Origin of the sequence: Amycolatopsis australiensis, from assembly GCF_900119165.1 — a bacterium.
In the GTDB taxonomy this organism is placed as follows: Bacteria; Actinomycetota; Actinomycetes; order Mycobacteriales; family Pseudonocardiaceae; genus Amycolatopsis; species Amycolatopsis australiensis.
In genome coordinates, this window is record NZ_FPJG01000006.1 from 8,858,014 (window position 1) to 8,914,202 (window position 56,189).

Consider the following 56,189-nt stretch of genomic DNA (forward strand, 5'->3'; position numbering starts at 1 on the left):
GGCTTGTGCACCGCACCGCCACCACCGCCGCCTCCCCCACCGCCGGAGTCGCCGCCGCCGGTGTAGCCGCTGTTGCTGTTGAACGACGAACCGACCTTCGTCGACGCCGAGGAAGCGGACGTCGCCTGCTCGCCGCCGCCCAGCCGGGTGCCGATGTCGGTGAGCTGGTTGATGGTCTGCTCACTGAAGGTCGCGGCCTGCCCGGTGAGCTGGCTGATCTTCGTCTGCAGCTTCATCAGGATGTCGCGCGACGCGGCGGCGCGGCTTTCCGGCGGCTGGATGGTCTTGACCGCTTCCAGTGCCTTCATCGACGCGGCGATCTCTTTGATGATCCGGTCGCGGACCTGGTCGTTCTTGATCTCGCCGACGTGCAGTGTCTCGGCCGCCTCGGCGACGGCCGATTCGATCTCGGCGCTTTCGTCGAGAAGGTCCTGGACCTCCTTCTCGAGGCTCTGCGACGTCGCGGTGGCGCGGTCGGTCGTCGCTCCGGAGCTGGCCGAGGTGAGGTTCACGCGCTGCGCGGAGGCGTGGTCGCGGGTGCGGCCGACCGACGTCTGCAGCGCGACGTGCGCGTCGCGCGCGCCGCTGATCGCGACGGGGTCGTGGCGCAGCTTCTGCGCGAACTGGTTGGTGGTGTCCAGGCCGTGCCGGACCAGCAGCTCGGCGTGTTCGGTCACGCGAGGTCCTGCCCGAGCCGCCGGACGACGTCGCCGTGCTCGGCCTCGACCGCCGCGTAGTTGCGGTCGGTCTGCCGGGCGGCGTCGCCGACCTGCCGCCAGCTGCCGCCGACGCGGTGCATCTTCTCCTGCAACGCGCGCATCCGGCCGCTGTAGGCGCCGGAGAAGCCGGATTCGCCGCCCATCTCCGAGAAGCCGTGGCCGCCGAGGGTCACGTGCGGGCCGACGTGCCGGTCGGCGGCACTTTTGACGTCTTCACCGAGCGGGTCGACTTCGCGCGCGTATCGCGCGTACGCGCCGTCATCGACGTGAAACCCCGAATGCGAACCGTCCACTGGCCCTCCCTGTCACCGGGGATGCGACGTGCGCGCGCCACCCCCGGTTCCCCTGTGCGGGATTCAGCCTAGACCACGATCCGTACCCCGGTGGGCGAATTGCCGGACTCAGCCGGTGATCTTCGTGAGCCAGCCGCGGTCCTGCCAGGACACGATCGCGCCGTTCGCGGTCACCGTCGGCGTGCCGAAGCCGCTCTGCCCGTTGCCGAAGTCCTGCGCCAGCTTCGGATCGTTCTCGATCTGCTGGAACGCGGCGTTCAGCTGCTGGTCGTACGTCCCGGCGTCGACCGTCCGGGCGAACGCCGGATCGGTGATGCCGACGTCCTGGCCGAGCTTGATCAGCTGCGCCTTGTCGTAGCCCCGCTTGCCCTCCTCGGGCTGGTTCGCGAACAGCGCGTCGTGGAACTGGAGGAACTTGCCGGCGTCGGCCGCGGCGAGCGCCGCGTTCGCCGAGTCGAGCGAGTAGCCGGGCGGGTCGGAGCGGTCGTTGAGCAGCGGCACCATGTGGTAGCGCACCTGCAGCTTGCCGTCGTTGATGGCCTGCTCGATCTGGCTCTTGTAGGTCTTCTCGAACTGGCCGCAGATCGGGCAGAGGAAGTCGGCGTAGACGTCGATCGAGGCCTTCGCGCCCGGCTTGCCGACGGTGACGACGACACCGTCACGCTTCTGCGTGACGTCCCCGGCCAGCGAGCTGGTGGTCCGGCCCGGGTCGATGATCTGGCCCTCGGTCTTGTTCCGGTCCGCGATCGTCCAGATCACGCCGCCGATCACGAGCGCGGCCACGACGACCACGGCGGCGATCCCGATGATCCACTTCCGCCGGTCGGACGACGCGCCCCTGGCCTGGGCCACCGCCCTCGCTCCCCCGGCCGGCGTGGCCTGACGACGCTTCCGAGCGGTCCGCTCAGCTCCACCCACTGTGTATCAGTTCCCTTCCGCGATACCCGAGTAGTCGTGCCCGGGCTCGGCAGAGTTCCCGCGACCCCGCGCGAGCCAGCCGTCGAGCGACAGCCACGTGCGCGGGCGCGCCAGCAGCCAGACCGCGAGCAGCGCGAACCCGGTGTCGCGGAGGATCTCCTGCGGGTACTCGGTCTGTCCCGCCGCCACCTGGCCGCCGCCGCCGAAGCACCCGCAGTCGATGCTCAGCCCGCGCGCCCACGACTGGGCGATCCCGGCGACGAGCAGCACGAGCAGCACCAGCGCGGCGCCGGCGGCCCAGCGGGTCGCCAGGCCGGCGAGCAGGAACAGCCCCAGCACGAGTTCGACGAGGGGCAACGCGATGGCCACCACGTTGGCGAGTGCGTCCGGCAGCACGTCGTAGGCCTTCACGGCGATCAGCGTCTGCCCGGGATCCGCCAGCTTCAGCGCACCGGAAACCAGCCAGACGGCCGCCAGCCCGAGCCGGGCGAGCGTGCCGACGGCGTCCAGCACGGGTTGGGACGGTCGCACCACGCGCTTAGGCTAACGGGAGGACCTGAGAACTTCGTGAGGGCAGGGCAGCGGCGGAGGGAGCGGCTGGATGCGGTGGCGCACGCTCCTCGGCTCGGCGTTGCTGCTGGTCACGGCGTCGGGGTGCGGTCCGAGCCACGTCTCGCCGACCGACTCGCTGGTGACCCGAGCCAGTGCCACGGATCACCTGACGATCGGCATCCGGTTCGACGCGCCGGGGCTGTCCGAGCACACCGTCGACGGCCGGTTCGTCGGGTTCGACGTCGACGTCGCGACTTTCGTCGCATCGGAGCTGGGCGTCGCCGCGAAGGACATCACCTGGCGCGAGACGACGTCGGCGACCCGCGAGACCGACCTCACTTCCGGCGCGGTCGACCTGGTCGTCGCGACCTATTCGATCACCGACAAGCGCAAGCAGGTCGTGTCGTTCGCCGGGCCGTACTTCACCACCGGGCAGGACCTGCTGGTGCGGCGCACGTCCCCGGACATCACCGGCCCCGAGGCGCTCAACGGGCGGCGGCTGTGCTCGGTCGCCGGGTCGACGCCCGCGCAGCAGGTGAAGGACAAGTTCGCCCAGGCCGTCCAGCTGGTCGAGTACCCGCGGTACCCGGACTGCGTGACCGCGCTGCTCGCCGGCCAGATCGACGCGGTGACGACCGACGGGGTGATCCTCGCCGGCTACGTGGCGCGCGACCCGGAGCTGCTGCAGGTCGTCGGGAAGCCGTTTTCGAAGGAGAATTACGGTGTGGGGCTGCGCAAAGGTGACACGCAGGGCGTGCACGCGGTCGACGACGCCATCCGCAAGATGATCTCCTCCGGGGAATGGCTGCGCTCGCTCAACGCGAACATCGGGCCGTCCGGATACCAGCTGCCGCCGCCGCCCGAGGTCACCGAGAAGTGAAGCTACCCGACCTGCCCGTCCGCGCTGTCTTGCCGGACGTCCTCACCGCGCTGGACACGCACGGCACCGCGGTGCTCGTCGCGCCGCCGGGGACCGGGAAGACGACGCTGGTTCCGCTCGCACTGGCTGATTCCGGCGGCCGGGTCGTCGTCGCCGAGCCCCGGCGGCTGGCAGCGCGGGCCGCGGCGGCGCGGATGGCCGCGTTGCTGGGTGAGCCGGTCGGCGAGACGGTCGGGTACGCCGTGCGCGGCGACCGGAAGGTGTCGGCGCGGACCCGGATCGAGGTCGTGACGTCCGGGCTGCTGGTGCGGCGCGTGCAGGGCGACCCCGAGCTGCCCGGGGTGTCGACCGTGCTGCTCGACGAGTGCCACGAGCGGCACCTGGACGCGGACCTGCTGCTGGCGCTGCTGCTGGACGTCCGGGCGGGGCTGCGCGAGGACCTCCGGCTGCTGGCGACGTCGGCGACGGTGGCCGCGGGCCGTCTTTCCACACTTCTGGGTGATGCTCCGGTGATCACGGCGACGGCGCCGAGCTATCCGGTGACGTTCTCGTACGTGCCGCCTGCGCGCGGCGAGCGGATCGAGGCGTGCGTGGCCAGGGCGGTGCGCACCGCCCTGGCGTCCGGGGAGGGCGACGTCCTGGCGTTCCTGCCGGGCGCGGGCGAGATCGCGCGGACGGCGAAGCTGCTGCCGTCGTCCGATGTGGACGTCCTGCCGCTGCACGGGCGGCTTTCGGCGGCGCACCAGGACGAGGCGCTGCGGCCGCGTGCGCGCCGGCGGGTCGTGCTGGCGACGGCGGTGGCGGAATCGAGCCTGACCGTCCCGGGCGTGCGGGCGGTGGTGGACTCCGGGCTGGCGCGCGTGCCGCGGGTCGACCACCGGCGCGGCCTGCCGGGCCTGGCGACGGTCCGTGTGTCGGCGGCGGTGGCGACGCAGCGGGCGGGCCGCGCGGGCCGCGAGGCGCCGGGCCGGGCGTACCGCTGCTGGGCGGAGAACGAGCAGGCGCTGCTCCCGGCGTACCCGGAGCCGGAGATCCGCACGGCCGAGCTGGCGCGGCTGGCGCTGGAACTGGCGTGCTGGTCGACCCCGGACGGCAGCGGGCTGGCGTGGTGGGACCCGCCGGGCGAGGGAGCGCTGGCGGCGGGCCGGGCACTGCTGGCGACACTGGGCGCAACGGATGCCGCGGGAACGGTGACGCCGCGCGGCCGGAAGATGGCGGAGCTGGGACTGCACCCGAGGCTGGCCCGGGCACTACTGGACGGCGCGGCGGAGGTGGGCGCGAGGAACGCGGCGGAGGTGGTGGCCCTGCTGGACGCGGGGGCAACGCTGACGGACGTGGAAGCCGAGCTGAGACGCCTCCGCACAGCGGCCGACGAGGGTTCGCGACGCTGGAAACGCGAGGCGCGGCGGCTGGAGGGCCTGGTGCCGGACCGCGAAAGCGACCGAGCGACGGAGAGCTGGGCGCCGGACCGCGGAACCTCCCGCCGGCTTGAAGGCTCCACGCCAGGCCGCGAGACCATCCGGCCGACGGAGCACGCGGCGCCGAGCCGCCGCGGCGGCGACCGGCCGCCCGCCGACCGCGCCGGCGCCGAACCCGGCCGTAGTGGGCGGACCGGCTCCGGAAAGCCGGATCCCGCGCTGGTCGTCGCCCTCGCGCATCCCGAGCGGCTTGCCCGGCGGCGGCCCGGGACCGCTGCCGTCTACCTCATGGCCGGCGGGACCGCCGCCGAACTCCCGCCCGGCAGTGGTCTCGACTCCGAATGGCTGGCCGTCGCCGAGGCCACGCGGGATCCCGGGCGCGTCCACGGCACCATCCGGCTCGCCGCGGCCGCCGACGAAGCACTCGCCCGCCGCGTCACTCCGGTGTCCGAAGTGGACGAAGTCACCTGGGACGGGGACGTTGTCGCCCGGCGCGTGCGGAAGCTCGGCGCCATCGTCCTGTCCGAGAAGCCCCTCCAGGACGCGGACGTCCGCGACGCCCTCGTCACCGGCCTGCGCGAGAACGGCCTCGGCCTCCTGAAGTGGTCCGCCGACGCCACCCGGCTCCGCGAACGGATGGCCTTCCTCCACCGCGTTCTCGGCGCGCCGTGGCCGGCCGTCGACGACGCCACCTTGCTGTCCGATGTGGACAGCTGGCTGGATCTGTCCCGCGCCCGGCGGAAAGCCGACCTCGGCACCATCGACGCCGGCGCCGCGCTGAAGGCCCTGCTCCCGTGGCCGGAAGCCGCGAAACTCGACGAACTGGCCCCGGACCGGCTCGAAGTCCCCTCCGGGTCGCACATCCGCGTCGACTACCGCGGCGACCAGCCCGTCCTCGCCGTCAAGCTGCAGGAAACCTTCGGCTGGACCGAAACGCCCAAGCTCGCCGGCGGGCGCGTCCCGGTCCTGCTGCACCTGCTCTCCCCCGCCGGCCGCCCGGCGGCGATCACCGCGGACCTCGCGGGCTTCTGGACCACCGGCTATCCGGCCGTGCGCGCGGACCTGCGCGGCCGCTACCCGAAGCACCCGTGGCCCGAGGACCCGGCCACCGCCGTCCCGACCCGGCACACCCGCCGCCGCGGCTGACCCCCGCCGAAAGTCGGGGGCGGGCCGCGACCGTCGTCCGATGCCCGCGCACCGCCGCGGACCGCAGACTTCCGGAGAACGAACCGGGAGGCATCGTGATCACCCTCAGAGGACTGACCAAACGCTACGGGGAAAAGACCGTCGTCGACGCGCTCACCTGCGACGTCGCCCCGGGCCAGGTGACCGGCTTCCTCGGCCCGAACGGCGCCGGGAAGTCGACGACCATGCGGATGACCGTCGGGCTCGACCACCCGCAGGCCGGCGAAGCGCTGGTCGGCGGGAAGCGCTACGCCGGGTTGCGGCACCCGCTGCGCGAGGTCGGCGCGCTGCTCGACGCCAAGGCGCTGCACCCGGGCCGCAGCGCCGGGAAGCACCTCAGGGCGATGGCGCGCAGCAACGGGATCCCGGTGAGCCGGGTCGAAGAGGTTCTCGCGACGGTCGGGCTTTCGGACGTCGCCGGCAAACGGGCCGGGCAGTTCTCGCTCGGCATGGGCCAGCGGCTCGGCATCGCGGGCGCGCTGCTCGGCGACCCCGGCATCCTGATGTTCGACGAGCCGGTCAACGGCCTCGACCCGGACGGCGTCCGCTGGGTCCGGCAGCTGATGCGCTCGCTCGCGGCCGAGGGCCGGACGGTGTTCGTCTCCAGCCACCTGATGAGCGAGATGCAGCTGACGGCCGACCACCTCGTCGTCATCGGCAAAGGCAGGCTGCTGGCCGACGCGCCGGTCGCGGAGTTCATCGCGGGCCACTCCCGCACGACGGTCTCGGTCCGCGTCCCGGCGGACGCCGAGCGCGCCGCGCTGGATCGGCGGCTGCGCGCGGAAGGCGGCGTGACGCACGCGGGCGAGCCGGGCGAGCTGGTGGTGGAAAACCTGGCCGTCCCTCGCGTCGGCGACCTCGTGCACGAGCTCGGCATCCGGGTGCACGGGCTCACCGAGCGGACGGCGTCGCTGGAGCAGGCGTACATGGAACTGACCGCTTCTTCGGTGGAATACGGGGTGTCGGCATGACGGACGTACGCAGCGGCGGCCTGCCCGGCGCGGTGGCCGCGGAGTGGACGAAGTTCTGGTCGGTCTGGGCGACGTGGTGGTGCCTGGCGGGCGCGACGGCGCTGATGCTGGGCTACAGCACGCTGTCGGCGATCGCCCAGCGCTACGACGGCGACCAGCCGATGGCCGCGCCCACGATCGCCATCGGCGGTGGCTTCTACCTGGCGCAGTTCGCGGTGATCGCGGTGGCGACACTGTTCGTGACGAGCGAGTACACCGGCGGCGGCATCCGTTCGACGCTGCTGTGGACACCGGTGCGCCCGCACGTCGCCGTCGCGAAGGCCGTGGTGCTGCTGCCGGTGCTGTTCGCGTCGGGAGTCGTTCTGTCTTCCGCCGCAACGGTGCTGGCGGGCGCGGTGAAGGACGGCCACGGCCTGCCGTCGAGTTTTTCCGCGGCCGTCACGGCGGCGGTGGGCACGGGCGGGTATTTTGCGCTGCTGGGCGTGTTGTGCACGGGTCTGGGCTGGACGCTGCGGAGCGCGGCGGGCACGCTGGTGTCGGTGATCGTGCTGCTGGTGCCGGTGCCGCTGATCGTGGGCTCGCTGGGACTGCCGGAGCTGGTGCCGTACTTCCCGGGCATCGCGGGCGTGAACGCGATGGTGGAGTCCGGGCAGCCCAATCCGGTGACGCAGGCGGTGGCGCCGTACGCGCCGTGGGCGGCCCTGCTGATCTGCGCGGTGTGGGCGGCAGCGGCGCTGCTGGCGGGCGGAACGGTGTTGCGCCGCCGCGACGCCTGACCCGGTCCGCGGGCCGCAGCGCCTTGGGTCCGAACCGGGCCCCGTGGTCGACCACGGCTTCCAGCCGCTGCGTGCTGGGCGAAGCGCACATCGAGCAGGCCGCAGTCGCAAGCCGCCAAGCCCATCCGGCCCGCGAGCGAGCCTCGCGGCCCGGCCGCAGCCGCGATCACGGGCCACCAAGCACCCGACTCCCGCGAGCGGGCAACACCCGCGCCCACACCGAGACCCGAAGGCCACCAAGGCGCCTTTGACGCGGTCCGCCGGTTCGGGTGGCAGGGGGTTGGCGGTGGCCGGGGCGAAGCGGGAGGCCGGGTCGCCGACGGTCGGGAAAGCCGCGGTCAGCGCCCCACCCGGCCTCGCGAGCGGGCCGCTAACCCACGCCGATGCCCGCGAGGATCTCCCGTGCACTGGCCACCAGCGACTCCCGTGGAGGCATCCGGGACGCCCCGGCCAGCGCGCCGAAGATCGTGCCTTCCATCCAATCGACCAGCAGCGTCGCGTGCCGCACCGGATCCGCCGAGCCCGCCGCCGCCAGGACCTCCGCCGCGCGGCTGCGGATCGCCGCTCCGCCCTCGTCGTACGCTGGCCGCAGCTCCGGGCGGCGGGTGGCCTCCAGCGCGAACTCGTACCGTGCCAGCATCCGCGTGCGGCCCGGGCCCAGCGCCTCGGCCACGTATCCCGCGACGAACTCCGCCAAGCCGCCCGGCGGTGGCGCGATCGCCACCCCGTCCAGTGCGGTGATCCGGTTGATCGTCAGCTCCAGCAGCGCCGCCCGGGTGCGCGCGTAGTAAGACGTCGAGCCCACCGGCAGGCCCGCCGCACGGTCGACCGCCCGGTGCGTCAGCCCGCGCATGCCCTCCGCCGCGATCACCGCGATCGCCGCGTCGCCGATCCGGTCGATCCGTTCCACACGGGCACTCTACAGGTGTAGAGTCCGCTGCGGATGTAGCGGAGGAGTCATGCACGCAGTGGTGGCCGGCGGCGGCATCGGCGGCCTGAGCGCGGCCGCGGGACTGCACCGGATCGGCTGGGACGTCACCGTCCTCGAACGGGCACCCGAGTTCGGCGACGTCGGCGCCGGGATCTCCCTCTGGCCGAACGCCCTGCGCTGCCTCGACGAACTCGGCGTCGACCTCGGCGGCCACCTCGCCGCCCAGCACGACGGCGGGTTCCGGGACCGGCGCGGGCGGCGGGTCACCCGCTTCGACGCCGCCGCCTTCGAACGCCTGCACGGCCGCCCGCTCGGCACCATCCACCGGAAGGACCTCATCGCCGCGCTGATGGACGCCGTCCCGGCCGCGAGCCTCCGGACCGGCGCCGAAGTCACCGAAGTCCGCGAAGACGGCCTCGTCCGCTTCACCGGCGGAGAGCTGCACGCCGACGTCGTCGTCGCCGCCGACGGCATCCGCAGCCCGATCCGCCGCGCCCTCTTCCCGCGGCACCCGGAACCCGTCTACACCGGCAGCACGGCGTTCCGCGGCATCACGAAGTACCCCGGAACCCGGCTGAGCACGAGCTTCGACCGCGGCACGGAGGTCGGCGTCATCCCGCTCAGCGGCGACGACGTCTACTGGTTCGTCTCCTACCTCACGCCGCCCGGCATCCGCCCCGGAGACCCGAAGCGGTATCTGCGCGAGAACTTCGGCGGCTGGCACGACCCCATCCCGGCCCTGATCGACGCCACCCCGCCGGAAGCCGTGGTCCAGCACGACCTCTACTACCTGGCCACGCCGCTCGAGACGTACGTCCGCGGCCGCGTCGCGCTGCTCGGGGACGCCGCCCACGCCATGCCGCCGTTCCTCGGCCAGGGCGGCTGCCAAGCCATCGAGGACGCGGTCGTCCTGGCCCACGAACTGTCCGAAAAGGACACGCTGAGCGCGCTTCGCAGCTACGACGCGAACCGGCGTCCGCGCAGCCAGAAGGTCGTCCGCGAGTCCGTCCGGATGGGCAAGCTCGCCGCGCAGCTGGCCAACCCGGTGGCGATAGCGCTGCGCACCGCGCTGCTGAAGGCGCTCCCGGCGAAGGTGACCGTCCAGGTGGGCCGGGGCATCACGGGGTGGCGGCCGCCGCGTCTGGCCCGGCCAGCCCCGCCTCGTACGCCGTGATCGCCGCCTGCACCCGGTTCTTCGCGCCGAGCCGGGTCAGGATCGTGCTCACGTGCGCCTTCACCGTGCCCTCGACGACGAACATCTTCGCCGCGATGTCCGCATTGGACAGTCCGGCGCCCAGCAGGGACAGCACTTCCCGCTCACGCGGAGTCAGCAGCGCCACCTTCGCACGCGCGTCGGCCGCCCGCGAGAGCCGGCCGCCGGAGAGCCGCGAGATCACCCGGTGCGCCACCTTCGGCGAAAGGAACGCGGCCCCGTCGGCGACGGCGTGGACGCCGGCCAGCAGCTCCCGCGGATCGCCGGACTTCAGCAGGAACCCGCCCGCGCCGAGGCCCAGCGCACGCTCGATGTACTCGTCTTCGCCGAACGTGGTCAGCATGACGACGCCGGCCGACGGCAGCAGCCGCCGGATCTCGGCGGCCGCGCCCAGGCCGTCCAGCCCGGGCATCCGGATGTCGAGCAGCACGACGTCCGGGTGCGTGGCGAGGGCCTGCGAGACCGCCGACCGGCCGTCGGCGGCCTCGGCGACGACCTCGATCCCCGGGTCCGCGCCGAGGATCGCCGCGACCCCCGCCCGCATCATCGCCTCGTCGTCGGCGAGCACGACCCTGATCACTTTCCCCCCTCGGCGAACCAGTCCTTCGCCACCAGCTTCCCTTCGGCGAAACACAGCCGATAGGCGGCGTAGTCGTCGTTCAGCCACGATCTTCCGGCACCGTAGTACTCGCACCCGGCACCGGGCGGCGCGGGCGGCTCGCCCCGCGCCGGGCGCGCGGCGCGCTGGCGTTCCGGCAGGGCCAGCTCGGCCCGCGGCTGCCCGAGCCGCATCCGCTCGTAGTCCGCGCCGGGCAGCTCCGAGCTGTTCCACTGGTAGAGGAACGCGATGCCGCCGATCGCGAGGACCAGCCCGAACAACGCGACCGGCACGGCGACCGCGAGGATCAGGCTCCGGCGGACGTCGCGCCGCGCCAGCTCCAGCGCCCGTGCGGACGTCGACTGCCCGACGGCGTCGTCGGCGGCCTCCCGCCGCTCCGGGGTCTCCTCGACCGGCGCGGCGTCGTGCGGCAGCGTCGCGGTGACGGCGAAGCCGCCTTCGTGCGGCCCGGCCCGCAGCGTCCCGCCGACGAGCCGGACGCGTTCGCGCAGGCCGATCAGCCCGCGTCGCCCCGACGCGGCCCCGGGCAGCGGCCCGGCGGGCGGCGGCGCGTTGACCACGTTCACCACCGTCCGCGCGCCGTCGCTGGTCACGCGGACGGTCACGGCGGCACCCGGCGCGTGCTTCGCCACGTTCGTCAGCGACTCCTGCACCACGCGGTAGGCGGCGCGGGCGACCATCGGCGGCGCCGGCGAAACGTCGGCTTCCGCGTCGATGAGCAGCCCGGACGCCCGCGCCCTGGCGACCAGCTCGCCGAGGTCGCCCTGCACCGGCTCGACGGGCGCGGCGTCCTCGCGCAGCACGCCGATGATCTCGCGCAGCCGTTCGGTCGCCGCCGCGGCGCTGGTCCGCAGCTGTGCGGCCGCGTCGCGCTGGACGTCGCCGAGCCCGCCCGCGACTTCCAGCGCCGCCGCGCGGACGGCGATCAGGCTCAGCTCGTGCCCCAGCGAGTCGTGCATGTCGCTGGCGATCCGCGCGCGTTCGCGCAGCCGGGCCTGGTCGGCGACGAGCCGCTGCCTGCTCTCCATCTCCTCGGCGCGCCGCCAGCCCGTGCGGGCCAGCTCGGCGCGCAGCCGGACGTACCGGCCCAGCAGCCACGGCGAAAGCCCGGCGAACACGAGGATGGCGACCATCGCGGCCCAGTCGCCGAGGCCGTCCGGCGCGACGAACAGCGCCGGCGGCAGGCCGAGGACCACCACGACCGCGGCGATCAGCACGCCCGGGCGGGCCCGGTCCATCCGCAACGCGGCCTGGTAGCACATCGCGACCAGCACGAACACCACCCAGACGGGCACGTGGTCGCCGTACGGGAACGGCACCGCGAGCACCCCGGCCAGCGCGATGCCCAGCGAGACGACCGGGTACCGCCGCGCCGTCGCGACCGATCCGGCGACGACGGCGAGCCCGGCCGCCAGCTCCCCGTACGACCGGCTGCCCACGGTGTCCGAGGCGACGATGAACGCCAGGAACAGCCCGAGGAGCACGTCGAGCACCACGCGCCACCTGCGCTTCGCCACCTCCCGCACGAAGTCGAAGCTACAAGCCGGGCCCGGCGCCGGCCACAGCCGAAAGTCAACCTTTCAGCGTGTCCAGGAAGGCGAGGGTCTGCGGCCAGGACAGCGCGAACGCGTCGGCGTTGACGGCCGTCCCGTGCCGCGACGAGTCGCTGAAACCGTGCTCGGCACCCGGGAAGTGCTGGGTGAAGGTGGCACCGCGCGGCCGGGACTGCAACGTCGTCTGCAGGCGCGCGAACGTCTCGTGCGAGACGACGGCGTCGGCTTCCGGGTAGGCGACGAGCACCGGCGCCGTGATGCGGGCCGACAAGGCGACCGCGTCGAGCTCGTGGTTCGGCGGCGCGGGATCGCGGACCGTCGGGTGGTAGGCGACGACGCCGGAAAGCCGCTGGTCACGGGCGGCGAGCAGGAGCGCGAAGCGGCCGCCGAGGCACCAGCCCAGCACCCCCGCCGACGTGCAGCCGAGGTCGCCGAGGAGGTGGTCGAGCAACGCCGTCTGCTCGGCGAGCGCGGGTTCGTCACGCAGCTCGCCCAGCTTCGCGCCGAGGTCCTCCCGGGAGGTGTTATCGGTGCTCGCGCCGTGGAAGACGTCCCAGACCAGCGCCGTGATCCCGCGTCCGGCCAGTTCCCCGGCCCAGGCCCGGACCTGTTCGCCGATGCCGGTGATCATCGGCAGGAGCAGCACGCCGGACGCCGACCCGCCGGCCGGGCGGGCCAGGTACGCGGAGAGGTCGCCGACACCGACCGTGGACGTCTCGATGCTCATATCCGCACGGTAGCGCCCGCGGTGTTGCATGATGATCCACCATGGCCGAGCGCACACTCGCCGAACAGCTGGGCGGCACCCTCCCCGAAGGCATCGAGGCCCTCGAAGAGCACGAGCGGCAGGACCTCGCGGACGCGCTGCGCGACGCGCGCAGGCGGCAGGCGAAAGCGCTCGCCGAAGCGGGCGAGGAAGGCCTCCGGTACGTCCCCGCGCTGCTGCGGGGCGCGGTCCGCAAGGCGGTGGGACTGTGACCGGCGAGAACTACGCGGCCGAGGCGGAGATCCTGAAGCTCGCCCGCGTCCTCGGCGTCGAGCCGGCGCGGCTCGGGTACCTCGCCCGCGTCGACCCCGGTGACCTGCGGGCTTTCCGCGAGCAGGTCACCGACACGCTGTTCGACGCGAACATCGCCGTGCTGCAGCGAATGGCACTCGCCGCGCGGCTGCTGCCCGGCGGGGTGCTCGCGAAGATCGCCGAGAAGGTGTTCGGCCCGCTGTTGTGCGCCCGCATCGCCGGGGTGGTCGACGTCGCGCGCGGGGTCGACGTCGCCAAGCGGCTGTCCCCGCGGTTCCTCGCGGAGGTCGCCGCCGAGCTCGACCCGCGGCGCGCGAGCGCGATCATCTCCCGCATTCCGCTGGACACCGTGCTGGCCGTGGCGAACGAGCTGACGCGCAAGGAGGACTGGATCACGCTGGGCCGGTTCGTCGGGCACCTGCCGGACCCGACCGTCCGGCGGGCGCTGGCGGAGATCGACGACCCGGGCCTGCTGCGGATCGCGTTCGTGCTCGACGACAAGAGCCGGATCGACCACGTCGTCGGCCTGCTGCCCGCCGACCGGCTCGGCCGGGTGATCACCGCGGCCGGGTCCGCCGAAGACCTGTGGATCCCGGCGCTGGACCTGCTGAACCACCTGGGCGACGCCCGCCGCGCGACGCTGAAGCCGCTGCTCGGCTCGCTCCCGGACGGGTTCCGCGAGCGCGCTCAGGCGACGATCAGGTAGATCCCGTAACCGATGATCGCCGCGCAGAGCGTGAAGCAGAGGACCGCACCGGCCAGCTGACCACCGCCGGAGCCGCCCGCCTCGCGGGCCGCGTCGCGCTGGGAAAGCCCGACCACCCCGAAGGAGAACAGGCTCGTCAGCACGGCGACCGAAGCCAGGGCGACGACGAAGACGAGACCGAGGGAACCCCAATCGATGTGCACGGCGCTCCTCAGGCGTTGACCGGCTGCACGCCGGGTTCGGTGACGGAGTGGGCGTTGACCGGGTTCCGCTTCGACACGAGGTAGATGGCCAGCGCGACGACGACCCCGGCCAGGCCGACCAGCACCGTGCCCCAGGTGCCGAGCGTCGAGACCTCGGCGGCGACCGCGCCGACGAGCGCGGCGGCGGGCAGCGTCAGCGCCCAGGCGAGCACCATCCGGCCGGCGACACCCCAGCGGACCTCGGCGAGCTTGCGGCCGAGCCCGGACCCGATGATGCCGCCCGAGCAGACGTGCGTGGTGGACAGCGCGAACCCGAGGTGCGCCGAGGTGAGGATGACCGCCGCGGCGCTGGTCTCGGCCGCGAAGCCCTGCGGCGTCTGGATCTCCGTGAGCTTCTTGCCCATCGTCTGGATGATCCGCCAGCCGCCCAGGTAGGTGCCGAGCGCGATGGCCGTGCCCGCGGTCAGGATCACCCACAGCGGCGGGCCGGAGTTCGGCGCCAGGGAGCCGGACGCGATCAGCGTCAGCGTGATGACGCCCATGGTCTTCTGCGCGTCGTTCGTGCCGTGCGCGAGCGACACCAGCGACGCCGACGCGATCTGGCCGGCCTTGAAGGTGCGGCCCACCGTGTCCTGCTTCGCCCGTGCGGTGATCCGGTAGACGAGGAAGGTGCCCAGTGTCGCGACGATGCCGGCGACGACCGGCGAGGCGAGCGCGGGGATGAGGACCTTCTCGACGACCTTCCCGAAGTGGACGGCGTCCGCGCCCGAAGCGATCCAGGTGGCGCCGATCAAGCCGCCGAACAGCGCGTGCGACGAGCTCGACGGCAGGCCGATCAGCCAGGTCAGCAGGTTCCACACGATCGCGCCGACCAGGCCGGCGAAGATGATCACCGGGGTCACCTTCGTGTCGTCGACGATGCCGCCCGAGATCGTCTTCGCGACCTCCACCGAGAGGAACGCGCCGACGAGGTTCAGCACCGCCGAGACGGCGACCGCGACCCGCGGCTTGAGCGCCCCGGTCGCGATGGAGGTGGCCATCGCGTTGGCCGTGTCGTGGAAGCCGTTGGTGAAGTCGAAGGCCAGCGCCGCGACGATCACCACCAGCACGATGAGTGAGAAGTCCATGGGTGGCTCTCTCTTCCGTTGCTGTCCGTCGGCAACGCTACTGACCGACGGGACGGAGTCCGATCCCGCGCGCGTGACAGCTGACTGAACTCTCGATGAACCGGGGTGGGGCCGGCCCCACCGGGAACCGGGTGGTCTGGCCCAGTGCGTGCGCCGCGCGGGCCTGCGAACGTCGACGCGAACGAGAGGGGCAGCGATGAGCAAGCCGGTCCGGGCGGTCGTGGCGACGGTGACGTCGGCGGTGGTGTTCTTCTTCGGCACGGGCCTGGATCCCGTGCCCGAACTGGCGTGGGTGGCCCCGCTGCCGATCCTGCTGCTGGCGCCCAGGGTGTCCGGAGCAAGCGCTTTCGCCTGCGCGTTCGTGGCGTATCTGGCGGGCAGTTGCGGGTCCTGGAGCTACTTCTGGCATTCGCTGGCCGTCCCGCGGCCCGCCGCGATCGCGATCCTCGGCGGCAGCGCACTGCTGTTCGCGCTGTCGGCCGTGCTGTTCCGGCTGCTCGTGCGGCGTGGTCACGGCTTGCTGGCCGCCTTCGCCGCGCCCGCGTTGTGGACCTTCGTGCTCTACGTCGTTTCGCTGGTCAACTCGACCGGTCTCATGGGCACCCTGATGACCACGCAGGCCGACCGGCCGGCCGTGCTGCGGCCGGCCGCGGTCACCGGCGGCTGGGGCGTGGAGTTCCTGGTGCTGTTCGTCCCGGCCGCCGTCGCGGCGGCGCTCGCCCCGCGGGTCCACGGCGTCGCACGCGTCACCGGGCTGGCCGCCGTCGCCGGCGCGCTGGGGGCGCTGGTCTTCTGGAGCACCCCGCCGCTCACCGGCCCATCGACGCGCGTCGCGGTGGTCGCGCCGGGCGAGAGCCGCTGGGCGGCGGACGTCGCCACCCCAGGCGGCCAGGCGCTGCTCGAGTCCTATGTGGACCAGATCGGCCGCCTGCCGGACGGCGTCCGGGCCGTCGTGCTGCCGGAGGCCGCCTTCGCGGTGGACGAGAGCAGCCGTCCGCGTCTCGTCGAGGCGTTCACGCGGGTGGCTCGCGCCCGCAACCTGGACGTCGTCACGGGAGTCCTCGACACGACTCCGGCCGGCCGGTTCAACGCGGCTCTCGCCGTTCCGCCGTCGGGCGCGCCGGTCGAGTACCACAAGTGGCACGTGGGAGCGGCGAAGAACACCGCGGCCGGCACCGGCGTCGCCCACCTGGCCGGGATCGGGCTGATGGTGTGCATGGACGTCAACTTCGCCGACCCCAGCGGCGAATACGGCAAGGCGGGCACGGGCCTGGTGCTGATCCCGGCATCGGACGAGGACGCAGACGGCTGGGAGCACAGCCGCACGGCCCTGATCCACGGCGTGGAGAACGGCTTTTCGGTGGCCTGGAGCGCGGCCCGCGGCACCCCGATGCTGGCGGACGCCCACGGCCACGTCCTGGCGGAGACCCGCACGGGCGGCCACCCGTTCTCGGTCGCGGTCGCGGACGTCCCGGCCGGCACGGGCAAGACACCGTACGCCCGCTTCGGCGACTGGTTCGCGTGGCTGTGCGGGCTGATCGCCGCAGCCGGGGTCGTCGTGGGGGCCCGCACACCGTCGTTGTCACGTGTCACAACGGATGCGTCCCAAGTCTGAGTGTTGTCTCAGCTCGCCTCCGCCGTGCTGTGACCGATCATGAGCCGTGTCACGTACTGACCAGTAACGGGAGGCGACGGAATGCGGGTCACCAACGGCGGTGTCAAGCGAACCCTGGCCGTGCTCACCGCGGCGCTCAGCTTCGGCGTCGCCGCTCCGGCGGTCGCCGAAGCGGCGCCGAGCAGCGGCTGGAACGACTGGGACTGCCGCCCGGCGACGGCGCATCCGGAACCCGTCGTCCTCGTGCACGGGCTCGGCGCGAACGACACCGTGAACTGGTCCTTCCACGCGCCGAAGATCGCCGCCCGCGGCTACTGCGTGTTTTCCCTGACCTACGGCACCGGCGTCCTCGGCCCGGCGGTCGGCGGCCTGGCGTCCATGCGGGACAGCGCCGCGGAGCTGGGCCGGTTCGTCGACCGCGTGCGGTCCGTCACCGGCGCGGCGAAGGTGGACATCGTCGGCCACTCCGAGGGCAGCACGATGCCGGCGTACTACCTGAAGTACGCCGGCGGCGCGGCGAAGGTCGCGCACTTCGTCGGGTTCGGCGCGAACTACCGCGGCACCACGCTCGGCGGCCTCGACGCACTCGCCAAGGCCCTCCTGACGTCCGTGCCCGGCCTCGGCGCGATCGTGACGACGGCGTGCGGCGCGTGCACGGAATACCTGGCACCCTCGGCGTTCCTGGACGACCTCGCCCGCGGCGGCGTCCACGTTCCCGGTCCGGCGTACACCAGCATCGTGAGCAAGTACGACGAAGTCGTGACACCGTACACGAGCGGGATCCTGAACGAGCCCGGCACGACGGACACGGTACTGCAGGACTTCTGCCCGTCCGACGCTTCGGGCCACCTGAGCCAGGCGGTGGACCCGAACGTGACCGGCCTGATCCTGCACGCCCTCGACGCGAGCTACACGCCGGCCTGCACACCGTTCACACTTCCGCTGTGAGCGGGTTCTGGCCGAGGAACCGGCGTCCGTTCCCGGCGGATTCCCGCACCGCGGCGAACCCGTAGTCGGCCATCGCGGACTCGTAGGCGGCGACGGCTTCGAGCGGTGGGGCCCCGGCCAGCGCGGAGGCCAGCACCGCACCGTCGCGCAACGCGGTGTTGGCGCCCGCGCCGCCGGCTGGGCTCATCGCGTGGATCGCGTCGCCGGCCAGCGTCACCCGCGACGGTTCCCACGGGCCGATCGGCACGCTCGTGCGGATGGGCTGCGGGAACGTCACCGGGACGTCCCAGTGCCCGACCAGCGCCGTGGCCAGCGGGTGCCAGCCCGCGAGCAGGCCGAGCGCCACCTTCTGCAGTTCACCCGGGGTCATCGCGGCGAGCTCGGCTTCGGAGTGGCCGACGACTTCCCAGCGGGCGCCGACCGAACAGGTCAGGTACGGCTCGTTGTCGCGCAGCCGCAGGTCCGGCATCAGCCGGGCGCACGCGCGGGCCACCGGCTCCGGGTAGTCGACGGGCGCGAACCCGGCCATCGTGCGGTCCGGCCCGAGCATCATGTTGAACACCGCGAACATCTCCGGGGCGAGCAGCCGCCGCGTGTCCGGGGTGAGCGGGATGCGGCCGTAGAGGTGCACGAGCCCGGCGTCGACGACCCGGGCGTGCGGCAGGCGCTGCCGCCGCACCGGGGAGTTGACCCCGTCGGCGCCCACGAGCAGGCTGCCCCGGGCGGCGGTTCCGTCGGCGAAATGCGCTGTCACGCCGTCGTCGCCGGTTTCGTAGTGCGTGAATCGCTTGCCGTAGCGGACTTCCTGGCCGTGCAGCAGGATCTGGCGCAGGGTGAAGCGGTTGACGTTGAGGTGGACGCCCTCGTCTTCCAGCCGCGTGACCAGTCGCAGCTGATCGTCGTAGACGTTCGTGTGCGGCAGCGCCCGGCCCGCGGTGGCGCGGAACAGCTCGTGCAGCTCCGGGGTCAGCACCTCGCGCAGCGCCGAATCGCCGACGCCGCCGATGTGCAGGCGGTAGCCCTGCAGCCGGGCCTCCGGCGACGGGTCCCGTTCGTAGACCTGGCAAGGAATTCCGGCCCGCCGCAGCCCCTGTGCCAGGCTCAGGCCACCCAGACCGGCACCGATGATGATCACAGACACAGCTGTCCCTTCGTCACGAGTGAGGAAGGGACGCACAGGTAGGCCCGCGTGCGCTGCCCGGACTAACCCATACCGGACTGTGTCTTCGCGCGTCCTCGCTTCCGACGTCAGCGCAAGCGCTCGCCGGCGCGCCACACCGAATTCGTCAGCGGCACCCCCGGCCGGTAAGCCAGGTGCGTCACCGAAGGCGCGTCGAGCACGTGGACGTCCGCCCGCGCGCCCGGTCGCAGCACGCCCACGTCGTCGCGGCGCAACGCCTTCGCGCCGCCCGCCGTGGCCGACCAGACCGCCTCCTCGATCGTCATGCGCATCTGCAGCACTGCCGTCGCGACGCAGAACGCCATCGACGTCGTGTACGAGCTGCCCGGGTTCGCGTTGCTGGCCAACGCGACCGTCGCACCCGCGTCGAGCAGCCGCCGGGCCGGGGCCAGTGGCTGGCGGGTCGACAGATCGCACGCCGGCAGCAGGGTCGCCACCGTGTCCGACGCCGCCAGGGCCTCGACGTCGGCGTCCGACAGGTACGTGCAGTGGTCGACGCTCGCGGCGCCCAGTTCGACCGCCAGCCGCACGCCGGGCCCCTCGCCGAGCTGGTTGCCGTGCACGCGCAGGCCCAGCCCGCGCCCGGCCGCGGCCTTCAGCACCCGCGCCGACTGGGCTTCGTCGAACGCCCCGGTTTCGCAGAAGACGTCCGCCCACCGCACGCTTCCCGCGACGGCGTCGAGCATCTCGCCACACACCAGGTCCACATAGGACTCTGCGTCCGCGCCGGGCGGGACCAGGTGCGCGCCGAGGAACGTGACCTCGTCGGCGACCGCGCCGGCGATCCGCGCCGAACGTGCTTCGTCCGCCACCGTCAGCCCGTAGCCCGTCTTGGTTTCCAGGCACGTCGTGCCCTGCCGGGCCGCTTCGCCGACGTGGCGCCGCAGGTTCGCGGCCAGCTGCTCGTCGGACGCCTCGCGCGTCGCGCCGACGGTGGTCGCGATCCCGCCCGCGGTGTAGGGCTTCCCGGCCATCCGCGCCTCGAACTCCGCCGTGCGGTCGCCGGCGAAGACCAGGTGCGTGTGGCTGTCGACCCAGCCGGGCAGCACCGCGCGGCCTTCGACGTCGACGCGTTCGTCGGCGTCCGGTGCATCGGCCGCCGGGCCCACCCAGGCCACTTTCCCGCCGTCGAGGACCAGGGCCGCGCCGGTCAGCCGGCCCAGTCCGGGGTCGTTGGTCGTGAGTTCGCCGATGCCCGTGATCAGGACTGCCACAGTGCCTCGATCTCCTTCGCCAGCAGGGTTTCCGGACGTTCCACCAGCTGGTGCACGCCGTCCCGGACGACCTCGCGGCCCGCCACGACGACGTGCCGGACGTCGGCGCCGGACGCGGCGAACACCACGCCGGACGGCTCGATCCCGGCCGTGCGCACCGAGTCCAGCGCGACCGTCACGAAGTCCGCGCCCGCCCCCTCGGCGAGCACGCCGACCTCCGGCCAGCCGACGGCGGCATGGCCGGTCCCGGCGGCGAGCAGCTCCTCGGCGGTGAACCGGCCGCGTTCCTCGCTGGCCAGCCGGTCGTCCAGCTCCAGCGCCCGGGTCTCTTCGAACGCGTCGACGACGGCGTTGCTGTCACTGCCGACGCTCAGCCGGACCCCCGCGTCCAGCAGGGCGCGCGCCGGGCCGATCCCGTCGCCGAGGTCGCGTTCGGTGGTCGGGCAGAAGCACGCCCGCGCGCCGCTCAGCCGCTCGATGTCCGACGCCGTGAGGTGCGTGGCGTGCACGGCGACCAGCCGGTCGGTCAGCACCCCGCGTTCGTCCAGCAGCTCGGTCGGCGTGCGGCCGTAGGCGGCCTGGCACTGCTCGTTCTCGGCCCGCTGTTCCGAGAGGTGGACGTGCACGACGCGCGCACTGTCCACAAGAGACAGCTGGTCGGCCGGGACCGCGCGCACGGAATGGATCGCCGCGCCGACGCGGAACAGCTCGTCTTCCTTCAGGGCGGCCACCCGCGACGTCCACGCCGACGCCGAACCGTCGGAGAACCGCCGCTGCACCTCGTCCGGCTCGGCCCCGATGCCGCCCGCCAGGTAGCAGGTGTCCAGCAGGGTCAGCCGGATCCCGGCGTCCGCGGCGGCCTGCCGCAGCGCCTCACCCATCGCGTTCGGGTCCGCGTACGGCTTCCCGCCGGGCGCGTGGTGCAGGTAGTGGAACTCCCCGACGCTCGTGTACCCGCCGAGGACCATCTCGGCGTAGACCCCGCGCGCCAGCCGGTAGTACGTGCCGGGGTCGAGCCGGGACGCGAGCGCGTACATCCGCTCGCGCCACGTCCAGAACGTCCCGCGCTCGTGGTGCGTACGGCCTCGCAGCGCCCGGTGGAAGGCGTGCGAGTGCCCGTTCGCGAACCCGGGCAGCGTCAGTCCGCCGAGCACCGTGCCCGCGCGCGGCGCGTCGGCCGTCACCGAGACGATCCGGCCGCCGTCGACGTCGATCCGGACGCCGGACGCGATCCCGTCCGGTAGCCAAGCCTGTTCGCACCAGAAGATCATCGCGCCAGCCGTTCCAGCACCGTCGCCAGCGCCGCCGCACCGGCCTCGACGTCGTCGGCCTCGGCGAACTCCTCCGGCGAGTGGCTGATCCCGGTCGGGTTGCGCACGTACAGCATCCCGGCCGGGACGAACCCGGCGAGGATCGCGGCGTCGTGGCCCGCGCCGGTCGGCAGCTCCGGCGGCCCGCCGAGCCAGCCGCCCAGGTCGCGACGCAACGCGTCGTCGAACACGACGTCGTCCGAATAGGACTCCCGGGTCACCGTGACGCGGCAGCCTTCCTCCGCCGCGGCGGCTTCCGCGGCACGCGCGATCTCCTCGACCAGCTCCGGGGTCGCCGTGCCGGGCACCCGCGCGTCGAGCCACAGGTCCACAGTGGACGCGATGACGTTGGTGCCGCCCGGCGTCGGCACGAGCCGTCCGACGGTCGCGCGCGCGTCCGCCACCCGCGCGGCCAGCCGCCGGACGGCGGTGACCGTCGCGGCGGCGGGCAGCATCGGGTCGGCCCGGTCGGCCAGCAGCGTCGCCCCGGCGTGGTTTCCCTGGCCGGTGAAGGAGAACCGCCAGCGTCCGTGGGCGATCACCGTGCTGCCGACGGCGACCGGCGAGCCGAGGTCGATCAGCCCGCGCCCCTGCTCGACGTGCAGCTCCAGGAACTTCCCGATCCGCCCGAGCCGCTCGGGATCGGCACCGAGCCGCTCGGGGTCGAACCCGGACTTGGCGGCGGCCTCGGCGAACGTCACGCCGTCGGCGTCCCGCAGCCCGCGTGCCTTGCCGGCGTCGATCGTGCCGGTGAGCAGCCGCGAGCCGAGGCACGGGACGCCGAACCGGCCGCCCTCCTCCTCGGTGAACACGACGACGGCGAACGGCTTGCCCGGCCGGAATCCCCGAGCCCGCAACGCTTCCACGGCGGCGAGCGCGCTGGCCACGCCGAGCGGGCCGTCGAAGGCGCCGCCGCCGGGTACCGAGTCGAGATGGCTGCCGGTGACGACGGCGTCCGGGCCCGGCGGCCCCCACCAGGCCCAGATGTTGCCGTTGTGGTCGGTGTCGACGTCCAGCCCGAGACCCAGCGCGCGCTCGGCGAACCACGCGCGCAGGTCGTGCTCGGGCGCGTCGAACGCGTGCCGCGAGTAGCCGCCGCGTTTCGGGTCGCGCCCGACGTCGCCGATCTCGGCCAGCAGCCCGGAGGCGCTCACGCGCCCTCCCGCATCGGCACCCGCACCCCACGTTCGTCGGCTACCTCGGCCGCGCGGTCGTAGCCGGCGTCGACGTGCCGGATGACGCCCATGCCCGGGTCGTTGGTCAGCACGCGCTCCAGCTTCTGCGCGGCCAGCTCGGTTCCGTCGGCGACGCTGACCTGCCCGGCGTGGATGGACCGGCCCATGCCGACGCCGCCGCCGTGGTGGATCGACACCCAGCTGGCGCCGGACGACGTGTTGACCAGCGCGTTGAGCAGCGGCCAGTCGGCGATCGCGTCGGAGCCGTCGGCCATGCCCTCGGTCTCCCGGTACGGCGAGGCGACGCTGCCGGAGTCGAGGTGGTCGCGGCCGATGACGACCGGGGCCTTCAGCTCGCCACTGGCCACCATCTCGTTGAACCGCAGGCCCGCGAGGTGCCGCTCGCCGTAGCCGAGCCAGCAGATCCGCGCGGGCAAGCCCTGGAACGCCACGCGCTCCCCTGCCATCCGGATCCAGCGGGCCAGGGATTCGTTCTCCGGGAACAGCTCCAGCATCGCGCGGTCGGTGGCGGCGATGTCCTCGGGGTCACCGGAGAGCGCGGCCCACCGGAACGGGCCGTTGCCCTCGCAGAACAGCGGGCGGATGTAGGCGGGCACGAAACCGGGGAAGTCGAACGCGCGCTCGCAGCCGCCGAGCTTGGCCTCGCCGCGCAGGGAGTTGCCGTAGTCGAACACCTCGGCGCCCTTGTCCAGGAAGCCGAGCATGGCGTCGACGTGGTCGGCCATCGACTCGCGCGAACGGTCGGTGAACTCGTCGGGTTTCTTGGCCGCGTAGTCGTGCCAGTCGTCGACGCTGACGCCCTTGGGCAGGTACGAAAGCGGGTCGTGTGCGGACGTCTGGTCGGTGACGATGTCGACCTCGACGCCGCGGCGCAGCAGTTCCGGAAGCACCTCGGCGGCGTTGCCGACGACACCGACCGACAGCGGCCGCTTCTCCTGCTTCGCCTTGGTGACGCGGGCGATGGCATCGTCGAGATCGTCGGCCACCTCGTCGAGGTAGCGGGTCTCGACGCGGCGGTGCGCGCGCTGCGGGTCGCACTCGATCACCAGGGCGACGCCGTCGTTCATGGTCACCGCGAGAGGCTGCGCGCCCCCCATGCCGCCGAGGCCCGCGGTGACGGTGAGGGTCCCGCGCAGGGTCCCGCCGAACTTCTTCTTCGCGACCGCGGCGAACGTCTCGTACGTGCCCTGCAGGATGCCCTGGGTGCCGATGTAGATCCACGACCCGGCGGTCATCTGCCCGTACATCGTCAGGCCCTGCTGCTCGAGCCGGCGGAACTCCGGCCAGGTCGCCCAGTCGCCGACCAGGTTCGAGTTGGCGATGAGCACGCGCGGCGCCCACTCGTGCGTGCGGAACACGCCGACCGGCTTGCCGGACTGGACGAGCAGCGTCTCGTCGGTGTCCAAAGTGGTCAGTTCGCGGGTGATGGCGTCGAAGCTGGCCCAGTTGCGGGCGGCCTTGCCGGTGCCACCGTAGACGACGAGGTCCTCGGGCCGCTCGGCGACCTCGGGGTCGAGGTTGTTGTGGAACATCCGCAGCGCGGCTTCGGTCTGCCACGACTTGGCGGTGAGCTGGGTGCCACGGGCGGCACGGACGACACGGGACATGCTCAGACCTCCAGACGGGCGGCGTCGAGGACGGCGCCGGAGCGGACGAGTTCTTCGGCGGCCGCGATCTCGGGCGCCAGGTGGCGGTCGGGGCCGGGACCCGCGACCTTCGTGCGGAGCAGGTCCCGGACCCGGCCGGTGACCGGCGACGGCTCCAGCGGCGCGCGGAAGTCCAGCGCACGGGCCGCGGTCAGCAGCTCGACGGCCAGGACCGTGGTCAGGCCGTCGACGGCCTTGCGCAGCTTCCGCGCGGCCGACCAGCCCATGGAGACGTGGTCCTCCTGCATGGCGCTGCTCGGGATGGAGTCGACGGACGCGGGCACGGCGAGCCGTTTCAGCTCGCTGACCACGGCGGCCTGCGTGTACTGGGCGATCATGTGGCCGGAGTCGACACCGGGGTCGTCGGCGAGGAACGGCGGCAGGCCGTGCGAGCGCGCCTTGTCGAGCATCCGGTCGGTCCGCCGCTCGGCGATGCTGGCGACGTCGGCGATCGGGATGGCCAGGAAGTCGAGGACGTACGCGACCGGCGCGCCGTGGAAGTTGCCGTTCGACTCGACGCGGCCGTCGGCGAGGACGACCGGATTGTCCACAGCGGACATCAGCTCCCGCTCGCCGACCAGCTCCGCGTGGGTGAGGCTGTCACGTGCGGCGCCGTGCACTTGCGGGGCGCAGCGCAGCGAGTAGGCGTCCTGGACGCGGTTGCAGTCCGGGCCGCGGTGGCTCTCGACGATCTTCGAGCCCTGCAGCGCCTGCCACATCCGGGCGGCGCTCAGCGCCTGGCCGGGGTGCGGGCGCAGGGCCTGCAGGTCGGCGGCGAACGCCCGGTCGGTGCCGAGCAGCGCCTCGACGCTCATCGCGGCGGTGATGTCGGCGACGTCGAAGAGCCGGTGCAGGTCGGCGGCGGCGAGCAGGAGCATGCCGAGCATGCCGTCGGTGCCGTTGGTGAGCGCGAGGCCCTCCTTTTCGGCGAGGACGACCGGCTCGATCCCGGCGTGCTTCAGCGCTTCTTCCGCTTTCATCACATCGCCGCGGTACGTCACTTCGCCCTCGCCCATGAGCGCGAGCGCGACGGCGGCCAGGGGTGCGAGGTCGCCGGAGCAGCCGAGCGAGCCGTACTCGTGGACGATCGGCGTGATGTCGGCGTTGAGCAGGGCCGCAAGCGTTTGCGCGGTGCCCGGGCGGACGCCGGTGTAGCCGCTGGCGAGGGTCCGCAGCCGCAGCAGCATGAGCGCGCGGACGACCTCGGCCTCGACGGCGGGCCCGGCCCCGGCGGCGTGCGAGCGGATGAGGCTGCGCTGCAGCGCGGTCCGGCTCTCGACGGGGATGTGACGGGTGGCGAGCGCGCCGAAGCCGGTGGAGACACCGTAGGTGGGCGTGACGGCGTGGGCGAGGTTCTCGATGTGCTGGCGGGTGGCGGCGAGGTTCTTCTCGGCGGCATCCGTGAGCCCGACGGGCGCGTGCCCACGGACGACGTCGACGACCTGGGCGGCGGTCAGCGGTTCGGAGCCCAGGAGCACAGTTTCCGGCATGGGCCCATTGGACAACGTCCTTCCCGCTGGTGGGATGCCCCGTGGAGTGGTTCCGTCTGGCATCCCAGACACACGAGCTACCCTGACCCCAAGCGCCCCAATGTGGCCTTCGGTGCGTCAGACGCAACCAAGGCGGCCTTCGGTGCGCCAGACGCAACCAAGGCCGCCTTGGGGCGCTCGGGCCGGGAGGTGAGCCATGGGTGAGAGCAGCGAAGTTCCGGCGCTGCGGCGCGGCCTGGCCGTGCTCCGCCTGCTCGCCACTCGGCCGGGTCCGGTGACCGCCGCGGCGATCGCGCGCGAAGCCGGGCTCCCCCGCTCGACCACCTACCACCTGCTCAACGAGCTGGCCGCCGCCGGTTTCGTCGTCCACCTGCCCGCCGAACGCCGCTACGGCCTCGGCATCGCCGCCTTCGAGCTGGGCTCGGCCTACCTGCGCCACGACCCCCTCGAACGCCTCGCCGGCCCGCTGCTGCGCAAGCTCGTCGACCGCGTCGGGCACACCGCGCACCTGGGCGTCCTGCACGGCAATGAGTCGCTCTACCTCATCAAGGAACGCCCGGCCCGCCCGGAAACCCTCGTGACGGAGGTCGGCGTCCGGCTGCCCGCCCAGCTCACCGCGTCCGGCCGCGCCATCCTCCGGCACCTGCCCGCGCCGCACGTGCGGGCACTGTTCCCGTCGGCGGCCGCGTTCGTCCTCCGCACCGGACGCGGCCCGCGCACGCTCGCCGAGCTGCGCCGGACGCTCACCGCCGAGCGCCGGCTCGGCTGGTCGGTCGAGGACGGCCACGTGACGGCGGGCTTCGCGTCGGTGGCGGCCGCGGTGTTCGACCACGGCGCACGTCCGATGGCGGCGATCAGCGTGACCCTGCGCCACCACTGCGCGGCCGAGCCGTGCGAGGAGACGTGGCCGGAGCTGGCCGCCGAGGTGGCCGCGACGGCGGCCGAGCTGACCAGCCGGATCGGCGGCCACCCGGGCTGACGGACTGGTGCGATCGGGGCAACTGTCACCGAACGGCTCGATTCCGCTGCGCTGGGTTATTACCGTGACTGAACAGCGGTTCGAGGGGCACCGGCGAGTGGGGGCGCGAGGGGAAGGCGCCGGCGGATGGACGACGCACAGGTGACGAGGGTCGGTTTCGGCGCGGTCCTGGCCGTGCCCGAGTTCCGGGCGATGTGGCTGGCCGAGCTGCTGTCCATCTGCGGTGACCAGCTCGCCCGCGTGGCGCTCGCGGTCCTCGTCTACCAGCGCACTTCGTCGGCAGCCCTGACCGGCCTGACCTACGCCCTGACGTACGTGCCGTCACTGCTCGGCGGGATCCTGCTGGCCGGCGCGGGCGACCGGTGGCCGCGGCGGGACGTGATGGTCGCCGCCGACGTGGCCCGGGCGGCGCTGGTGGCCGTCATCGCGATCCCCGGCGTCCCGCTGTGGGTGCTGTGCGTGCTGGTCGCGGTGATGACGGCGCTGGGCGGGCCGTTCAAGGCGGCGCAGCAGGCGCTGCTGCCGACGGTCCTCGAAGGCGAGCAGTACCTGGTCGGGATGGCTCTGCGCAACGTGACCATCCAGGCGGCGCAGCTGGCCGGGTTCGCCGGCGGCGGCCTGCTGATCGCGGCGCTGGCACCGTCCGCGGCACTGGCGCTGGACGCGGCGACGTTCGTGCTCTCGGCGGTGCTGCTGGTCGCCGGGGTCCGGCGGCGCGCGGCGGTCGCGCAGGCGGTGCGTCCCGCCTGGCTGTCGACGACCGGCGCGGGCATCCGGTTGATCTGGCGCGATCCGGCGTTGCGGACGTTGGTGGCGCTCAACTGGCTGGCCGGCTTCTACGTCGTGCCGGAGGCGCTGGCCGCGCCGTACGCGGCGGGGATCGGCGCGGGCGCGACGCTGGTGGGATTGCTGATGGCGGCCGACCCGGCGGGCAGCGTGCTCGGCGGCGTCGTGTTCGGCAAGTGGATCCCGGAGGACGCGCAGGTGCGCGTGCTCGGGCTGCTCGGGATCGCGGCGGGGCTGCCGCTGGTGGTGTTCGTGGTCCGGCCGGGGCTGGTGCCGTCGGTGCTGCTGCTGGCGGCGTCCGGGCTGCTGGCCACGGGGTACAACATCACTGGCACGGTGTCGTTCATGCGCCGGGTGCCGGACGAGCACCGCGCGCAGTGCGCGGGCGTGAACTCGGCGGGGCTGATCACGGTGCAGGGCATCGGGGCGGCCGCGGCGGGCGCGCTGGCCGACGTGGTGAGCCCGGCGCACGCCATCGCCGTGGCCGGAGCGGCGGGTGCCGCGGTGGCCGTGCCGATCGCGAGGGCGTGGCGCCGGGTCGGTTTGGAGGAACGATGACCTCAGTTGTCGCGTCCGCACATGGCGCGCCTCCCTTCACGGCCTCGGGCCGGACCGGCTCCGTCACCGGCCGGACACCATGAGTATGCGGACCGGTGCCGCCGATCCGCGCGGTGTGCCACGCTTTCGTGACGTCCTCGTGGCTCCACGGCGCTGGGCGCTGTGGCACCAGGGTCCGCGGGTGATTGTGTACTGCCTCCTGAGCGAGGCGGCCGCGGTGGTCTTCACGCTGCGCCCGTACCCGGTCGCGGTGGACCGGCGGACGGCGGTGACCCTGGTGGTGCTGCTGGTTCTCGGCGTCGTCCAGTCGGAGACGGGCCGCCGGGTGGAGCGGATCCGCCGCCGGGTCTCGGGAACGCCGCACATCAACATGACGTCGGTCTGGACGTTCGCGGGAGTGTTGTTGCTGCCGCCGGTGCTGCTGGCGGTGCTGGTGGGCGGCCTGTACGGGCACCTGGCGGTCCGCAGCTGGTACCGCCTGCAGCGCGTGCCGGCGTCGCGGACGGTCAGCAACGCGGCGATCATCCTGCTTTCGTGTTACGCGGCCCAGGCGGTCCTGCGCGTTTCGGGCGCTGCGGACGTCCGCTCGGCACTGACCCGCGGCTGGGCCGGGACGTTCGCGATCACGGCGGCGGGAGCGACGTTCTTCGTGGTGAACGCCCTGCTCGTGTTGCCGGCCCGCCGCGAGATCGGCCGGACGGCCGAGGCGTTGTTCGGCACCTGGTCGGACAACGGCCTGGAGGTGGCGACGCTCTGCCTGGGCGCGTTCAACGCGGTGGCCATGGCGACGTTGCCGGGCCTGGTGGTGCTGGTGTTGCCGCCGTTGCTGTTGCTGCACCGGACGGTGCTGGTGAAGCAGCTGGAGGTGGCGGCGCACCGCGACGAGAAGACTGGCCTGTACAACACGAGCGGCTGGCACGCGGTGGCGGAGCGGACGCTGGCGGCCGCGGCGCGCCAGCGTTCGACGTTCGGGTTGCTGATGCTGGACCTGGACCACTTCAAGCAGGTGAACGACACGTACGGCCACCTGGCGGGTGACGCGGTGCTGCGCGCGGTGGCGGAGTCGATCATCGGAGCGGTCCGCGGCCGGGGCGACGCGGTGGGCCGGTTCGGCGGCGAGGAGTTCGTGGTGCTGCTGCCGGGCATCGCGCACCCGGACATCGGCGCGGTGGCGGAGCGCATCCGCCGGGCGATCAGCGCGTTGACGGTCCAGGCGGGGCAGTTGTCGATCACGGGCCTGTCGACGTCGATCGGCATGGCGGTGTATCCGCAGGCGGGAACGACGTTGCAGCGCTTACTGGACGCGGCGGATACGGCGCTGTATCACGCGAAGGCGACCGGCCGGAACAAGGTGGTCCACGTGGCGGACGTGGGCTGATCAGGCGGTCTTGTGCCGCCGCCCGGCATCGAGCCCGAGCATGGCCAGCAGCTCGGCGCACTCGCGCCCGTCGATGGAGTGACCGGCAACGGTGATGACGGCCCGATCGTTCTGTTCGGCGAGCCGAACGGCCTCTTCGGCCCGGATGACCCCCATCCGGCTGTCTTCGTCGTTGGCGGTGGAGCTGCCGTTGTGCCGGGCCCAGGTCATCTGGCCACCTGCTTCCGACCCCACGGGTGCGGGGCCATGGTCGGGCCTCAAGCATGACACTCACGAAAACTTCACCCACAAGTGGGGGCGTTGTGGCGCGGTCGAGATGCCGGTTTGGTGGCTTTCGGGTCCGTCGGCTCCGCTGGGACAGCGGTCACGCGAGGCCGGGAGCGGCCCCGAGGAGAGCGGCGCGATGCCGGGGGGCGGCGAAGCCCGCGAGGGTGGTCCCCGAGGCGAGGCCCGTGGGGGCAGGCCTCGGGTGCGAGCCCGCAGGGCAAGTCCCCGAGCCCCCAAAACACCCAATAACGAAGAGAAGACCCATGCCCGAAGGGGCATGGGCCTTCTCGAAGTGGAGGTGCCGGGAATTGAACCCGGGTCCTCTGGCGCCTCGACAGGGCTTCTCCGTGCGCAGTCCGCTACGTCTCTACTCGGCTCCCTCAGTCACGCGAACAAGCTGAGGTGACGAGCCCAGCCACTGTTTGCTTCACGGCTGTTCCCCGTGGCCGGGACAACCGCTGAGCCTCCTAGCTGATGCCGGTACCCGGGCCGGAGGCGAACCCGGGCCGACAGAGACGCACTCGCTCAGGCGGCGAGGGCGTACTCGCGCTGACTGGAGTCGGCGCTTATTTGGTTGCGATGACGCTTAACGGTGGTCTCTCGCCTGCACCGGCACGCTTCCCCTGACTCAACGTCCAAAGTCGAAACCGTTCACCCCCTTGGTGGGACTACAACCTGTCCATCATAACGCGCCGCGCGACTGCTTTAGTCCCCTGGTAGGGCCAGCCCTACCGCCGGGATGCCCGTGCGCACCATGTCCGGCGCGCCGCCGGGCGACGATCCTGGACTCCGGCAGAAGGGAGCCGGTCATGGTGCGCGAGAGGCGGGATCCGCCGTTCGGTGGTTCGGTGGTGTTCCTGCTGATGAACCTGCCGCTGGGGGTGGTGGCGTTCGGGTTGCTGACGGCGTTCACGGCGGCCGGGGTGGGGACCGCGGTCGTCTGGGTGGGGGTGGGCCTGCTCGCCGTCGTCGTCCTCGCGGTGCGCGGGGGCGCCCGGCTGGAGCGCGCCCGCGTCTACGCGCTGCTGGACCGGTACATCGATCTGCCGTACCTGCCGTTGCCGGCCGGGCCTCAGTCGCTCCGGTGGAAGGGACGGCTGAAGGATCCGTCGACGTGGCGGGACCTCGCCTACTTCTTCCTCCTGTTCCCGCTGGGCCTGGTGGAGTTCGTCCTGGTGACGGTGTTCTGGTCGACGAGCCTGGCGCTGGCCGGGCTGCCGATCTACTTCCGGTGGCTGCCGGACGGCGCGTACTACTTCCCGGCGGAGGACCTGCGGTGGCTGACCGTGGATTCGACGGTGGAAGCGCTACCGTGGGCAGCGCTGGGGGTGCTGTTCATCGCGTTGTCGGTGGCGTTGACGAAGGCGCTCGCGGGGATGCACGCCCGGCTGGCGAACGCGCTGCTGGGGACGACGGTGGCCCAGCGCCGTCGGATGGAGCGCTGGTGGGAAGACGCGGAAGAGAAGAACCTGGTGGCGGGATGACGGAGGCGCAGCAGCCGGAGCACCCGCGGCCGCATCCGGCTCGCACGATCGTGTACATGATCACCGGGTTCGTCTTCCGGCTCGTGCAGTTCGTGCTGATCGTGGTCGGGATCGCGGCCGGGGTCGGCACGGCGGTGGTGTGGGTCGGGTTCCCGATCCTGCTGGCGACGACGAGCTTCGTCCGCTGGTCGGGTGACCGCGAGCGGAAGTGGCTGGGGACGATGCTGCGGGTGCCGCTGCCGCCGGTGGAGCGGCGCCCGTACGACGGCGAGCCGCTGCTGCGCCGCTGGCTGGTGCGGCTGAGCGACCCGACGACGTGGCGGGACCTGGCGTACTTCATGGCGGCGTTCCCGCTGGCGTGCGCGGAGCTCGGCATCGCGATCGCGTCGATCGTGCTGCTGCCGATGGCGATCTGGGTGACGCCGTGGCTGGGCTGGCTGCACGGCGAGCTGGGCATCGCCCTGCTGGGCCCGAACCGCACGAAGCGGCTGGAGCAGAAGGCCGAGCGGCTGCAGGCTTCGCGGGCTCGCGGCGTCGACGCGGCGGAGGCGGAACGGCGCCGCATCGAGCGTGACCTGCACGACGGCGCGCAGCAGCGGCTGGTGGCCGTCGCGATGAGCCTCGGGCGGGCGAAGTCGAAGTTCGACCAGGACCCGGACATGGTGCGGGAGCTGATCGACGAGGCGCACTCGGACGCGAAGCTCGCCGTGTCGGAGCTGCGTGACCTGGCACGCGGCATCTACCCCGCGGTGCTCGGCGACCGCGGGCTGGACGCGGCGCTCTCGGCGCAGGCGGCGAAGTCGCCGATCCCGGTGGACGTGCAGGTCGACGTCGAACCGCGCCCACCGGCGGCGGTGGAGACGACGGCGTACTTCATCGTCGGCGAGACGCTGACGAACATCGCGAAGCACTCCGGAGCGACCGAAGCGGGCGTGAAGGTGTGGCGGACCGACGACCACGTCGTCGTCGAGATCACCGACAACGGCCACGGCGGCGCCGAGGTGCGCCCCGGCGGTGGGCTGGCCGGCCTGGCCGACCGCGCCGCGACGATCGACGGCGTCATCACGGTGGTCAGCCCGGTGGGCGGACCGACGGTGATCCGGGCTGACCTGCCCTGCCAGTGGTGAATAGGCTGGACCCCGTTCAGCTGAGAACCTGGGGGCCGGATGCGGGTAGTCATCGCCGAGGACGCCGTGCTGCTGCGGGCCGGGGTGACCCGCCTGCTCGCCGACGAGGGCATCGAGACGGTCGCGGCCGTCGACAACGGCGACGACCTGCTGGGCGCGGTCAAGGAACATCGCCCGGACCTGGCGATCGTCGACGTCCGGATGCCACCGACGTTCACCGACGAAGGCCTGCGCGCGGCGCTGGCGGCACGCAAGGAAGTGACGGGGCTGCCGGTGCTGGTGCTGTCGCAGTACGTCGAGGAGTCGTACGCGGTGGAGCTGCTGTCGGGCGGCGCGGGCGGGGTCGGCTACCTGCTGAAGGAGCGCGTGGCGGACGTCGACGAGTTCCTGGACGCGGTCCGCCGGGTGGCCAACGGCGGCACGGCGATCGACCCGGACGTGATCGCCCAGCTGATGGCCCGCGGCCGGCGCAACCCGCTGGACGCGCTGACCGCCCGCGAGTCGGAGGTGCTGGGGCTGATGGCCCAGGGCCTGTCGAACACGGCGATCGCGAACTCCCTGGTCGTCTCGCACGGCGCGGTGGAGAAGCACATCGGCAACATCTTCTCGAAGCTCGGGCTCGAGGCCAGCGCGGAGGAACACCGCCGGGTGCGCGCGGTGCTGACCTACCTCGGCCGTTAGCGAGAACGGACGGTCACCGGAAGTCCCGTAAGGTGGACATAGGGTCACCCGTTCCGCGGGCGGCACCCCGTGCACCGCTCACCTACCATGAGCGGACCCGTCGGAGAGGAGCGCGCAGATGACCGACGAGACCCGCTGCGTCCGCTTCTTCGGTGGCCCGCTCGACGGCCGCGTCCAGGAACTCGGGGACGCCGAGCCCGTGCCCGGCACCGTCATCCGGCACATCCACCTGCACGGCGGCCCGAAGATCGAGACCCGCTACGAGCTCGGGCTCACCGAGCACGGCTGGGAGTACCGGGTCGCCGCGGCGCAGCACGAACCCGAGCCGGACGGGCTGAGGTAGGGAGAACCCCCGCATCCGGCGGGGGTGAACAGGACCCCGAAGACGCCGGTCAGCACCGCTGTTCCGGCCGCTCGAAGCGGCCAAGCTCGACAGCATGCAAACGAGCCGGGACCGCTTCCTCGACGTCGTCCGGGCGGGGGCCATCCTCGCCGTCATCGCCCAGCACTGGGTCATGCCGGTGCTGTCCTATTCCGACGGTCACCTCGCCACCGGCAACGCCCTCGCGACCCCGGGCTGGTGGGTCGTCACCTGGCTGTCCCAGGTCATGCCGCTGGTCTTCTTCGCCGGCGGCGCCGCCAACCTGATCTCCTTCCGTCGCGCGGAATCCCCGCAGCGGTGGCTCGGCGCGCGCCTCAAGCGGCTCATGCTGCCCGTGCTGCCGCTGCTGGCCGTCTGGCTCGTCATCCCGGACTTCCTGCGCGGCCTCGGCGTGCCGCCGCAGCCGCTACAGGTCGGCAGCGCGATCGCCGCGCAGCTGCTGTGGTTCCTGGCGGTGTACGTCCTGGTCGTGCTGCTCACGCCGCTGATGGTCGCCGCGCACCGGCGCTGGGGCCTGAAGGTGCCGCTGGTCATGGCCGCGGCGGGCGTGCTCGTCGACGTCGCCCGCTTCAACGACTTCGGCTACATCGGATACGCCAACGCGATCTTCGTCTGGGTCGCCGTCCACCAGCTCGGCTTCCACTACGTCGAAGGCCGGCTCGGCGCGCTCACCCGCCGCGGCGCGCTCACGTTGTCGGCCGCCGGTTTCGGCGTAACGGCGTCGCTGGTCGCGTTCGGCCCGTACCCGGCCAGCATGATCGGCATGCCGGGTGCGCCGGTGTCGAACATGAGCCCGCCGACCGTGCTGCTGGCCTTCCTCGCCGTCGGCCAGATCGGCCTGCTGCTCGCCTTCCGCCCACAGCTGAACGCGCTCGCCGAGCGTCCCGGCGCCGGCCGCGTCCTGAGCTGGCTGGGCGCGCGGTTCATGAGCGTCTACCTGTGGCACATGCCGGCGCTGATCGTGGTCGCGGGCGTGACGGTCTACGGCCTCGGCTACGAGACGCCCGAGCCGGGCACGCTGCTCTGGCTGGTCATGGCGCCCGCGTGGTTCGCGGTGTGCGGGCTGGTGCTGCTGGGCCTGCTGCGGCTGTTCGCGCAGTTCGAGATGCAGCGGGACGCGGGTGTCGTGACGGCGAAGGTCCCGCAGCTGGTCGTGGCGGCCCTGATGATCTCGGGTGGCCTGCTCGGCCTGGCCGCGCACGGGTTCGCGCCGCTGTCGGACGGCATCGGGCACGGCCCGGTGCCGTGGATCGTCCTCGCGACGGCCGGGTTCCTGCTGGCGGGCAAGCCGGTCCCGGTGGTCGACCTGCTGGGCCGCGCGGTGGTCGTGAGCGAACGGGCCGCGCTCAAGCGCTGAGCAGCCGCAGCGGGGTGTCGTGCAGGACGGCCCGCAGGAACGGCTCCCCCAGGCGATCGTCGGCCGCCCAGCCGGCGATCGCCTGCAGCTGCGTCGCGTAGGAGTACGGGATGTTGGGGAAGTCCGTGCCCAGCACCACCCGGTCGGCGAACGCGGCCAGCCGCGCCGTCCAGTCCGGCGGCAGCGGCGACATCTTCTCCGCGAACGGGACGCCGACCATCGTCGTGTCCAGGTGCACCCGGGGGTACTTCGCCAGCAGGTCGAACGCGGCGCCGAACTCGGGCATCGCGGCGTGCGCGAGCACGGCCGTCAGGTCCGGGTATCGCGCCAGCACCTCTTCGAACACCGACAACCCGGTGAAGTCGCCCCGCAACGGACCGTGTCCACAGTGGACGACGACCGGCACGCCGGCGTCGGCCAGCGCGCCCCACACCGGCTTCAGCAGCTCGTCCCGCGGGTCGTACGCGCCGACCTGCACGTGCGCCTTGAACACCCGGGCGCCCGCCCGCAGCGCACCGTCCACAGCGGACCCGGCGCCCGGTTCGGGGTAGAACGTCCCGGTCGGGACGGCGTCCGGAACCCGCGAAGCGAACTCGAGCGCCCAGTCCGTCAGCCACTGCGCCATGCCTGGCTTGTGCGGGTAGACCAGCGGCGCGAAGCGCGTCACACCCAGCGCCCGCAGTGTCTCCAGACGCTCCTCTTCGGACGTCCGGTAGTGCACCGGCCACTCGGTGCCGTAGTGCGTCGACGCCTGGTCGAAGTACGCCCAGACCTTGTCCATCACCGGTTTCGGCAGGAAGTGGACGTGCAGGTCGACCAGGCCGGGGAGGCCGAGCGACGCGGTCCAGCGCGCGACGTCGCTGTCGGAGGCCGGACCGTGGCTCACTCCGTGAACCGGCCTTTCAGCGCCCGGCCCATCGCCTTGCTGATGTCGCGCTGCGCGTCCCGCTTGGCCAGCGCCTGCCGCTTGTCGTAGGCCTTCTTACCGCGGGCGAGCGCGATCTCGACCTTGACCTTGCCGTCCTTGAAGTACATCGACAGCGGCACCAGGGAGAGCCCGCTCTCCTTGGTCTTGCCGATGAGCTTCTCGATCTCCCGCCGGTGCAGCAGCAGCTTCCGGGTGCGCCGCGGCATGTGGTTGGTCCACGTGCCCTGCGTGTACTCCGGGATGTGCACGTTGCGCAGCCACACTTCACCGTCGTCGACCGTCGCGAACGCGTCCGCCAGGGACGCCTTGCCCTCGCGCAGGCTCTTGACCTCGGTGCCGACGAGCACGAGACCGCACTCGTAGGTGTCGAGGATGGCGTAGTCGTGCCGCGCCTTGCGGTTCGACACGATCACCTTCTGGCCACGTTCCTTGGGCATACGACCACTCTACGTGATTCTCGAAACGGCGAGCAGCTGATTAAACGCTAGTGCCGGACGTACAGGCGCAGCGTGACGTACCCGGTGATGGCGGAGATCACCACGGACACCGCCAGCAGGATCGGCGCGACCGGGAACAGCAGCTCCAGCATGGTGATCTTCGGGAACACGTCCCCGGTGAACACCGAGTCGAGGAAGCCGGCCTTCGTGACGATCAGCATGATGATCCCGAGGACCGCACCGACCACGCCGGCGACCACCGCCTCCAGGAGGAACGGCAGCTGCGTGTACCACCGCGTGGCGCCGACCAGCCGCATGATGCCGACCTCGGTGCGCCGGGTGAACGCCGACACCTGGATCGTGTTCGCGATCAGCAGCAGCGCGGCGATGGCCATGATGAGCGCGGCGCCGAAGGCCATGTTGCGGACACCGTTGAAGGCGTTGAACACGCGGTCGAGGAACTTCTTCTGGTCGTCGACCTTCCGCACGCCGGGTTTGGTCGCGTACTCCTGCACGATCGCGTCGCTGCGGTCCGGGTCCTTCAGCTTCACGTGCAGCGACGCGGGCAGCGATTCCGGCCCGGTCAGCTGGATGAGCTCCGGCTGGCTCTCGAAGATCTTCTTGAACCGCTCGAAGGCCTGGTCGCGGTTCTCGAACACGACCGACTCGACACCGTTGTTGCTCTGCAGCGAGGTCCGCAGCGACTGGCACAGCGACTGCGTGCAGTTCTTGTCGGTCGCGCTGATGTCGTCGGTGAGGTAGACCGAAACCTCGACGTCGGCGAGGAAGTTGGCCTTCATCTTGTCGATCGTCCGCACGGCGAGGAGGCCGCCGCCGAGCATGGCGAGCGACACGGCCGTGGTCAGCATCATCGCGATGGTCATCGTGACGTTCCGGCGCAGGCCGGTGACTACCTCACTGAAGACGAAACTGGCGCGCATGTCGGGGTCGAGTCCTTGGGGTCGGGGTGGTCGTGCGGGGCGGGGAGGTCAGCGACCGATGCCGTAGACGCCGCGGGCGTCGTCGCGGATCACCCGGCCGAGCTGCAGCTCGACGACTCGGCGCCGCATGGAGTCCACGATGGAGTGATCGTGGGTGGCCATCAGGACGGTCGTACCGGTGCGGTTGATCCGCTCCAGCAGCAGCATGATGTCCTGGCTCGTGTCGGGGTCCAGGTTCCCGGTCGGCTCGTCGGCCAGCAGGACCAGCGGGCGGTTCACGAACGCGCGCGCGATCGCGACGCGCTGCTGCTCACCACCGGAGAGCTCGTTGGGCAGCCGGTCGGCCTTGCCTTCGAGGCCGACGAGCTCCAGCACCTCGGGGACGACCTTCTTGATCGTCTGGCTGGGCTTGCCGATGACCTCGAGGGCGAACGCGACGTTCTCCGCGACCGTCTTGTTGGCCAGCAGCCGGAAGTCCTGGAACACGCAGCCGATGGTCTGCCGCAGGCGGGGGACCCGGCGGCGGGCCAGCTTGGCGACGTCGAAGTTGGACACCATCACGCGGCCCTTGGTCGGCGTCTCTTCGCGCAGCAGGAGCCGGAGGAAGGTCGACTTCCCCGATCCCGAGGGACCGATGAGGAAGACGAACTCACCCTTTTCGATGTCGACGGACACCCGCTCGAGCGCGGGCCGCGTCGAGGTCTTGTAGACCTTGGAAACCTCTTCGAGCCGGATCACGATTCGGCATACTACCCACCGGTCTCGTGAAGCCCCGGTTGCCCGTGCCACCCGGGTGGAGCAAGGGGCGTTTGCGCACGGTGAGCGGTCGCCCGAGCACCCCGCGCCAGCGGGCCCCCGTCCGCCCGCGCCCGGAAGCCGCCGCGAGCGGTCCCTCGACCGGCCTAAGCGGCGGTCGCCTGCTTCCGCCAGCGGATGCCGGCGTCGAGGAAGCCGTCGATCTCGCCGTCGAGCACCGCGGTCGGGTTGCCGACCTCGTACTCGGTCCGGAGGTCCTTGACCATCTGGTACGGGTGCAGCACGTAGGAGCGCATCTGGTTGCCCCAGCTGGAGCCGCCGTCCTTGAGCGCGTCCATCTCCTTGCGCTCTTCTTCCTTCTTGCGCTGCAGCAGCCGGGCCTGGAGGACCTTCATCGCGGCCGCCTTGTTCTGCAGCTGCGACTTCTCGTTCTGGCAGGAGACGACGATGCCGGTGGGCAGGTGCGTGATGCGCACCGCGGAGTCGGTCGTGTTGACGCTCTGGCCGCCGGGGCCCGACGAGCGGTAGACGTCGACCCGGATGTCCTTCTCCGGGATGTCGACGTGGTCGACCTCTTCGACCTCGGGCAGCACCTCGACGTGCGCGAACGACGTCTGGCGGCGGCTCTGGTTGTCGAACGGCGAGATCCGGACGAGCCGGTGGGTGCCCTGCTCGACCGACAGCGTCCCGTAGACGTAGGGGGCGCTCACCTTGAACGTCGCCGACTTGATGCCCGCCTCTTCGGCGTACGAGATGTCGTAGACGTCGGTCGGGTAGCCGTGGCGCTCCGCCCAGCGCAGGTACATGCGCAGCAGCATCTCGGCGAAGTCGGCCGCGTCGACGCCGCCGGCCTCGGAGCGGATGGTGACGACGGCGTTGCGGTCGTCGTACTCGCCCGAGAGCAGAGTGCGGACCTCGAGGCCGTCGATGTCCTTGCCGAGGGCGGCTAGCTCGGTCTCGGCCTCGGTCATGCTGCCGGAGTCACCCTCCGCCTCGGCGAGCTCGTAGAGCACGCCCAGGTCGTCGAGCCGCTGGCGCAGGTCCGAGACGCGCCGCAGCTCGCTCTGCCGGTGGGACAGCTGGCTGGTGACCTTCTGCGCCGCCTCCGGGTCGTCCCAGAGGTTCGGGCTCGAGGCCTGCTGCTCCAGGTCGGCCACCTGGGCACGCAGCGCATCCAGGTCCATCACCGACTCGATCTGCGTCAGCTTGCCGGCCAGGTCCTTCAGTGCCGCGTCGAACTCATCACTCACGTTTGTCAAGGTTACGGCAAAACCCACGACCGGTTGCGAGGACCGGTCGTGGGTGCGCGAACCTCAGGCCGCGGGGATGGCGTCGAGCAGCTTCAGCGCGGCCTTGGCCTGGGCCTGAGCGAACTCGGCGACGGCCTTTTCGTACGGCCCGTCGGCCGCCTTGGTGGCTGCCTTCGCGTCGTCGAGCTGCTGGCTGTAGCTGGCCCGGGCGGACTCGAGCAGCGCCTGGCGCTGCTTGGCCGTCAGCGACCCGGCGTGCACGAGCCGCAGGATGAGCGGGCTGCGCAGGTGATCGGGGCCGGCTTCGGACGTCAGCCAGGCCTTGAAGGCCTTCTTGCCGGCGGCGGTGATGACGTACTGCTGGCTGGAGCGCGGGCCCTGCTTGCCGAGCCGGACGAGGCCTTCCTTGGACAGCGCCGGGAGCTCCCGGTACACCTGGCTGCGGGTGACGCTGAAGAAGGCGCCGAAACGCTCACCCGCTCCCGCGACGAGCTGCCCGCCGGTGGCGGGACCGTCGTGGAGCAGACCGAGCAGGGCGGCGGCTGTTGCATTCAATTCGGACACGCCCCCTAGATTCCCACTTATCGGCCGCTGTGTCCACAGTGGTCAGCGGATCTGTCCATTGTGGCTAGTGAGATCCCCTCGTTCGGCCCAATGCGAGCTGGTCCACTGTGGACCCCGGACACGCTGTGCAACCACCGTGGTCACGCTTTGGTCCAACCAGCCGCACGCGGGCCGCCCCGGCAACCACCAGGCAGGTGAGTTCGCCGGGCGGATCTCCCCGGCTTGGCGGACACCGGACACGCACTGCGACCAATCGGAAACAGCGTCCACATGGTGGGATCCGCAGTGTTTCGACGGTTTCGCGGAAGAGTCGGCAGCGCAGGGCGCGCGGACATGACAAAAGAGGCGCGTTCCCGGATTTCCGGGAACGCGCCTCTTGGTGGTAGCGGGGACAGGATTTGAACCTGCGACCTCTGGGTTATGAGCCCAGCGAGCTACCGAGCTGCTCCACCCCGCGCCGTTGTGGTACTTGAATAGATTACACGGCGTCGCGACCCACCCGACACGGGGGTACCAAAACCCCCTGACCAGCCATTTCGGCTCAACCCCACCACTGAGGACCATGCCCCCGCGACGGCCTGCCACGGCGGACCCGGCTTCACCTCCCGGAGCCGACACCCCATTCCACAGTGGAAGGTCGATCCGACTGCCAAAAGAGCAGGAAGCCCCCGAACGGACGGCGAAGACCAGAACGAAACCAGGCGCAGGGGGGTCCAGGGGCGGCGAAGCCCCCCTGGCGGGGGTCTGGGGGTTCGACCCCCCAGGGCTGAAATGCGAAGGAGGCGCGGCTCACGCAATCCGTGAGCACACGCCTCCTACCTCTGTAGCGGGGACAGGATTTGAACCTGCGACCTCTGGGTTATGAGCCCAGCGAGCTACCGAGCTGCTCCACCCCGCGTCGTGACACCTACCTTACGCCCTTGTTTCGCGGGGGTGCAAAGCAGGTGCCGTCAGGGTTACCGAGGTCACCCTCCTGGCTGGGTGGTGGGTGGTGGGGTGCTGGTGCCGGGTGCCGCGGTCTTGGCGGCTTCGTACTCCTTGGCGGCGGCGTCGAGCGCGGCGAGGGCGGCGCCTTGGTCGGTGAAGTTGCCGGACTGCTGGGCGGCGCGGAGTTTGGCGATGGCGGACTGGATGTCGGCGACCGCCTTGTCGAGGGCCGCGTTGCCGCCGCCGCTGTTGGGTGGCGCGGTCGGCGTGGTGGTCGGGGGCGGGGTTGTCGGCGAGGTCGTCGGCTGGCCTGCCTGGGGTGGCGTGGTGGTGGCCTCGCCGGTGCCGGCGCCGAAGATCTGGTCGAGGGCTTCCTGCAGCGTGGCGCCGTAGCCGACCTTGGGCCCGTAGGAGACGAGGACGCGGGCCAGCTGCGGGTAGCTGTTCTGGTTGCGTTGCCGGATGTACACGGGCTCGACGTACAGGAAGCCTTGGGCGACCGGCAGCGTGATCAGGTTGCCGTAGATCGGGATGACGTTGGGGTTGTTGAACAGGGTCCGGTCCTGCGCGACGCGTGGGTCGCTCTGGAACCGGTTCTGCACCTGGACCGGGCCGTCCACCTGCGTGGCCCCGGTGGCCGCGCTGGGTAACTGGAGGACGCGGATCTTCCCGTAGTCGGCCGGGTCGGAGGACACCGACATCCAGGACGCGAGGTACTGCCGCTGGAGACCGGTCAGCGAACTGGTCAGCTGGAACGTCGGCTTGCTCTGGCCGGGCGTGTCGGCGAGGACGTAGTAGCCGGGCTGGTTGGCGGCGCCGGCCGCGGCCGGGTTGGAGCCGCCTTCGGCCGTCGGGTCCTGCGGGACGCTCCAGAACGCCTGCTGGGAGTAGAACTCCTGCGGGTTGCTGACGTGGTAGCGGGACAGCAGCTCGCGCTGGACCTTGAAGAGGTCCTCGGGGTAGCGGAAGTGGGACCGCAGGTCCGGGGAGATCTCGGAGCTCGGCTTCACGAGCCCGGGGAAGACCTTCTCCCAGGCGTTGAGGACGGGTTCCTTGTCGTCGATCGAGTACAGCGTCACGGTGCCGTTGAAGGCGTCGACGGTGGCCTTGACCGAGTTGCGGATGTAGTTGATCGAGCTGTTGGCCTGGCGGGCGACGCCGTTGAGCGAGTCGTTGGTGGCCGCGCCGAGCTGGGTCTGCTGGGAGTACGGGAAGTTGTTGATCGTGGTGTAGCCGTCGATGATCCACTGGATCTTGCCGTCGACGACCGCGGGGTACGGGTCGCCGTCGAGGGTCAGCCACGGCGCGACCTTGCTGACGCGCTCGCGCGGGTCGCGGTTGTACATGATCTTCGAGTTGTCGCCGATGGCGTCGGAGAACAGGATGTTGCGTTCGCCGTACTCGGCCGCGAAGGCGAGGCGGTTGAACCAGTTGTCGATCGGGACGCCGCCGATGCCCTTGTAGTTGTAGCGGTCGGTGGCGGTGTCGTACTCGCCGGGCGCGCCGTTGCCGCCGACGATGGCGTAGTCGGAGTCCGCGGCGGACAGCTCGCCGTAGTAGATCCGCGGTTCCTTGACCTCGATGCCCGGCTGGTTCGGGCCGGGCGAGGCGGCACCGGTCGGGTTCTGGGTGTCGCTCGTGGTGGCGACCGGGTAGCCGCCGTCGGAGTTGGCGTCCTTGACCGCGCGGTCGATCGTGTTGGCCGGCGCGGCGACGAAGCCGTTGCCGTGGGTGTAGACGAGGTGCTTGTTGATCCAGCTGGTCTGGTTGCCGGTCAGGCCCTCGGTCTTGATCTCCTTCGCGGCGACGATGTAGTCCTGCGTGACGCCGCCGACGGTGTAGCGGTCGATGTCGAGCTTGGCCGGGAAGCCGTAGAAGTTCTCGCGGCCGACGCGCTGGGTGAAGGTGTCGGAGAGGACGTTCGGGTCGAGCAGCCGGATGTTCGACATCGTGCCGGCGTCGGCCTTCAGCTGGTCCTGGGTCGCGGTGGAGTTGCCGGTGTAGGGCTGGTACTGGACGTCGGTGAGGCCGAAGGCGCGGCGGGTGGCGTCCATGTTGCGCTGGATGGACGTCGCTTCCTTCTCGTTCGCGTTGGGCTTCACCGAGAACTGGTCGAGGATGGCCGGCCAGGCGACCCCGACGAGGATGCCCGAAAGGATGAGCAGCACGAGGGAGATCGCCGGCAGCTGCAGGTTCCGCAGGAACGCGCCGGCGAAGAACGCGATCGCGCAGATCACCGAGATGCACAGCAGGATCAGCTTGGCCGGCAGCACCGCGTTGAGGTCGGTGTAGGTCGCGCCGATGAACAGCGGGAAGGCGCGGTCGGACAGCAGCAGGTTGTACCGGTCGAAGAAGTACTCGACCGCCTTCAGCAGCACGAAGATGCCGACGGTGATGGCCAGCTGCGCGCGGGTCGGGCCGGCGAGCTGGCCGCCCTTGCCGGCCAGCCGGATGCCGCCGAAGACGTAGTGCGAGATCAGGGCGCCGAAGAAGGAGATGACGACCGTGATGAACAGCCAGCCGAGCAGCCAGTTGAAGAACGGCAGGTCGAAGGCGTAGAAGCCGACGTCGTTGCCGAACTCGGGGTCGGTCTGGCCGAACGAGGTGCCGTTGAGGAACAGCTGCACGACCTGCCAGTCGCCCTGGGCGGACAGGCCGGCGATGAGGCCGGTGAGCACCGGGATGCCGACGCCGAAGAGGCGGATGCGGGCGACGATCGCGGACCGGTAGCGGGCCAGCGGGTCGTCGGCGCCGGAGATCGGCACGAACACCGGGCGCGTGCGGTAGGCGATCATCAGGCTGATCGCCAGTGCCCCGCCGACGAGCAGCCCGACGGCGAAGAAGAGCACGATGCGAGTGACCACCTGCGTGGTGAACACCGACCGCGCGCCGACTTCGCCGAACCACAGCCAGTCGACGTACGTGTCGAGGAGGCGGGCCCCGAGCAGCAGCGCCAGCACGATGATCGCGGCGATGATGAGGAGGATCCGGCTCCGCCGGGACAGCTTCGGCAGGCTCACCGGGGGCCGAGTCGCCACGCCACACGCTCCTGTCTTCGTCAACACTTGAGCAGGGGCGCGTGCGCCCCCTGATTCCCTAACTCTACGGATGCCCGGTGAAGTTCCCGGGACCCGCCCAAACCGGACTCGCGGCGCCGGCGCGCGGACCGGCCTGACACCATGTGCGCATGGAATCGCAGCAGGCCGGCGTGGCCGCTCTCGCCCGCGAGATCGAGGAGTTCATGGCCGCGGGTGGCTGGGACCAGCCGCCGCAGCTGTTCGCCCTGGTGCCGACGGCGGCGCTGCTGGACGAGCAGCCCGAGCTGGCCGGGCAGCTGGACCGGGCGAACCCGCTGACGCCGGTGGCGCAGGAGGCGCTGCCCGAGGGCGACCTCGCCGAGGCGCTGGGCCGGATCGCGTGGCCCGATCTGGTGATCGGGTGCGCGCTGGCCCAGGAGATCATCGTGCTCCCGCCGGGCTCGGAGTCGGAGCTGCCGGACGTCGCGGAGGCCGACGCGGAGAGCCTGCGGCGCGCGGCCGCCGACCACCCGCAGCGGACGGAGGCCCGGCTGGTGGCCGCGGTCCTGCGCGAGGGCGACGGCGCGTGCGTGATGCGGCTGCGCGGGATGGGCACCGACGAGTCGGTCGACGAGATCGTCGAGAGCCCGGACCTGGCGCCGAACCTGGTCGAGGCGCTCAAGGCGACGCTGCTGCCCTAGCAGGACGCCGTCGGCCGGCCCGCCTTCAGGTTGGCCAGCTGGGCGAGCGCGTCGTCCAGTGTGGACACCTTGATGAGGTTGAGCCCGTCGGGCGCGCTCGACTTGGCCTCGGCGCAGTTGTGCTCGGGCACCAGGAAGTCGGTGGCGCCGGCCTCGCGGGCGCCGACGACCTTGAACGAGATCCCGCCGATCGGGTCGACCTCGCCGGTCTCGGTGATTTCGCCGGTGCCGGCGATGTGCCTGCCGCCCGCGAGGTCGCCGGGCTGCAGCCGGTCGATGATGGCGAGGGTGAACATCAGCCCGGCGGACGGGCCGCCGACGTCCTGCAGCGAGATGTTGACGTTGAAGGGCGCGTCGGCGCGGTCGACCGCGGTCAGGCCGATGAAGCCTTCCTTGCGGTCCGGGCGCGAGGCGAGCGTGAGCGGCACGGTGCGCTCGGGCTGGCCGTCGGACTGGAAGGTGATCTGGACGGTCTGGCCGGGCAGCGTGCCGGCCAGCGCGTTGCGCACGTCGGCGGCTTCGGCGATCTTCTTGCCGTTGACGGTGATCAGCCGGTCGCCGGGCGAGAGCACGTGGTCGGCCGGGCTGCCGGAGACGATCTGCTTGGCCAGCACCTTGATCGGGTAGCCGAGCTTGCGCAGGGCGGCGACCTGCGCGTTCGTCTGCGAGTCCTGCAGCTGCTGGATGTTCTCCTGCTTGACCTGCTCGTTCGTCTCGCCCGGCTTGAAGTACTCCTCGCGTGGCGCGAGCGCGTAGCGGCCGCTGGCCCAGAAGCCGAGGCCCTGGAAGAGCGTGACGCCGTCGTGCAGGGAGACGGTGGTCATCCGCAGCTCGCCGGTCGTCGGGAAGGTCTCGTGCCCGGTGACCTGGATGACCGGGTTGCCCGCGGCGTCGCGACCCAGCGTGTCGTAGGTCGGGCCGGGGCTGATCGCCACGAACGGCACCGGCACGACGAGGCCGAGCACCACGAAGACGACGAACAGCGAGCCGCTGACCACCAGCGTCCAGCCGCGGCGGGTCATCTGCCTGGCCTCGCCGGCCGGCTCGGCGCCGGGTTCCGTGGGGGTCTTCTCGGGCGCGGTCTGCTCGGAGGACTTGGTCACGCCCGACAGCGTACGGTGACCGTGTTCGCTTCTCGGTGAAGGCCACGCACATGGGTCCGGTTGACGCGCTCAGGGGTGCCCGGGCCGCGTACGGTGGACACATGAGCAAACCCCCGTTCGGCTTCGGACCGTCCGATCCCGACAAACGAGGTGAGAACGATCCCTCGGAAGGCGGGCAGCCGTCCGGTGCCGAGGCCTTCAACCAGCTCGGGCAGATGCTGAGCCAGCTGGGCCAGATGCTCAGCCAGGCCGGCAGCTCCAGCGGGCCGGTGAACTACGACCTCGCCAAGCAGATCGCGCTGCAGACCCTGGGCAGCTCCGGCAACACCGGCGAGAGCCGCCTCGGCTTCCGGGGCGGCGACGACGCGAACGCAGCGGTGCGCGACGCGGCCCACCTCGCCGAGCTGTGGCTGGACGCGGCGACGGTGTACCCGGCCGGCGCGACGTCGACAGTCGCCTGGTCGCCGCGTACCTGGGTGGAGAAGACGCTGCCGACGTGGCAGCGGCTGTGCGACCCGGTGGCCCAGCAGATCTCGGGTGCCTGGATGCAGGCGCTGCCGGAGGAGGCCAAGCAGGCCGCCGGTCCCCTGCTGCAGATGATGGGCCAGATGGGCGGCATGGCGTTCGGCTCCCAGCTCGGCAACGCGCTGGCGCAGCTGGCGTCGGAGATGCTGACGTCCACGGAGATCGGCCTGCCGCTGGCCCCGGCGGGCACGTCGGCGCTGCTGCCGGCGAACATCGAGAAGTTCGCCGAGGGCCTGGAGCTGCCGAACAGCGAGATCCTGGTGTTCCTGGCCGCCCGTGAGGCGGCGCACCAGCGGCTGTTCACGCACGTGCCGTGGCTGCGGCAGCGCCTGCTGGCGACGGTCGAGGAGTTCGCGCACGGCATCACGGTGGACACGTCGGCGCTGGAGTCACTGGCCGGCCGCATCGACCCGGCGAACCCGGCGAGCATCGAAGAGGCGATGTCGTCCGGGCTGCTGGAGCCCCAGACGACGGAGGAGCAGAAGGCGGCGCTGACCCGCCTGGAGACGCTGCTGGCGCTGGTCGAGGGCTGGGTCGACGTGGTGGTGGCGGAGGCGGTGGGAGATCGCCTGCCGGGAGCGGACGCACTGCGCGAGACGCTGCGCCGCCGCCGCGCGACGGGCGGTCCAGCGGAGCAGACGTTCGCCACGCTGGTCGGCCTGGAGCTGCGCCCCCGCCGGATGAGGGCGGCCTCGGCGCTGTGGAAGCTGGTGGGCGACCGCCACGGCGTGGAGAAGCGCGACGGCTTGTGGTCCCACCCGGACCTGATGCCGACGACGGAGGACCTGGACGAGCCGATCGACTTCGCAGAGCGGGCGGGATCGACGGATTCGCTGGACGACCTGGACCCGATCGCAGAGCTGGAGCGAACGGAGAAGTCGGAGCGCGAGGAGAAGGACAAGCCGGAGGAGGGCGAGAACCCGGCGTAGGCCCGGGAGGCTCGGAAGATCGTCGGAGGCCGGCGATCCGCGGAAGCGGGTCGCCGGCCTCCTGCGTATCACCCGGCCCCGACCACGGTCACGCCACCGCCCTGCAGCCGCCCGACCACCCGCAGCTGCGCAACCACCGACCAGCCGCCCGACCACCGCGCACCCGCCAGCCCGCCCGCCGGGTCACCAACCCCCTCCCGGCCAACCCAGCACTCCCCTCCCCTCGGCGGGAGCAACCAGGGCGACCCACCGAAGCAGGCCGCCCCAGCCACCATCACCCGATCAATCGTCCTCGGAGATCCCCCACCCGGCGGCGGCGGACAACCCCTCGAGGTACCCCATCGCCCGCTCGGTCTTCGGGTACCGCCGCACCAACGCCCAGAAGGCGGCGTCGTGCCCGGGCTCGCGCAGATGCGCCAGCTCGTGCACCAGCACGTAGTCCAGCACCCAGGGCGGCACCTTCCGCAGCCGGTCGCTGACCCGGATGGTCGCGTCGACCGGCGTGCAGGACGCCCACCGCGTGCGCATCGGCGGCACCCAGCGGACGCTGGACGGCACCGCGGTGCCGTCCAGGTACTTGCCCGCCAGCAACGTGCAGCGGGCCAGCAGGACTTCGTCCGACGACTTCGGCGCCGCCGGCCGGCGTGGCTCGGAGCGCTGCAGCTTGCGCTCCATCTCGGCAACCCAGTGTTTTTCCTCCGCCCTGGTCATCCGCGCCGGGATGAGCACGACGAGCGTGTCGTCGTTCCAGTACGCGGTGACCGTCCGGTGCCGGCGCTGGCTGCGCCGCACTTCGACCTTGTGTCCCGGTGTGTCCGACGAGGGGTTCGTCTCCCCCCGGCCTCTCAGCGAGGGCGTGCGTGCTTCGACCACCCGACAACGGTAAGGCCAGGCACCGACAACTCCGAACCCATTGCGGTCACAGACCCGAGTTGTCCACAGGCTGCTCCAGTTGTGGACAACTCGGCCGTTCCGGCGGCTTCCCGGGCTCCGCGGACGCCGCCGGGTGCCATCCTGCGGACATGATCCTCTCGACCGCGGACATGCCACCGGTGCTCCTGCCGGCCCACCCCGCCCTGCTCCCGGGCCTCACCGTGCTCGAACGCGGCTCGCGCGAGATCCAGATCGGGCTCGACCCGCGCCACGGCGTGATCGTCGAAAACCTGCCACCCGCGTTGGCCGCGCGAGTACGCGCGCTCGACGGCAGCAAGCCCGTCGAGCGGCTCCTGCTCGCCGAGAGCGAACACCGCGACCAGCTGCGAACCCTCCTCCGGCAGCTGACGGCGCTTGGCCTGGTCACCGACGCCGGCGGCCCGGAAAGCCCGGGCCTGCGCCGCGAGACCGGCCTCTGGTCACTGCGGGCGCGTCACCACCACCCGGCGCTGCTGGACCGGCGGCGCGCCGCCGCGGTCACGGTCCACGGCAACGGCCGGCTCGCGGTCGCCGTCGCGGTCCTGCTGGCCAACGCCGGGATCGGGCACGTCGAGCTGGACCTGCCGGGCACGGTGACCGAGCACGACCTCGGCACCGGCTTCACCGAAGCCGACCTGGGCCGTTCCCGGCGGCAGGCCCTCGGCGACCTGCTGCGCCGGGTCGATCCCGAGGTCCGCGTCACCCGCCTGCACGACCGCTATCCCGAGCTGGCGCTGCTCACGGACGCGGTCGTCCCGGCTCCCGAAGTCGTCACCGAGCTGATGGACGACGGCGTCCCGCACATGCCGGTGCGCGTCCGCGACGGGACGGGCATCGTCGGGCCGCTGGTCGTGCCGGGCCGTAGTTCGTGCCTGCGCTGCGCCGACCTGCACCGGACGGACCTCGACCCGTGCTGGCCCCGCGTCGCCGGCCAGCTCACCGGCCGCCACCAGCGGCCCGACCTCGGCGCGGTCCACGCGTGCGCGGCGCTGGCCGTCGCCCAGGCCATGCGGCTGTTCTCACCAGCCGAGCCGGCGCCACCGGCCTGGAACGCGACGCTGGAGATCGACGCCTTCGACGGCCGCATCCGCCACCGCGGCTGGCCCCCGCACCCGCGGTGTGGCTGCGGGGCGCCCGGGCTACGACAGGAGACGTAGCCCACTAAGACGTCGCGAGCGGGCTGCGCGCCGCCGAGTACGCAAGGCAGAATCGCCGGTGTGACCGACTTCCGCGACCCAGGCGATCGTGACACCGCGATGCCGCGCAAGGGTGCCGCCCGTACTGCCAAGCTCGCCAGTCTCCCGCTCGGGATCGCCGGACGGGCGGTCGGTGGCTGGGGCAAGCGGCTGGCCGGCCAGAGCGCGGAGCAGGTGAACGCGGCGCTGTCCGCGAAAGCGGCCGAGCAGCTGTTCGAAGTGCTCGGCACGCTCAAGGGCGGGGCGATGAAGTTCGGTCAGGCGCTCAGCGTCTTCGAGGCGGCGGTGCCGGACGACATGGCGAAGCCGTACCGAGAAGCGCTGACGAAGCTGCAGGCCGCGGCGCCGCCGATGCCGGCCCGGCAGACCCACCGGGTGCTCGCCGAGCAGCTGGGCCGCACCTGGACCAGCCGGTTCGCGTCGTTCGACGACGAGCCGGCGGCGGCCGCCAGCATCGGCCAGGTGCACCGCGCGGTCTGGCACGACGGTCGCGAAGTCGCGGTCAAGGTGCAGTATCCGGGCGCTGACGAGGCGTTGCGCAGCGACCTGCGGCAGCTGCAGCGGTTCAGCAGGCTGTTCCAGGCGTTCCTGCCGGGCACGGAGGTCAAGCCGTTGCTGGCCGAGCTCGCCGAGCGGATGAACGAGGAGCTCGACTACCAGGCCGAGGCCCAGCACCAGCGCGCGTTCGCGAAGGCGTTCGACGGCGACCCCGGCATCCTGGTCCCGCGCGTGGTGGCGAGCGCGCCGAAGGTCGTCGTGACGGAGTGGGCGAACGGCACGCCGCTGTCGAAGGTCATCGCCGACGGCGACCGCGAGACCCGCAACCTGGCCGGGCGCCTGCTGGCGGAGTTCCACTACTCGTCACCCGAACGCGTCCACCTGCTGCATTCGGACCCGCATCCGGGCAACTTCATGATCACCGAAGACGACCGGCTGTGCGTCATCGACTTCGGCGGCGTGGCCCGGCTGCCCGACGGCATCCCGCGCCACCTGGGCGAGATGACGCGGCTGGCCCTCGACGGCGAGTCGACCGAGCTGATGCGCCTGCTGCGGGAGAACCGGTTCATCCGGCCGGACACGGAGTTGACCGCGGACGAGGTGCTCGCGTACCTGGCGCCGTTCACCGAGCCGCTGGCGAAGCCGACGTTCCACTTCACGCGCCGGTGGATGCAGAAGCAGGCGTGGCGGGTCGGCGACAGCCGCGGCAACGACTTCCGGGTCGGGCGGTCGCTCAACCTGCCGCCCGAGTACCTGATGATCCACCGGGTGACGGCCGGGTCGACGGGCATCCTCTGCCAGCTCGACGCGGAGATCCCGGCGCGCGGGATCGTGGAGCGCTGGCAGCCCGGGTTCGCCGCCTGAGTTGTCCACAGGTGGGGCCACGAATGGGGGGATCGCGGCTAGTTGTCCACAGGTGGCGGGAACGGGGTTCCACCCGGTTGGCCGAGCGGCCATGCTCGGTGCATGACTGCTACTCAGAGCACCGATCCTCTTTCCCTCAGTAATCCCGGCACGTGCGAGGTGATGAACCTCGAACAGTTACGCAGGGCCGGAGTGTCCGACCGAAGAACCCGGCGGCTCTGCGGCCCCGGCGGGCCGTGGCGCCGCCTGCACCCCGGTGTCGTCCTGCTGCGCAACAGTGCCCCGACGAGGCAGCAGCGGTTGCACGCGGTTGTGGCCCGGTACGGGCCAAGCGTGGTGATCACGGGTACCGACGCGCTGCGGGCGCACGGCGTGAAGTGCCCGGCGGACGACGAGATCCGGCTGCTGGTGCCCCACTACTGCCGGATCACGACGTGTGAGGGCGTCAGCGCGGCCCGCACCGCCCGGATGCCGGCACCGGTGACGGTCGACGAGCTGCCGTTCGCACCGCCGGCGCGGGCGACGCTGGACCTGGCGAGGGCGGAGCCGGACCCGGCGCGCATCCGCCACTTGCTGACGCTGCCGTTGTACTGGGGCCTGTGTGACAGGCAGGAGCTGCTGACGGAGCTGGAGGAAGGCCCCCAGCGCGGCACGGCGACGGTCCGGAAGGTGCTCCACGAACTGGACGAGGGCCCGATCCAGGCCCACGGCCTCGCGACACGAGTATTGGACATGGCGCGGCTTCCACCGCCGAACTGGGACGTGACGATCTGCGACCGCCGCGGCCGCCGAATCGGCGAGGCGGACGCCTGGTGGGACGAGATCGGCCTGGCCTGGCAGTACCGCTGCACCCCGGGTACGGGCGGCTTCAGCCACCTGGCTCTGGCGGCAACGGGGATAGTGCTGGTCCGCTGCACGGTCCCCCAGCTGCGCCAGGTACCCCAGGAGGTGGCACAGGAGCTGGCCCACGCCTTCGGCGACGCATCCCGCACGCCACGCCCGAGGGTCCGGGCAATCCCGATGACCCCCATCGGCGACGCAGCATGAGGCCCCAACGGCGGCGCCCGCCGAGCCGGACGCACAACACCTTCGACCCGCTCCACGCGACCACCCACCGGCCGGCACTGACTACCCGCCCAGCGGCGCCACGCAGGTCTGCGCCCGACCGTCCGCGCACCGCCGACCACGGCGGGCCACTGTCCCCGGCCGCCGCTTCGCTCAGGAGGGCACTTTGCTCACCAGTACTCGTCCGGCAGCTTGCCCTCGATGTCGCGCACGTGCTGCCGCGCGCAGTCCGGGCACAGCCACCGCAGCCCACCGCGCTCGCGGCTGGACACCCAGGCAAGCGCCGTAGCCGGGTCCTCGTCACGGCCACGGGTGCGGCCGCACCGCGTGCACACGACCGGCTCCGGCGCGCTCACCGAGACCGTCCACAGTGGATCGCCTTGGCGCCGAACAGGAACAGGTCGTCCCGGTGGCCGAGGAAGTGGGGACCATCCGGATCGATCAGCGCGGCAACCGCGTCGCGATCGTCGTCGGCGAGCCAATCCCGCACGGACTCGGCAAGCCATCCGATGCGATGCACCACGTACTCGCGGAGCAGGTCCGAGCCGGGCATGGGGTGGTCGATGAGCGTCCCGAACGACTCGACGTCCTCGAGCCCGGCCTCGCGGAGAGCACGCGGCCAGCCATAGGGCATGGCGACGCTGCCGGGCAGCCCGGCCCGCATCCTGGCGAACCACTCCAGCCGGGCGGCGAGCAGCCGTTGCTCCAGCCCGGGCCGCCCCACACCGACGTCCCAAGGGAGGCACCGCATCTCGAGCCCGCCTTCGCCGATGGCGAGCACCCCACCGGGCTGCAGCAATCCGGCGAGGGAGCACAGCGCGGCCTGCTGGTCGCCGACGTGGTGCACCACGCCGGAGGCCCAGACGAGATCGGCGGCGGGCACCCGCGCAGCCAACTGCGGGTCGGCGAGGTCCCCGTGCACGGCCACAACCTCGACGTCCCCACCGGCGGCCTCGGCCACGTCCCGCTGAGCCGCGGCGAGCAGTTCCGGCGTGGCGTCGAGGAGCCCGATGGTGCCGCCACCCCGCCGGGCAAGCTCACGCGCGAAGAGCACGCTCATGCCCCCGGCCCCGCACCCGACATCGAGAACGATGGGCCGAGCACCAACCCGATCAACCAGCCGCCGTGCGACGGGCGCAAGTGCCTCGGCATCGAGGGCATCGGCCATCCGCAGCTGGGCGAGCCGGTCGGCCCAGTCGATGTCGTCGTGGCTGTGTACGGACATCGCCCCATTCAACACCAGCCACCCACCCGGACGGCCACCCGAAAGAGGCCCCGAAGACAACTGGCAAGCGGTCCACGCCCCAACCACCAGGAGCGCGCCGCACCCCGGCCGTCAGCGGCACCCGGCACCCCCGCGCCTCGGCACCCCACGCTCTCGGCACCCCGGCAGCCCGGCACCCGGCACCCGGCACCCGACGGTCCGCCAAGCAGGCCCGCCCCGGCGATGAACCTGCGAACCGCAACCCGGCGGCAGGTGAGCCAATCGCAGTCCGGGGCGCCAGGCCCGACAGCCCGGGTGCAGCACGAAGGCCCCCACCACCCGAAGGTGGCGGGGGCCCTGCGCTCAGTACTGCTCGCGCTGGTACCGCTCCGCTCGCCGAGCCGCCCAGTGGGCCACTCTCGTCCAGCGGCGTACCGCGCGTGCGCTACCGCGGGCCCGCTGGGCGCGGACCCCCTCTTCCAGGTCCCGTATTCGGGCCCTCGACAGTTCTTCGTAAAGCAACATCTCGCTGATCTCCTCGATCTCGGTCTTCGTCAGTTGCAGCTGCGGAGTGGACATCCGCGCTTCGTAGTCCTTCGCGGTGACCGGTTCGACGCTCATGCGGCGGCGCTCCGGTGATCGCCGCCGGCCTTGGCGGCGGGCTCGACGGCCGCGTTCTTGCGCGGGCGGCCGCGGGGCCGCTTGCGCGCGATCACGACGCCGCGCTCGAAGATCTCGCCGCCCCAGACGCCCCACGGCTCGCGGCGGGCCAGTGCGCCCGCCAGGCAGGCCTCGCGGACCGGGCAGTCCGCGCACTGGGCCTTGGCGCGCTCGAGCTCGGCCGGGGACTCCGCGAACCACAGGTCCGCGTCGCCCGAACGGCAGGGCAGGGCCGCGTCCGGCACGGCGATCGGGTCGAGCAGGTCGGCGAATATTGCCTCACCCGAGGTGTAGGCGATGGCCGAAGACATGGCAGTTCCTCCTTGTGTCGCACGGGTTTTCGGTTGGGAGATGGAGCTGGGCAACGCTGGTCCTCTTGGGTTGTGCAGCCAAAAACACGAAGGCCGCGGATCCGGGTTTTCCGGTTCCGCGGCCTTCGTGAGCCTCGTGTCCTGACTAGGTCAGGAACTTCGCTCCCGTATCGACAACGGAACACGGAACTGCTTGACGGTCGGCAGATCGGCCTGCGGGTACGCGGCGAGAACGCCCTGCGTCCCGAAGACGACGACACCGGTGGCCCAACGCCGCTCGACGCGACGCATGCCACGGATCTCGTGCGCGCTCACGGACACACCGGTGCCCGGGCGCTGATCGGCCGCGACTTCCGCGGCGCAGGACAGACGGGTGCCCGGGTTCGTGAGCGTGATGTTGATGGTCATTTCACCGGCACCTCCTTCTGTACTCTGCACACACGGCGCCCGACGGCGCTTCACGTGGATCCCCAGCCGAGCCCTTCGGGCTCGGTACTGGCAGGTTATTGCCCCCCACCACACCGGGGCAACTCAATTAACGGGAAAATCCTCGAAGTTACGAAGATCGCCCCTGAGCAGCGGGTTCGCCGCGTCGATCATGGCTCGGACGCGGTCAACACCACGTCGGCGCGCCCAAGCCGCGTCCTCGGCGCCGCGGCCACGGCGCCGCCGAACAAGCCCCTGCCCGAAAGGTTCGCCCCATCGGGCAGGACGCCGTCACGAGCCCGCGGCCCGCACCACGCCCAGGATCTCCGCGCCGAACCGCTCCAGCTTCGTCGCGCCGATCCCCGAGATCGACACCAGCGCCGCCTCGTCCGCCGGCCGCTGCTCGGCGATCGCCATCAGCGTCGCGTCCGTGAACACCACGAACGCCGGCACCTTCAGCTCCCTGGCCCGCTCGCCCCGCCACGCCTTCAGCCGCTCCAGCAGCCCCTCATCCACTGTGGACGGGCACCGCCCGCACCGGCCCAGCTTGACCTCGAGCGTCTCGAGCAGCGGTCCGCCGCACACGCGGCAGCGCGTCTTGATCGGCGTCGCCGGCTTCTGCTGGGAACGGGCCACCCTGGCCGCCGGGTGGTCCTCCGGGATCAGGCCGTACAGGAACCGGCTGCGCCGCCGGTTGCGGCGCGCGCCCGGCGTGCGGGCCAGCGCCCACGACAGCCACAGGTGCTCGCGAGCCCGCGTGACGCCGACGTAGAACAGCCGCCGCTCCTCCTCGATCGCCGCTTCGTCGTCGCCGGCGTGCAGGATCGGCATCGTGCCCTCGGCCAGGCCGACGAGGAACACCGCGTCCCACTCCAGGCCCTTCGCCGCGTGCAGCGACGCCAGCGTGACGCCCTCGACCGTCGGCGGGTGCTGGGCCGCGGCGCGCTGGTCCAGCTCGGCGCAGAAGCGAGGCAGGTCGGCGTCGGAAACCGTCGACGCCAGCTCTTCGGCCAGCTCGACGATCGCCAGGAGCGCGTCCCAGCGTTCCTTCGCCGCGCCACCGGCGGGCGGCGACTCGGTGAGCCCGACGCGGGCGAGCACGGACCGGACCGTCGTGACCAGGTCGGAGCTGCCGTCGCCGCTCGCCGCGCGCAGCGCCGACATCGCCTGCCGGACCTCCGTCCGGTTGAAGAACCGCTCGCCGCCGCGGACCAGGTACGGGATGCCGGCCTCGGCCAGCGCCGACTCGTACGCCTCCGACTGGGCGTTCACCCGGTAGAGGATCGCGATCTCGCTCGCCGCGACGCCGCCGTCGAGCAGCTCGCGCACCCGGCGGGCGACGGCTTCGGCCTCCACCGACTCGTCGTCGAACTCCGCGAAGCGCGGCTCCGGACCCGACGGCCGCTGCCCGATCAGCTTCAGCCGCGAGCCCGCCGGACGGCCCCGCGCCGCGCCGATCACGCGGTTCGCCAGCGCGACGACCTCGGGTGTCGACCGGTAGTCACGCTCGAGCCGCACGACGGTCGCGTCCGGGTAGCGCCGCGTGAACTCCAGCAGCGGCCGCGGGGACGCGCCGCCGAACGAATAGATCGTCTGGTTGGCATCGCCGACGACGGTCAGGTCGTCACGGCCGCCGAGCCACGCGTCGAGCAGGCGCTGCTGCAGCGGCGTGACGTCCTGGTACTCGTCGACGACGAAGCAGCGGTACCGGTCCCGGAACTCTTCGGCGACGACGCCGTGCTCCTCGAGCACCGCCGTCGTGTGCAGCAGGAGGTCGTCGAAGTCGAGGACCTGCGCGGCGTTCTTCAGCTCTTCGTAGGTCCGGTAGACCTCGGCGATCTGCGCCGCCGGCGCCGGGATGTCCCGCTGGGCGCGCGCCGTCACGGCCGGGTAGTCCTCCGGGCTGATCAGGGACGCCTTCGCCCACTCGATCTCGCTCGCCAGGTCGCGCAGGACCTCGACCTCGGTGCCGAGCCGGGCCCGGTTCGCGGCCTGGCCGACGAACCGCAGCTTGTTCTCCATCAGGTCCCACGGCCGGTCGCCGATCACGCGCGGCCAGAAGTAGCGCAGCTGGCGGCGGGCGGCGGCGTGGAACGTCAGCGCCTGCGCCGACTCGACGCCGAGGCCGCGCAGCCGCGTCCGCATCTCCCCCGCGGCCCGCGTCGTGAACGTCACGGCGAGCACCTGACCGGCCGAGACGTGCCCGGAGCGCACCAGGTGGGCGATCCGGTGGGTGATCGTGCGGGTCTTGCCCGTGCCGGCCCCGGCGAGCACGCAGACCGGCCCCCGCGGGGC

The 56,189-nt window shown here is 72.1% G+C and carries 54 protein-coding genes, 2 tRNA genes and 1 other RNA gene (2 of these 57 only partly in view); 22 read left to right on the forward strand and 35 right to left on the reverse strand.

Translation table 11 applies throughout. The annotated features are described in order from the left end of the window. The 4 genes from BT341_RS42160 to BT341_RS42175 form a co-directional block, all read right to left on the reverse strand. Positions 1-677, reverse strand: partial view of a C40 family peptidase gene (locus tag BT341_RS42160; protein ID WP_072481523.1) — the 5' portion only. The gene continues 433 nt to the left of window position 1, outside the view; only the first 677 of its 1,110 coding nucleotides appear in the window; it begins with the start codon at positions 675-677; its stop codon lies off the left edge, out of view. Continuing rightward, a complete protein-coding gene (locus BT341_RS42165) occupies positions 674-1,012 on the reverse strand; it encodes a hypothetical protein (protein ID WP_072481524.1) in 339 nt (112 codons plus the stop codon). The genes BT341_RS42160 and BT341_RS42165 overlap by 4 nt, the downstream gene beginning before the upstream one ends. A gap of 108 nt (positions 1,013-1,120) precedes the next feature. Next, entirely contained in the window at positions 1,121-1,864 is a 744-nt protein-coding gene (locus BT341_RS42170; protein ID WP_072481525.1) for a DsbA family protein, read from the reverse strand. Between the two features lie 72 nt (positions 1,865-1,936). Next, entirely contained in the window at positions 1,937-2,443 is a 507-nt protein-coding gene (locus tag BT341_RS42175) for a MauE/DoxX family redox-associated membrane protein (RefSeq protein WP_072481526.1), read from the reverse strand. An 88-nt stretch (positions 2,444-2,531) separates the two neighbouring features. On the opposite strand from BT341_RS42175, the gene BT341_RS42180 reads away from it, so the two are divergent. The 4 genes from BT341_RS42180 to BT341_RS42195 all read left to right on the forward strand — a co-directional run bounded on the left by BT341_RS42180 (position 2,532) and on the right by BT341_RS42195 (position 7,712). Beyond that, positions 2,532-3,362, forward strand: coding sequence for a glutamate ABC transporter substrate-binding protein (locus BT341_RS42180; protein WP_072481527.1), 831 nt, complete (start codon positions 2,532-2,534; stop codon positions 3,360-3,362). Beyond that, positions 3,359-5,926, forward strand: a complete 2,568-nt coding sequence (locus BT341_RS42185) for an ATP-dependent RNA helicase (RefSeq protein WP_072481528.1) — start codon at positions 3,359-3,361, stop codon at positions 5,924-5,926. The genes BT341_RS42180 and BT341_RS42185 overlap by 4 nt, the downstream gene beginning before the upstream one ends. A 95-nt stretch (positions 5,927-6,021) precedes the next feature. Beyond that, on the forward strand, positions 6,022-6,936 hold the full coding sequence (locus BT341_RS42190) for an ATP-binding cassette domain-containing protein (RefSeq protein ID WP_072482481.1): 915 nt from the start codon (positions 6,022-6,024) through the stop codon (positions 6,934-6,936). Further along, positions 6,933-7,712 carry an ABC transporter permease gene (locus tag BT341_RS42195; protein ID WP_072481529.1) on the forward strand — a complete coding sequence of 260 codons (780 nt, stop codon included), beginning with the start codon at positions 6,933-6,935 and terminating at the stop codon, positions 7,710-7,712. Before BT341_RS42190 ends, BT341_RS42195 begins: the two co-directional genes overlap by 4 nt. A 370-nt stretch (positions 7,713-8,082) precedes the next feature. On the opposite strand, the gene BT341_RS42200 is transcribed toward BT341_RS42195, so the two are convergent. Next, positions 8,083-8,622: a TetR/AcrR family transcriptional regulator gene (locus tag BT341_RS42200; RefSeq protein WP_177329025.1), complete on the reverse strand. Its 540-nt coding sequence runs from the start codon at positions 8,620-8,622 to the stop codon at positions 8,083-8,085. Positions 8,623-8,671: 49 nt separating this feature from the next. Between BT341_RS42200 and BT341_RS42205 the strand changes: the two genes are divergently transcribed. Then, a complete protein-coding gene (locus BT341_RS42205; RefSeq protein ID WP_177329026.1) occupies positions 8,672-9,817 on the forward strand; it encodes an FAD-dependent monooxygenase in 1,146 nt (381 codons plus the stop codon). Here BT341_RS42205 and BT341_RS42210 read toward each other — a convergent pair. Genes BT341_RS42210 through BT341_RS42220 form a run of 3 tightly spaced genes read right to left on the reverse strand, consistent with a single transcriptional unit; the run spans position 9,762 to position 12,755 of the window. Then, positions 9,762-10,436, reverse strand: coding sequence for a response regulator (locus BT341_RS42210; RefSeq protein WP_072481530.1), 675 nt, complete (start codon positions 10,434-10,436; stop codon positions 9,762-9,764). The two genes, BT341_RS42205 and BT341_RS42210, sit on opposite strands and share 56 nt — an antisense overlap. Then, entirely contained in the window at positions 10,433-12,001 is a 1,569-nt protein-coding gene (locus BT341_RS42215; protein ID WP_072481531.1) for a sensor histidine kinase, read from the reverse strand. The genes BT341_RS42210 and BT341_RS42215 overlap by 4 nt, the downstream gene beginning before the upstream one ends. Positions 12,002-12,047: 46 nt before the next feature. After that, a complete protein-coding gene (locus BT341_RS42220) occupies positions 12,048-12,755 on the reverse strand; it encodes a dienelactone hydrolase family protein (protein WP_072481532.1) in 708 nt (235 codons plus the stop codon). 41 nt (positions 12,756-12,796) lie between these two features. On the opposite strand from BT341_RS42220, the gene BT341_RS42225 reads away from it, so the two are divergent. Further along, entirely contained in the window at positions 12,797-13,006 is a 210-nt protein-coding gene (locus BT341_RS42225) for a hypothetical protein (protein ID WP_072481533.1), read from the forward strand. Then, positions 13,003-13,752 carry a hypothetical protein gene (locus BT341_RS42230; RefSeq protein WP_072481534.1) on the forward strand — a complete coding sequence of 250 codons (750 nt, stop codon included), beginning with the start codon at positions 13,003-13,005 and terminating at the stop codon, positions 13,750-13,752. Before BT341_RS42225 ends, BT341_RS42230 begins: the two co-directional genes overlap by 4 nt. On the opposite strand, the gene BT341_RS42235 is transcribed toward BT341_RS42230, so the two are convergent. Further along, positions 13,734-13,955: a hypothetical protein gene (locus BT341_RS42235; protein ID WP_072481535.1), complete on the reverse strand. Its 222-nt coding sequence runs from the start codon at positions 13,953-13,955 to the stop codon at positions 13,734-13,736. The two genes, BT341_RS42230 and BT341_RS42235, sit on opposite strands and share 19 nt — an antisense overlap. 8 nt (positions 13,956-13,963) lie before the next feature. Beyond that, positions 13,964-15,082, reverse strand: a complete 1,119-nt coding sequence (locus BT341_RS42240) for an inorganic phosphate transporter (protein WP_072481536.1) — start codon at positions 15,080-15,082, stop codon at positions 13,964-13,966. 196 nt (positions 15,083-15,278) lie between these two features. Between BT341_RS42240 and BT341_RS42245 the strand changes: the two genes are divergently transcribed. Then, positions 15,279-16,697: an acyltransferase gene (locus BT341_RS42245; protein WP_072481537.1), complete on the forward strand. Its 1,419-nt coding sequence runs from the start codon at positions 15,279-15,281 to the stop codon at positions 16,695-16,697. A gap of 81 nt (positions 16,698-16,778) precedes the next feature. Continuing rightward, positions 16,779-17,645, forward strand: a complete 867-nt coding sequence (locus BT341_RS42250; RefSeq protein ID WP_072481538.1) for an esterase/lipase family protein — start codon at positions 16,779-16,781, stop codon at positions 17,643-17,645. Here BT341_RS42250 and BT341_RS42255 read toward each other — a convergent pair. The 6 genes from BT341_RS42255 to hutH form a co-directional block, all read right to left on the reverse strand. Continuing rightward, positions 17,629-18,786 (reverse strand): FAD-dependent oxidoreductase, encoded by a 1,158-nt coding sequence (locus tag BT341_RS42255; RefSeq protein ID WP_245805282.1) that lies wholly within the window; start codon positions 18,784-18,786, stop codon positions 17,629-17,631. The two genes, BT341_RS42250 and BT341_RS42255, sit on opposite strands and share 17 nt — an antisense overlap. A 107-nt stretch (positions 18,787-18,893) precedes the next feature. Further along, the gene (gene hutI, locus BT341_RS42260; RefSeq protein WP_072481540.1) at positions 18,894-20,039 is read right to left on the reverse strand and encodes an imidazolonepropionase; all 1,146 of its coding nucleotides are present in this window, start codon (positions 20,037-20,039) and stop codon (positions 18,894-18,896) included. After that, positions 20,027-21,310 (reverse strand): formimidoylglutamate deiminase, encoded by a 1,284-nt coding sequence (locus BT341_RS42265; RefSeq protein WP_072481541.1) that lies wholly within the window; start codon positions 21,308-21,310, stop codon positions 20,027-20,029. The genes hutI and BT341_RS42265 overlap by 13 nt, the downstream gene beginning before the upstream one ends. Next, entirely contained in the window at positions 21,307-22,503 is a 1,197-nt protein-coding gene (locus BT341_RS42270) for an allantoate amidohydrolase (RefSeq protein WP_072481542.1), read from the reverse strand. Before BT341_RS42270 ends, BT341_RS42265 begins: the two co-directional genes overlap by 4 nt. After that, positions 22,500-24,152, reverse strand: a complete 1,653-nt coding sequence (hutU, locus tag BT341_RS42275; protein WP_072481543.1) for a urocanate hydratase — start codon at positions 24,150-24,152, stop codon at positions 22,500-22,502. The genes BT341_RS42270 and hutU overlap by 4 nt, the downstream gene beginning before the upstream one ends. A gap of 2 nt (positions 24,153-24,154) precedes the next feature. Then, positions 24,155-25,681: a histidine ammonia-lyase gene (hutH, locus tag BT341_RS42280; RefSeq protein WP_072481544.1), complete on the reverse strand. Its 1,527-nt coding sequence runs from the start codon at positions 25,679-25,681 to the stop codon at positions 24,155-24,157. 196 nt (positions 25,682-25,877) lie between these two features. On the opposite strand from hutH, the gene BT341_RS42285 reads away from it, so the two are divergent. The 3 genes from BT341_RS42285 to BT341_RS47580 all read left to right on the forward strand — a co-directional run bounded on the left by BT341_RS42285 (position 25,878) and on the right by BT341_RS47580 (position 29,382). Beyond that, a complete protein-coding gene (locus tag BT341_RS42285) occupies positions 25,878-26,660 on the forward strand; it encodes an IclR family transcriptional regulator (RefSeq protein WP_072481545.1) in 783 nt (260 codons plus the stop codon). A 126-nt stretch (positions 26,661-26,786) separates the two neighbouring features. Next, a complete protein-coding gene (locus BT341_RS42290) occupies positions 26,787-28,004 on the forward strand; it encodes an MFS transporter (protein WP_072481546.1) in 1,218 nt (405 codons plus the stop codon). Positions 28,005-28,143: 139 nt separating this feature from the next. After that, entirely contained in the window at positions 28,144-29,382 is a 1,239-nt protein-coding gene (locus BT341_RS47580; RefSeq protein WP_072482484.1) for a GGDEF domain-containing protein, read from the forward strand. On the opposite strand, the gene BT341_RS42300 is transcribed toward BT341_RS47580, so the two are convergent. Together BT341_RS42300 and ssrA are read right to left on the reverse strand one after the other, a co-directional pair. Continuing rightward, positions 29,383-29,592 (reverse strand): hypothetical protein, encoded by a 210-nt coding sequence (locus tag BT341_RS42300; protein WP_072481547.1) that lies wholly within the window; start codon positions 29,590-29,592, stop codon positions 29,383-29,385. It lies immediately after the preceding gene. A 347-nt stretch (positions 29,593-29,939) separates the two neighbouring features. Beyond that, positions 29,940-30,308: a transfer-messenger RNA gene (ssrA, locus tag BT341_RS42305) on the reverse strand. 150 nt (positions 30,309-30,458) lie between these two features. Between ssrA and BT341_RS42310 the strand changes: the two genes are divergently transcribed. From BT341_RS42310 to BT341_RS42330, 5 genes are all read left to right on the forward strand, one after another. Continuing rightward, positions 30,459-31,133, forward strand: coding sequence for a sensor domain-containing protein (locus tag BT341_RS42310; protein WP_072481548.1), 675 nt, complete (start codon positions 30,459-30,461; stop codon positions 31,131-31,133). Next, positions 31,130-32,260 (forward strand): sensor histidine kinase, encoded by a 1,131-nt coding sequence (locus BT341_RS42315; protein WP_072481549.1) that lies wholly within the window; start codon positions 31,130-31,132, stop codon positions 32,258-32,260. The genes BT341_RS42310 and BT341_RS42315 overlap by 4 nt, the downstream gene beginning before the upstream one ends. A 39-nt stretch (positions 32,261-32,299) precedes the next feature. Then, a complete protein-coding gene (locus tag BT341_RS42320; protein WP_072481550.1) occupies positions 32,300-32,941 on the forward strand; it encodes a response regulator transcription factor in 642 nt (213 codons plus the stop codon). 118 nt (positions 32,942-33,059) lie between these two features. After that, a complete protein-coding gene (locus BT341_RS42325) occupies positions 33,060-33,284 on the forward strand; it encodes a hypothetical protein (protein WP_072481551.1) in 225 nt (74 codons plus the stop codon). A gap of 94 nt (positions 33,285-33,378) precedes the next feature. Beyond that, a complete protein-coding gene (locus tag BT341_RS42330; protein WP_072481552.1) occupies positions 33,379-34,680 on the forward strand; it encodes an acyltransferase family protein in 1,302 nt (433 codons plus the stop codon). Here the strand turns inward: BT341_RS42330 and BT341_RS42335 are convergent. The 9 genes from BT341_RS42335 to BT341_RS42375 all read right to left on the reverse strand — a co-directional run bounded on the left by BT341_RS42335 (position 34,670) and on the right by BT341_RS42375 (position 43,521). Continuing rightward, positions 34,670-35,566, reverse strand: a complete 897-nt coding sequence (locus tag BT341_RS42335) for an amidohydrolase family protein (RefSeq protein ID WP_072481553.1) — start codon at positions 35,564-35,566, stop codon at positions 34,670-34,672. The genes BT341_RS42330 and BT341_RS42335 overlap by 11 nt on opposite strands. Further along, complete coding sequence (gene smpB / locus BT341_RS42340; RefSeq protein ID WP_072481554.1) at positions 35,563-36,045, reverse strand: SsrA-binding protein SmpB; 483 nt, start codon at positions 36,043-36,045, stop codon at positions 35,563-35,565. The genes BT341_RS42335 and smpB overlap by 4 nt, the downstream gene beginning before the upstream one ends. A gap of 47 nt (positions 36,046-36,092) precedes the next feature. Then, positions 36,093-36,986, reverse strand: coding sequence for a permease-like cell division protein FtsX (gene ftsX / locus BT341_RS42345; RefSeq protein ID WP_072481555.1), 894 nt, complete (start codon positions 36,984-36,986; stop codon positions 36,093-36,095). A gap of 48 nt (positions 36,987-37,034) precedes the next feature. After that, entirely contained in the window at positions 37,035-37,724 is a 690-nt protein-coding gene (ftsE, locus tag BT341_RS42350; RefSeq protein WP_072481556.1) for a cell division ATP-binding protein FtsE, read from the reverse strand. A 164-nt stretch (positions 37,725-37,888) separates the two neighbouring features. Then, positions 37,889-38,992, reverse strand: a complete 1,104-nt coding sequence (gene prfB, locus BT341_RS42355; protein ID WP_072481557.1) for a peptide chain release factor 2 — start codon at positions 38,990-38,992, stop codon at positions 37,889-37,891. A 63-nt stretch (positions 38,993-39,055) separates the two neighbouring features. After that, positions 39,056-39,556 carry a PadR family transcriptional regulator gene (locus BT341_RS42360; protein WP_072481558.1) on the reverse strand — a complete coding sequence of 167 codons (501 nt, stop codon included), beginning with the start codon at positions 39,554-39,556 and terminating at the stop codon, positions 39,056-39,058. A 380-nt stretch (positions 39,557-39,936) separates the two neighbouring features. Then, positions 39,937-40,013, reverse strand: a tRNA-Met gene (locus tag BT341_RS42365). Positions 40,014-40,380: 367 nt separating this feature from the next. Further along, positions 40,381-40,454: transfer RNA gene (locus tag BT341_RS42370), tRNA-Met, on the reverse strand. Between the two features lie 67 nt (positions 40,455-40,521). Next, a complete protein-coding gene (locus BT341_RS42375) occupies positions 40,522-43,521 on the reverse strand; it encodes a UPF0182 family protein (RefSeq protein WP_072481559.1) in 3,000 nt (999 codons plus the stop codon). Between the two features lie 149 nt (positions 43,522-43,670). Here BT341_RS42375 and BT341_RS42380 point away from each other — a divergent pair, with 149 nt between their 5' ends. Continuing rightward, positions 43,671-44,201, forward strand: a complete 531-nt coding sequence (locus tag BT341_RS42380) for a PPA1309 family protein (RefSeq protein WP_072481560.1) — start codon at positions 43,671-43,673, stop codon at positions 44,199-44,201. On the opposite strand, the gene BT341_RS42385 is transcribed toward BT341_RS42380, so the two are convergent. Then, positions 44,198-45,202, reverse strand: a complete 1,005-nt coding sequence (locus tag BT341_RS42385) for a YlbL family protein (RefSeq protein WP_218177874.1) — start codon at positions 45,200-45,202, stop codon at positions 44,198-44,200. The genes BT341_RS42380 and BT341_RS42385 overlap by 4 nt on opposite strands. 203 nt (positions 45,203-45,405) lie before the next feature. On the opposite strand from BT341_RS42385, the gene BT341_RS42390 reads away from it, so the two are divergent. Then, positions 45,406-46,758 carry a zinc-dependent metalloprotease gene (locus tag BT341_RS42390; protein ID WP_072481562.1) on the forward strand — a complete coding sequence of 451 codons (1,353 nt, stop codon included), beginning with the start codon at positions 45,406-45,408 and terminating at the stop codon, positions 46,756-46,758. Between the two features lie 282 nt (positions 46,759-47,040). Here the strand turns inward: BT341_RS42390 and BT341_RS42400 are convergent, their stop codons facing one another. After that, on the reverse strand, positions 47,041-47,550 hold the full coding sequence (locus BT341_RS42400; RefSeq protein ID WP_072481564.1) for a M48 metallopeptidase family protein: 510 nt from the start codon (positions 47,548-47,550) through the stop codon (positions 47,041-47,043). A 230-nt stretch (positions 47,551-47,780) separates the two neighbouring features. On the opposite strand from BT341_RS42400, the gene BT341_RS42405 reads away from it, so the two are divergent. The 3 genes from BT341_RS42405 (at position 47,781) to BT341_RS42415 (ending at position 51,275) form a co-directional block, all read left to right on the forward strand. Continuing rightward, positions 47,781-48,827: a ThiF family adenylyltransferase gene (locus BT341_RS42405; RefSeq protein WP_072481565.1), complete on the forward strand. Its 1,047-nt coding sequence runs from the start codon at positions 47,781-47,783 to the stop codon at positions 48,825-48,827. Positions 48,828-48,887: 60 nt separating this feature from the next. Then, a complete protein-coding gene (locus BT341_RS42410; protein ID WP_072481566.1) occupies positions 48,888-50,228 on the forward strand; it encodes an ABC1 kinase family protein in 1,341 nt (446 codons plus the stop codon). 162 nt (positions 50,229-50,390) lie between these two features. Next, positions 50,391-51,275 carry a hypothetical protein gene (locus BT341_RS42415; RefSeq protein ID WP_072482485.1) on the forward strand — a complete coding sequence of 295 codons (885 nt, stop codon included), beginning with the start codon at positions 50,391-50,393 and terminating at the stop codon, positions 51,273-51,275. Between the two features lie 188 nt (positions 51,276-51,463). Here the strand turns inward: BT341_RS42415 and BT341_RS42420 are convergent, their stop codons facing one another. From BT341_RS42420 to BT341_RS42445, 6 genes are all read right to left on the reverse strand, one after another. After that, on the reverse strand, positions 51,464-51,649 hold the full coding sequence (locus BT341_RS42420; RefSeq protein ID WP_072481567.1) for a hypothetical protein: 186 nt from the start codon (positions 51,647-51,649) through the stop codon (positions 51,464-51,466). After that, positions 51,646-52,518, reverse strand: coding sequence for a class I SAM-dependent methyltransferase (locus BT341_RS42425; protein ID WP_072481568.1), 873 nt, complete (start codon positions 52,516-52,518; stop codon positions 51,646-51,648). The genes BT341_RS42420 and BT341_RS42425 overlap by 4 nt, the downstream gene beginning before the upstream one ends. A 342-nt stretch (positions 52,519-52,860) precedes the next feature. Continuing rightward, positions 52,861-53,118: a hypothetical protein gene (locus BT341_RS42430; protein WP_072481569.1), complete on the reverse strand. Its 258-nt coding sequence runs from the start codon at positions 53,116-53,118 to the stop codon at positions 52,861-52,863. Next, positions 53,115-53,468: a WhiB family transcriptional regulator gene (locus BT341_RS42435; RefSeq protein ID WP_072481570.1), complete on the reverse strand. Its 354-nt coding sequence runs from the start codon at positions 53,466-53,468 to the stop codon at positions 53,115-53,117. Before BT341_RS42435 ends, BT341_RS42430 begins: the two co-directional genes overlap by 4 nt. 150 nt (positions 53,469-53,618) lie before the next feature. Further along, complete coding sequence (locus BT341_RS42440) at positions 53,619-53,876, reverse strand: hypothetical protein (protein ID WP_072481571.1); 258 nt, start codon at positions 53,874-53,876, stop codon at positions 53,619-53,621. Positions 53,877-54,185: 309 nt separating this feature from the next. Next, positions 54,186-56,189 carry the 3' portion of an ATP-dependent DNA helicase UvrD2 gene (locus BT341_RS42445; protein WP_072482486.1) on the reverse strand. It continues 78 nt past the right edge of the window, so 2,004 of the gene's 2,082 nt are visible here — the last part of the coding sequence; its start codon lies beyond the right edge, outside the window; its stop codon occupies positions 54,186-54,188.

Excerpts from the sequence above, each read along its gene's own strand:
- BT341_RS42180 (WP_072481527.1), top strand. The coding sequence starts at position 2,532 with ATGCGGTGGCGCACGCTCCTCGGCTCGGCGTTGCTGCTGGTCACGGCG.
- BT341_RS42195 (WP_072481529.1), top strand. The coding sequence starts at position 6,933 with ATGACGGACGTACGCAGCGGCGGCCTGCCCGGCGCGGTGGCCGCGGAG.
- BT341_RS42205 (WP_177329026.1), top strand. The coding sequence starts at position 8,672 with ATGCACGCAGTGGTGGCCGGCGGCGGCATCGGCGGCCTGAGCGCGGCC.
- BT341_RS42220 (WP_072481532.1), bottom strand. The coding sequence starts at position 12,755 with ATGAGCATCGAGACGTCCACGGTCGGTGTCGGCGACCTCTCCGCGTAC.
- BT341_RS42225 (WP_072481533.1), top strand. The coding sequence starts at position 12,797 with ATGGCCGAGCGCACACTCGCCGAACAGCTGGGCGGCACCCTCCCCGAA.
- BT341_RS42240 (WP_072481536.1), bottom strand. The coding sequence starts at position 15,082 with ATGGACTTCTCACTCATCGTGCTGGTGGTGATCGTCGCGGCGCTGGCC.
- BT341_RS42245 (WP_072481537.1), top strand. The coding sequence starts at position 15,279 with ATGAGCAAGCCGGTCCGGGCGGTCGTGGCGACGGTGACGTCGGCGGTG.
- BT341_RS42250 (WP_072481538.1), top strand. The coding sequence starts at position 16,779 with ATGCGGGTCACCAACGGCGGTGTCAAGCGAACCCTGGCCGTGCTCACC.
- BT341_RS42265 (WP_072481541.1), bottom strand. The coding sequence starts at position 21,310 with ATGATCTTCTGGTGCGAACAGGCTTGGCTACCGGACGGGATCGCGTCC.
- hutU (WP_072481543.1), bottom strand. The coding sequence starts at position 24,152 with ATGTCCCGTGTCGTCCGTGCCGCCCGTGGCACCCAGCTCACCGCCAAG.
- hutH (WP_072481544.1), bottom strand. The coding sequence starts at position 25,681 with ATGCCGGAAACTGTGCTCCTGGGCTCCGAACCGCTGACCGCCGCCCAG.
- BT341_RS42285 (WP_072481545.1), top strand. The coding sequence starts at position 25,878 with ATGGGTGAGAGCAGCGAAGTTCCGGCGCTGCGGCGCGGCCTGGCCGTG.
- BT341_RS42290 (WP_072481546.1), top strand. The coding sequence starts at position 26,787 with ATGGACGACGCACAGGTGACGAGGGTCGGTTTCGGCGCGGTCCTGGCC.
- BT341_RS42300 (WP_072481547.1), bottom strand. The coding sequence starts at position 29,592 with ATGACCTGGGCCCGGCACAACGGCAGCTCCACCGCCAACGACGAAGAC.
- BT341_RS42310 (WP_072481548.1), top strand. The coding sequence starts at position 30,459 with ATGGTGCGCGAGAGGCGGGATCCGCCGTTCGGTGGTTCGGTGGTGTTC.
- BT341_RS42315 (WP_072481549.1), top strand. The coding sequence starts at position 31,130 with ATGACGGAGGCGCAGCAGCCGGAGCACCCGCGGCCGCATCCGGCTCGC.
- BT341_RS42320 (WP_072481550.1), top strand. The coding sequence starts at position 32,300 with ATGCGGGTAGTCATCGCCGAGGACGCCGTGCTGCTGCGGGCCGGGGTG.
- BT341_RS42325 (WP_072481551.1), top strand. The coding sequence starts at position 33,060 with ATGACCGACGAGACCCGCTGCGTCCGCTTCTTCGGTGGCCCGCTCGAC.
- BT341_RS42330 (WP_072481552.1), top strand. The coding sequence starts at position 33,379 with ATGCAAACGAGCCGGGACCGCTTCCTCGACGTCGTCCGGGCGGGGGCC.
- smpB (WP_072481554.1), bottom strand. The coding sequence starts at position 36,045 with ATGCCCAAGGAACGTGGCCAGAAGGTGATCGTGTCGAACCGCAAGGCG.
- ftsX (WP_072481555.1), bottom strand. The coding sequence starts at position 36,986 with ATGCGCGCCAGTTTCGTCTTCAGTGAGGTAGTCACCGGCCTGCGCCGG.
- BT341_RS42380 (WP_072481560.1), top strand. The coding sequence starts at position 43,671 with ATGGAATCGCAGCAGGCCGGCGTGGCCGCTCTCGCCCGCGAGATCGAG.
- BT341_RS42390 (WP_072481562.1), top strand. The coding sequence starts at position 45,406 with ATGAGCAAACCCCCGTTCGGCTTCGGACCGTCCGATCCCGACAAACGA.
- BT341_RS42405 (WP_072481565.1), top strand. The coding sequence starts at position 47,781 with ATGATCCTCTCGACCGCGGACATGCCACCGGTGCTCCTGCCGGCCCAC.
- BT341_RS42415 (WP_072482485.1), top strand. The coding sequence starts at position 50,391 with ATGAACCTCGAACAGTTACGCAGGGCCGGAGTGTCCGACCGAAGAACC.
- BT341_RS42425 (WP_072481568.1), bottom strand. The coding sequence starts at position 52,518 with ATGTCCGTACACAGCCACGACGACATCGACTGGGCCGACCGGCTCGCC.
- BT341_RS42430 (WP_072481569.1), bottom strand. The coding sequence starts at position 53,118 with ATGAGCGTCGAACCGGTCACCGCGAAGGACTACGAAGCGCGGATGTCC.
- BT341_RS42435 (WP_072481570.1), bottom strand. The coding sequence starts at position 53,468 with ATGTCTTCGGCCATCGCCTACACCTCGGGTGAGGCAATATTCGCCGAC.
- BT341_RS42440 (WP_072481571.1), bottom strand. The coding sequence starts at position 53,876 with ATGACCATCAACATCACGCTCACGAACCCGGGCACCCGTCTGTCCTGC.